We start from the raw sequence: 55,347 nt of genomic DNA, 5'->3' as shown, positions 1-55,347 counted from the left end.
GAGCCGCTTTGAAGGAAACTAGTTGGTAACTAAGTGACTGTAAATTCTGATAACCGAGTCCAATGGAATATTCCGGGAGAAGCTCCTCTAATGAATCCTTCTGCATGCTGTATTGAACAGCTGTCCCATGGTCGAGTAATTCGGCTGTCTGTATGCGCGTGCGGAAACGAATCTCTTGGGGGTCATGCAAGCCGGGGTACCCGAGCTCTTTAACCTCTTCTACGGATGGTCCAATAGCCTCATGTATCTTTTTATCTAGTTCCTGCTGGGCATCAGCAACAGCTTTTATGAGGTCAGCTCGATGCCCATGACCTGTTGCTGCCACATTTAGATGCTGTCGAGCAAATTTGAGAAGCTGATTAGAGAATAAACCTATGCGATGAGGGCCAGAAGCAGACCGGGAATCAGCTTCCTCACTACCAAGGCCACGCTGTGCAGCCACAAAGTCTACTTTTATGATTTTCTGCAAATGTTTACGATCAATTGGACTAGAGTTAGCATCCAATATCTGGCTAACATAGGTCTTTATTCCGTCCAAAGGGTTGTTATCTGCATCCAACTTATAGGCCCGAACCTGGCCGAGTAGAGAAGGTTCTCGCAGCCAAAAATCAAGAAGATCAATCGGCCACGCAAGCGAATCCTTTCCCATATCCTTCACAGGTATTCTCGTCAGGTGATACTTCCAAGCCAACTGTTTTAGATCCTCAATGTTCGTAGCAGGTTCCAGACGCAATCGGACACCTACCCCGCCCCCCTTCCAACTGAATTTTGACAAGAACGGAGAGACATAGTGGAACATACCGGCCTTAGCATCGAACCATAGATCTAGCGTTGGCATCGCCGAAAGTAAGGTTCCAAGTTGCTCTACCCATTCATTTTCGGATGCGCCAGACGTAGATGGATCTTCTTCTAATGCGTCCCAAGCTCTTCCAAGTTCCCGCAATTTTGGCCATTGAGAAACACTGATGTCGAAAGCACCAAATGGCGAGCCATCTGCGAGGAAATGGCGCAACGCTGCCAGAATTGATGTTTTTCCGCTATTATTAGCACCTACTAGAATAGTAGTCTTAGGATCAATCTCAAGCTGGACCTTACCAAGTCGGCGGAACTGGCAAAGCTCAACAAATCGAAGGGATATCTGCCCAGATAATGATGTAGTGGCGTCTGCTGCTGACATTGTGGCTCCTCTCAATCCGTATAGGGATGCGCCAACCTGTAGCAGCTTAGCGCCACGCCGTAAGCTCGAGTCCTTCCACCTTGATGCTGTTGAGGCACAATTAGAAAGAATTGACACGGCAAGTCATATTACCGCTTCGCTAAAAAATGCCAATCCTTAAATATACTCTAACTGATTCATGTCACAGTGTTTTTAGGCATCGGGTTAGCAATCGGCATGGCCTGTAGATTCGCGTAATGACGTAAACCCACTTGTTCAAGAACTATGTTCAAATATAAATCCTTCCTGAGAGTGATCCTACCCCAGCGTCAGAAGGCGCTAATAAGTACCAGCAGACACATAAACCAGTTGTTCGGCGGAACACTGACGTTGTATTGTAAGCATCCCTGCTAAACGAGCTATTCACGTTCAGCGATCTTTAGACATACTGATTATATCTTTTGAGGAGATCCCCTGCTCAACTCCGATCCCCCCTCTCCACCAAAACCGACTCCCTCTTAGTATAATAAATCGTATCCGACGGTATATCCTTGTTAATAAAAGAAAACGCGCCAATGACAACGTTATCGCCAATATTCAGGTTCTCAGCAATAATACACGAGTGTGCACCCACGCTAACGTTATCCCCGATAACAATCCTGTCATCGTTACTCGACTTTAGGCCGATCGTAGTGTTTTGCCTAACTTCAAAATTGCGCCCAATCGTCGCATTGCGGGTGATCACCACCCCGCAGAAGTGGCCGATATAAAAACCCGGCGCAACGGTTAATCCAAGCTCAATTTCCGCGTTGTATTTATAAAAAAGACTGCGGTTAATCCGGCTGGCTAATCGCTTAAGAAATCGGTTTTTCGAATGATACATATAAGAGGCGATGCGCCACCAGAAGATAAAGCGGCGCCTGGGCTGGCGCCACGCGTGGCGCACGGCGCGCGGCCATGAGAAAGTCTTATCCTTGCCGCCTATCACCTCAACCAGCAGGCACTCTTTCAAAAATTGCATATCCATCTCTGTATCCTTATCGGCTGTGCCGGCCCGGCCCGGCGCGCCGCCCGGTTGCCCGCGTAACCTAACTGACGCTTCGGGGATAGTCAACGGTGCGGGTTTTGCTGCAGCGGTTGCCGGGTGCTCTTTTCGGAAAGCAGGGGTGCTGCGGGTGGCTGACTGTATCATGCGTTTCGAAAACCGATGCTCAGTAGTGACAAATTCGCGGACTTTTACCTTGCCATTTCACTCTTGCTCAAAAGGCCATTTTTTGTACTATAAACCCAGGATTTACCACAAACAAAAACGAGGTATCGTATGGGCTTCACTTATCCCGCCGCGGCCGGTGGGTTACAAAATGACAGGCGTGCCTTTTCTTCAGTCCTGGCCTCGTTACAAGGAACCGCCTCAAACTTTGCATCCCACTGCATTCAGGACGCCCGGGTCAGAGAGCAGTATCTGCGTGATATTCAGAAAATGTCGTCTGAATTCGTCAGTGCGGTAGAGAGCGGTCAGATGTCACCAAAGGATGCTGCAGCAGCGGCTTCCCGAATGCGTAACGAAATACTGGATCTTTCACGCCTAAGAAACAGCCCTGTAGGAAGAGCGTACTCCAAAAAGTTGAAACCGTCAGGGCGCAACCTGTCTGATTTGACCGAGCATTATGCGACTAAAATGTTTCAGCAACCTTTTGAATCTCTGTCGGAGGCAAAGCAGGCCGCAGTATTTAAGGAAATGATTGAGGCGTCAGGGCGTGATAGAGGTGCCGTATCTGGAATCGCTAAAACATTGGGTGTTGCCGGTAAGCGCGTGCTTCTTGTCTCTCTGGCCGTCGCCGTATACGAAGTTTATCAGGCAGAGGACAAAACAACCGAAACGATACATCAGGGAGCGATAGCCACCGCGGGTATCGTCGGTGGATGGGGCACCGGAGCGGCAGTAGTTGCAACCGGCGTATGTGCAGCCACAGCCCCCGTCTGCATTGGCGTTGCCGCGATAATTGGTGGTATTCTGGCCTCTGTAGGCACAGATCTTCTCTTTGGCACTATGTATATATCACCTCAGGGAAAAAACTAATGCGCTTTACCCAAGCAGAACTGACCATCCGCATTCCTGTCTGGCACGCACTCTCGGAGCTTTTCACCGGGCGGGAGCTGCAGGAGTATGACTACAGGTGGATGGCTGGTGTACTTAAAAACTCCGGCCTGAGCCGCGAGGCTATTTTTGAGATCCTCGATCGGGAAGTCGCTCCCGCTCTGCAGGCAAACCTTCTTTATAATCCTACGCCTGAAATGCATGGCTGGTCAGAAGATGAGATTAAGCATCTGGTGACTGAATACACGAATAAAAAACCGACCATAATTGAGCGCATTATTCCGCAGCGCTTCCTGTTAAGGCATCGTCGAAAATATATTCATGACGAAATAGTTAAACTCTCTGATGCTATGGGCAAATAGCAACGGGATTATAAGATAACGCCAGAAACGCGGCGACAACTCGCTTAATAATTAAAATACGACACTGTGGCTAAGCGCAATCAACCATTTGCCCTGCAAGATAAGCTTCTTGTGGCTTTCGCCCCAAAAACGTGATCTCCCCCACACATTCCCACACCTTTTGTGCGGTATAAAACTATATTCATCATACAAATAAAACATCCCCCATGCGTTCAGGACAAATCATGCTTACCCCGTTATCGCCCACACGGCCCCGCTCTGTCCCATTCCTGACGCACGCTGCATGCCCGGCCCTTCCACCAACGCAATGGAGCCCTCACCCATGAATATCAACTTCTTCGTCACCTGCATCGGTGACGCGCTGAAATCGCGCATGGCCCGCGATTCGGTCCTGCTGCTGGAGCAGCTCGGCTGCCGGGTCCACTTCCCGGAAAAGCAGGGCTGCTGCGGCCAGCCGGCGATCAACAGCGGCTATATCGACCAGGCCATTCCGGGAATGAAAAATCTGATTGCCGCCCTGGAAGAGAATGACGATCCGATTATCTCCCCCGCCGGTTCCTGCACTTACGCTATCAAAAGCTATGCCTCCTGGCTGCAGGACGAGCCGGAGTGGGCCGCGCGCGCGGAGAAGGTCGCCGCCCGGATGTGCGACCTCACCTCTTTTATCGTCAACCGCCTCGGAGTGGTGGACGTCGGCGCCCGGCTGCCGGGCAGAGCGGTATATCACCCCTCCTGCAGCCTGTTTCGCAAGCTGGGCGTTAAGGACGAGCCGGTGACGCTGCTTAAGCACGTTGCCGGGCTGGAGCTGCTGCCCTTTACCGCGCAGGAGACCTGCTGCGGCTTCGGGGGCACTTTTTCAGTGAAGATGGCCGAGATCTCCGGCGAGATGGTGAAGGAGAAAGTGGAGCACATCATGGCGGCGGCGCCGGATTACGTGATCGGGGCCGACGTCAGCTGCCTGCTGAACATCGGCGGTCGCCTGCAGCGGGAAGGCCGGCCGGTGAAGGTGATGCATATTGCCGAAGTGCTGATGAGCCGCTGAGGAGGGATTATGTTCTTAAAAACCAGCGATATCGATTTTAAAACCCGCATCCGCCAGCAGATCGACGATCCGGTGATGCGTAAGGCCATCGCCGGTGCCCAGGAGCGCATCGGCGCCAACCGGCAGAAGATGGTGGAGGAGCTCGGCCACTGGGAAGCGTGGCGCGAGCGCGCCAGCCAGATCCGCAACCACGTGCTGGATAATCTGGACGCCTACCTGTACCAGCTTTCGGAGAAAGTGACGGAAAACGGCGGCCATGTCTTCTTCGCCGCCACCAAAGAGGAGGCCACGCAGTACATCCTGCAGGTGGCGCAGGCGAAGCGGGCGAAGAAAATCGTCAAGTCCAAGTCGATGGTCACGGAAGAGATCGGCATGAATCATGTCCTGCAGCAGGCGGGCATCGAGGTGATCGAAACCGATCTCGCCGAGTACATCCTCCAGCTCGACGGCGACGCGCCGTCGCACATCGTGGTGCCCGCCATTCATAAAGATCGCCAGCAGATCCGCCGGGTGCTGCACGACAGGCTGGGCTACGACGGGCCGGATACCCCGGAGGCGATGACGCGGTTTATCCGCCAGAAGATCCGCGAAGATTTTCTCAGCGCCGATATCGGCGTTACCGGCTGCAACTTTGCGGTCGCCGAGACCGGCTCGGTGTGCCTGGTGACCAACGAAGGCAACGCCCGGATGTGCACCACCCTGCCGAAGACCCACATTGCGGTGATGGGCATGGAGCGCCTGGCCCCGACCTTTGAAGAGGTGGATGTCCTGATCACCCTGCTGGCGCGCAGCGCCGTCGGGGCGCGCCTGACCGGCTACAATACCTGGCTCACCGGCCCGCGCGAGGCGGGCAACGTCGACGGTCCGGAAGAGTTCCACCTGGTGATCCTCGATAACGGCCGTTCGCAGGTGCTGGGATCGGCGTTTCGCGACGTGCTGCGCTGCATCCGCTGCGGGGCCTGCATGAACACCTGCCCGGCCTACCGCCACATCGGCGGCCACGGCTACGGTTCGATCTATCCCGGTCCGATCGGCGCCGTTATCTCGCCGCTGCTGGGCGGCTACCGGGACTTTAAGGATCTGCCCTACGCCTGCTCGCTCTGCACCGCCTGCGACAGCGTCTGCCCGGTACAGATCCCGCTCTCTAAACTCATCCTGCGCCACCGCCGGGTGATGGCCGAACAGGGAATGACGCCAAAAGCGGAGCAGCGGGCCATTAAAATGTTCGCCTACGCCAACAGCCATCCCGGCCTGTGGAAGGTCGGGATGGTCGCCGGCGCCCAGGCGGCGAGCTGGTTTATTAAAGGCGGTAAGGCGCCGCTCAATATCGGCGCCATCGGCGACTGGACCGAGGCGCGCGATTTGCCGGAGGCGGACGGCGAGAGCTTCCGCAGCTGGTTTAAAAAACATCAGGTGAAGGAGCAGAAATGAACGATAACCGAAGCGCATTTTTAACGTCCGTCGCCCGGGCGCTGGGGCGCGAACCGCGCCGCGAGCCCGCCCCGCGTCCCGAGCCGGTCAACGACTATCCGCAAACCCGCCTGAGCGAGCTCAGCCTGCAGCAGCGCTGCGACGCCTTTATCGACTTTGCCTCCAGCGTGATGCAGATGCGCTGCGAGCTGGCCCCGGCGGCGCAGGCCGCCGACGCCGCGCTGCACCTGTGCGAATGCTACGGCGGTCAGCCGGTCATCGTCAGCGGCGATGCCCGGCTGGCGGAGCTAGGCATCACCGCCCGCCTGCGGGATGCCTGCGGCGCCGCCGTCTGGGATCCGGCGCGCGGCGAAGAGAACCTCGCGCTGGCCGCCCGGGCAAAAATTGGGGTGACCTTTGCCGAATACGGGCTGACCGAGTCCGGCGGCGTGGTGCTGTTCTCCGGGCCGGAGCGCGGCCGCGCCCTGAGCCTGCTGCCGGAGACCTCGCTCTTCGTGCTGAAGAAAAGCACTATCCTGCCGCGCGTCGCCCAGCTGGCCAGCCGGCTTCACCAGATGGCGCAGGCGGGCGAGCGGATGCCCTCCTGCATCAATCTGATCGGCGGTCCGAGTTCGACGGCAGATATTGAGCTTATCAAGGTTATCGGCGTGCACGGCCCGGTCAATGCCGCCTGCCTGATCGTTGAGGACAGGTAACGGACGGGATGCGCCGCTGCTGCGTAAAGCGCCGCGGCGCGCCCACATTATGCAGACGCGGAGCCCTATTTCAGGTTAAAAAGCGCATCGCGCAGCCACGCAATTTCATGCATATAGTGCAGCGCAATCGACAGCATGCCCAGCGCTATCCACAGCAGGATAAAATAGACGGGCGTTTTTCTGGAGAAATAGGCCGAGTAGCGGTAGCTGGTATAATTGAAAGGCTTATCGTTAAACAGCGGCGCATCGTCACAAATAATGCCAATGTTCAAATCCATACTGAACAGCGCATTCTGCTTCTGCTGCCAGTGATTAATAATATCGTAGCTGGCGCTGATGGCCGGTCCGACGGTGAGTGAACTCATCACGCCGAATATGGCCAGGGTGACCGGCGCCACCAGCGAAAAGATATCGCCCCAGTGCGGATTGCTGTTTGCCATGCAGGAGGCATAGGCAATAATCAAAAAAGAGTGGGCGGTTAGTAGCGCATTATTTCTTGCTGCCAGCGCATTGATTTCATGATGTATTTCACTGCGGTAAAAGCTGAGCCTCTCTTTCGCATCCGTAAATATGGCCGCTTCCGCCGTACTCTTTTGCTCTGTATTCATAGAATGACCTTCGCAGACGATTGCCCTCGCATCAAAAGCAAGCATGGCACAAATCATCCGCCAGGCCGGGAAATACGCTCCCGTTAGCTCACAGAAAGTTCTGAATTACAGCGGGTTACGCTACGGCACTCCCTCGCCGTCGGAGTCGGAGCCGGAGCCGGAGCCGGAGCCGGGAAGATTAACGGATCAGCGCCCGCACCCGCTCCTTTCCTAAGCCCACCTTCTCATAGTGCGCCTCGCACATCGCGATATATTCGTGAACGTCAAAGTAGCCGTCGGGCTTGCCCTCCTCGTCCAGCCAGATAAGCGGCCCGTGGACGATAAAGAAGGCGCGCATCGGCTCTTGGTGTTCGAACGCCACCAGCGTATGCCCCTCGCCCGGCGTTTCAAACACAAAGTCGCCGGCGGTGGCGGTCCAGTCGTGTTCCAGATAGCCCCACTTGCCGGAGATGGTATAGGCGAAGATTTCGTGCGGATGGTAGTGGCGGTTAACCAGGCCGGCGCTGGTGGCCATCAGAATATCGCTCCAGCGGTTCTCCGAAGGCGAGATCCACAGCGGCCGGGACGACACCGTGTCGGTGAAGGGCGCGTAGAGGCGGATATCGTCATCCGCCGCATTCTTGATATAGGCCTCCGGCAGCGCGTAGGGCTTGAAGGGGTTGGGGATCGGCGGAATATCCCGCCAGAACTCTGAGCTCGCTTTTTCGACCATTACTGTCACCTTTAAGTCGCCATCAGGAAGTAATAACATTACAATTGCATATTATTTAACCTAATTGCAACATAAAGCCGCTGCCGCGAGCGGCACGAGGGGGAAAAGGTGAGGCAGCGCAAATTCATCCCTGACCCGATCGCGGGTTCTGCGGAGCGGGCCAGCGGCGCGGCGCAATCAGAAGCGGCATTTTGCGCTGACCGCAGGGTTTTTATCACAGCGCGTTGAATACAATGAACGCTTCGCACAGCGCAGGTAGAGTTTATGACGTTAAAAATAACGGTCCTGCTGGAAAACCGGCGGCGAAACGGGTCGTCGCTAAGAGCAAAGGCCGGGCTGAGCCTGCTGGTAGAGGACGGGCAGAAAACCATTCTCTTTGATACAGGGCCCGACGACAGTTTCTTACACAACGCCGCTCTGCTGGGTATCGACCCGGGCGCAATTGATGTCGCGGTCTTATCCCACGGTCATTACGATCACTGCGGCGGCGTTGCCTTTCTTCCCGACAATACGACGATTATCTGTCACCCTGACGCTGCGCGCGAACGTCACGCCGCGCTGACGCTGGCGGGGCGCAGTCAGAGGATCAAAAAGCTCTCTCTGGAGATAGACTACTCCCGCCACCGGATGATCCGCTCGGCGTCGCCGGTGCCTATCAGCGATTCAACGCTGTGGTCGGGTGAGATTACGGTCGCAAGGCCAAAGGCTTACGGCCTTTTAGACCGCCACGGCGGGCGGCCTGACTTTATCGTTGATGAGGGCGCGTTAGTGCATAAATCGGCGCGGGGGCTGACCATCATTACCGGATGCGGACACCGCGGGATCGTCAATATCGTCAGGCACTGCCAGCGCATTACCGGCATTGAGCACGTTCACGCCCTGATTGGCGGTTTTCACCTGCGCAGCGCTTCGCCGCTCGCCATCCGCCGCATCGGGCGTTTTCTGCGCGCGCAAAATACGGAACGCATTGTGGGGTGCCACTGTACGGGAATGTGGGGAAATATCTGGCTCAGCGGGCGTCTCTCTTCGCTGGCGACCGGCGATATCATCACCATATAAAAAGCCGGCCCCGCGGGCCGGCCCGGTCGTGCTTACTTCGCGGTATCGCCGCAGCCGCCGATCATCTTCGAGATGGAGATCGCGGGGTGGAACAGGTAGTGGTAGTCGCAGTTCTTTTCTTTGTTGTAGATACTGCCCGTACAGCCGGAAAGGGTCGCCATAACGGCGCCCAGAAGCGCTAATTTAATCAGCTTATTCATGCATCAAATCCTTTTCGTCAAAGTAAAAGCCAGAACCTTTCTGGCGAACGCATTCTATCCAAAAAGCCATCCCCGAAACAGGTTTATTTAACATCAAAAACGCATTATTTGTTTTATAAATCATAAAGATAAATACATCACCCACATCAATATAAACCCCGTCGCCGGCGCACGGTATCCGGCCTCTAAACAGCACAAATCACATAAGCGCTGCGCCCACGTCTGCCATGCTTAATGATTCGTCCAGTCAAAAAGGGTACGTGCATGAAAATTGATTTATCGGGGAAAGTCGCGCTGGTAAGCGCATCAACGGGCGGCATTGGCTATGCGATTGCCAAAGGGCTGGCAGAAAGCGGCGCGGAAGTTATCCTCAACGGCCGCAGCGAAAAGAGCGTCAGCGAGGCGCTTGCCCGCCTGCACCATGATGTCCCGGGCGCCAGGGCGCGTTCGGCCATTGCCGATCTCAGCAGCGCTGAAGGCGTTAACCAGCTGCTGAAGGGGTCAGACGGCGGCGGCGTGGATATTCTGGTTAACAATGCGGGCATCTACGGGCCGGGGGACTTCTTCGAACTCGACGACGAGACCTGGGAGAAATACTGGCAGACTAACGTGATGTCCGGCGTGCGCCTGTCGCGCGCCCTGCTGCCGGCGATGGTGAAGAAAGGCTGGGGACGGGTGGTGTTTATCTCCTCCGAATCCGCACGCAATATTCCGGCGGACATGATCCAGTATGGCGTCAGCAAAACGGCGCAGCTCGCCCTGGCGCGCGGCCTGGCGAAATACGTCGCCGGCAGCGGCGTCACCGTTAACAGCGTCCTGCCGGGACCGACCATCTCCGACGGCTTTGCAGAAATGATGAAGGAGGAAGCGGAAAAGACCGGTAAGTCGCTGGAAGAACTGGGAAAAGAGTTCGTGATGGCCCACCGTCCGAGCTCGGTTATTCAGCGCGCGGCGTCGGTTGAGGAAGTCGCCAACATGGTGGTTTACGCCTGCTCTAAACAGGCCTCCGCCACCTCCGGCGCGGCGCTGCGCGTCGACGGCGGCGTGGTTGACGATATCGTGTAAGCCTTATTCTGCCCGCGCGCCGCGCGGGCAGAGCGCTACTGCGCCAGCTTCCACTTGCGCTTGAGCGCGGCGGGGTCCTGCTTCGCCAGCCACTGATCTACCTTCTCCAGCAGCTGCGGATTGTCGCGCCTGACCATATAGACTTTATCGCTTTCGGTGCCCGGCAGCGGCTTCGCCGTGGCGACGCAGAACACGCCCGGCTCCTGGCCCTGATACCAGTCGCCCTCGATCAGGTCGGTGACCATCATATCGGCGCTTTTGTCCCGCAGGGCCTGCAGATTATCGACGTTATTCTTCACGCGAATAATCTGCGCGTGCTTAATATGCGCATCGACGTAGCTCTGATTGGTGCCGCCGGGATTAACCACCACCTTCACCTGCGGCCGGTCTATCTGCGCCAGGCTGCCGAGCGACGGCGCGGCGCTGCAGTTGGCCAGCGCTATCTTACCGTTCGCCACCACCGGCCGGCTGAGGGCAAACGCCTTTGCCCGCTCCGGCGTGCGGGTGACGCCGCCCATGGCGATATCAAACTTATCCGCCTGCAGATCGGCGGCCAGCGTCGGCCAGCTGGTGGCGACAAAGCTCACCTTCAGCCCGAGGGTTTTGCCGAGATCTTTCGCCATATCGACATCGTAGCCGAGCAGCTCCCCGGCCTGATTGTGAAACGCCAGCGGCGCGTAGTCCCCCGGCACGCCGACCTTCAGTTCCCCGCTTTGGCGGATGGTCTGCAGATCGCGGGCGTGGCCCGCGCAGGCGAGCAGGGTCAGCCCCAGCGCCAGGTCTGTTTTCAGTCGCATCTCGTTATCCTTATTGAAGAGGTATTCCCCCTGTCGTTATGCCGCGCGGGGGCGACGCGGGCAAGGAAAATTCGCGGCGTTGAGGAGATTAATGCGCGAAATTGTTAAAAAAATGTTCTTTATGTGACGCTCTTCGGAAAAATCTGCACGCTTTTTGTGCGTTCCTGCCGCCCTTATCTACGCTTCAAATGTGTCGAAACACCCTGTTATCGCGCCATATTCAGGAATAAGGCCGTTTCTGTTCATCTGGCACGCATCGTGCTTTGTTATTCAAGTATCAAAAGTCTGTTAAATGATATCTCACTATCATCGAGGACAGAGATGAGCGATAGCCATGAACTGCAGCGGATTATCGAGTCAACGTTCAGTCAGCTGACGCCGAGCGAAAAGCGGATCGGCAGCTGGCTGCTCGGCCACCTGGCGCAAATCCCGTTCGAGACCGCGGACAGCATCGCCCAGGCCACGGGCACCAGCGGGATCACCGTCGGGCGCTACCTGCGCAAGCTGGGCTATCGCAACCTGGACGACGTTAAAAACGGCCTGAAAAGCGCCAGCGCGGCCCCCTACCGCCACTGGGGCGTAGTAGAGCGCCTCGACTCCTGGGCGCAGCAGCAGGCCCGGCCGGACAGGCTCAGCCAGTCGCTGCAGATGGAGCTGGAGGCCATCCAGTACGTCTACCGGCTGGCGCAGACGGAGACCTTCGCCCGCATCAGCCAGCGCATCGCCGACGCCGACGCGGTGATCGTCCTCGGCGTTCAGTCGACCCGCGGCATCGCCAACACCTTTTTCAGCCATCTGGAGTACCTGCGCCCCCGGGTGGTCTACGCCGACGGCAGCTCCGGCAGCTGGCTGGAATCGCTGAACTCCGGATATGACAACCCCTACGTGGTGCTGACGGACACCCGCGCCTACGCCACGGCGGCCCGCCAGTTTTGCCGCATCGCCAGCGAGCGCCGGGTAGCGACAGCGCTGGTCACCGATATCTGGTGCCCGTGGGCCCGCGACTTCCCGGTGGATCTGCTGCAGGTCAAAACCGATACCGGGCACTTCTGGGACTCCCTCGCCCCCATCAGCTGCCTTTTTAACCTGCTGCTGTCCGCAACGATAGAGCGACTGGGGCCGGCGCTCTCCGGCCGCCTCGCGGAGAACCGCGCGCTGCAGCAGGCCTTTGGCCAATTTGAACATGAATAAATACAGGACATTGTGATGAGCCAGTCGCTGCCTCTTATCGATATCGCCGCGCGCTTTCCGACGCTGGATATCGATCTTAAATACGCTACCGCCGATAACCTCACCGGCCGGCCGATCTACGGCGAAGCGCGCTGTCTGCTGCATCCGGATGCGGCGGCGGCACTGGAGAAGTCGCTGCAGATTGCCGCCCTCGCCGGACTGCGCCTGCTGGTGCTGGATGCCTACCGCCCGCAGCGGGCGCAGGCGCTGCTGTGGAATGCCTGCCCGGACCCGGCCTATGTCGTGCCGGGCAGTCTCGGCTCAAACCACAGCCGGGGCACGGCTATCGACGTCACGCTGCTTGATGAGCGCGGCGAGGCGCTGGATATGGGCACCGGCTTTGACGAGATGAGCGAACTCTCCCACCCCTTCCATCCCGGCATCCCGCCGCAGGCTCAGCGCAACCGCCTGCTGCTCAACGCCATCATGTACGGCGGCGGCTTCAGGGGCATTGCCACCGAATGGTGGCACTTTGAATTACCCGACGCCGCCGGCTATCCCCTGCTGGACGACGCCTTTTCCTGTTTAACACCTGACAATGCTTACGGAGTAAAACAATGATAATTCCCCGCACAGTCCGCCCCCTGCTGTTAGCCCTCGCCCTGGCCGCCGCCACTGCGCCCGCCTGGAGCGCGGTTCCTAAAGACATGCTGGTTATTGGCAAGGCTGCGGATCCGCAGACGCTGGATCCGGCGGTGACCATTGATAACAACGACTGGACCATTACCTATCCCGCCTACCAGCGGCTGGTGAAGTATAAAGTGGATAACGGCAAAGGTTCGACGGACGTCGAGGGCGATCTGGCGGAAAAGTGGCAGGCCTCCGATGACGGCAAAGTCTGGACGTTTACCCTGCGCAAGGGGCCGCAGTTTGACGACGGCACGCCGGTTACCGCCGACGCGGTCAAACTCTCCTTTGAGCGCCTGATGCGCATCAAGCAGGGCCCGTCCGAAGCCTTTCCGGCGGGCCTGAAAATAGAGGTCATCGATCCGCAAACCGTGCGCTTTACCCTACCGGACGCGTTCGCCCCCTTCCTGCACACCCTGGCGAACGACGGGGCCTCCATCATTAACCCCGCCGTGCTGAAGGCCCACGCCGACGACGACGCCCGGGGCTGGCTGGCGCAGAACACCGCCGGCTCCGGCGCTTTTAAGCTGCAGCGCTGGCAGAAGGGGCAGCAGCTGGTGCTGGTCCCCAACCCGCACTTTGACGGCAGCAAACCCGCGTTTAAGCGCGTGACGGTGAAAATTATCGGCGAGAGCGCCGCCCGCCGCCTGCAGTTAACCAAAGGCGATCTGGATATCGCCGACGCGCTGCCGGTGGATCAGTTTGCCGCCCTGAAAAAAGAGGATAAGGTCGCGGTTCACGACTATCCTGCCCTGCGCATTACCAACCTCTATCTCAATAACAGCAAGCCGCCGCTTAACCAGGTCGAACTCCGCCGGGCTATCTCCTGGGCAACCGACTATCAGGGCATGGTGAACGGCATTCTCGGCGGCAACGGTAAGCAGCTGCGCGGCCCGATCCCGGAGGGAATGTGGGGCTACGACAGCGGCGCAATGCAGTATTCGCTGGATATGAATAAGGCGAAGGCGGCGCTGGAGAAAGTGGCCGATAAACCGAAGACGCTCTCGTTCCTCTATTCCGATAATGATCCGAACTGGGAGCCTATCGCCCTCTCTACCCAGGCCAATCTGCAGGCGCTCGGCATTCAGGTGAAGCTTGAGAAGCTGGCCAACGCCACCATGCGCGAGCGCATCGGCAAGGGCGACTACGATATCGCGATCGGTAACTGGAGTCCGGATTTTGCCGATCCCTACATGTTTATGAACTACCTGTTCGCTTCAGACAAAAAAGGGCTGCCCGGCAACCGCTCGTTCTACGCCAATGCCGCCGTCGATAAGCTGCTCGGCCAGGCGGCGACCTCCAGCGACCAGGCGACGCGCACCCAAGAGTATCAGGCGGCGCAGAAGGTGGTGATTGATGAAGCCGCCTACGTCTACCTGTTCCAGAAAAACTATCAGGTCGCGATGAATAAATCGGTCCAGGGCTTCGTCTTTAACCCAATGCTGGAGCAGATATTCAACATTGCGGAGATGCATAAGTAGCGCTCCGCGGTCTCTCTTTTGCGCCGGGCCGCAGGCCCGGCGGAGGAAGCGATATGAGTTTCTGGAGTCTGATACGCCAGCGCTGCTGGGGCCTTGTGCTGGTGGTGGCCGGCGTCTGCGTCATTACGTTTATCATTTCGCACCTGATCCCCGGCGATCCGGCCCGCCTGCTGGCGGGCGAGCGCGCCAGCGACGAGATAGTCCAGCATATCCGCCATCAGCTAGGGCTGGATCTGCCGCTCTGGCAGCAGTTTGCCCGCTACGTTTCGGCGCTGCTGCACGGAGATCTGGGCACCTCGATCCGCACCGGCCGCCCGGTGCTGGAGGATCTGCGGGCCTTCTTTCCGGCCACCCTGGAGCTGGCCTTCTGCGCCCTCGCCATCGCGCTGGTGGTCGGCATTCCGCTGGGTGTCCTCTCTGCGGTCTACCGCAACCGCTGGACCGATCATCTGGTCAGGCTGCTGGCGCTGACCGGGATCTCAACCCCCGCCTTCTGGCTCGGGCTTGGGGTCATCGTCCTGTTCTACGGCAAGCTGAACTGGCTGCCGGGCAGCGGCAGGCTGGACGACTGGCTCGATCCGCCCGCGCACATCACCGGCTTCTACCTGATCGATTCTCTGCTGGCGGGCGATACGGAGGTATTTATCAACGCCGTGCAGCATCTGATCCTGCCGGCGGCCACCCTCGCCTTCGTCCACCTGGGCATTGTCGCCCGCCAGATCCGCTCGGCGATGCTCGAACAGCTCGGCGAGGACTATATCCGCACCGCGCTGGCAAGCGGCCTGCCGCGCTGGACCATTATCCTGCGCTACGCCCTGCCCAACGCCCTGATCCCCTCGGTCACGGTCCTCGGCCTGGCGCTGGGGGATCTGCTCTACGGCGCGGTGCTGACCGAAACCGTCTTTGCCTGGCCGGGGATGGGCGCCTGGGTGGTGACCTCCATTCAGGCCCTGGATTTCCCGGCGGTAATGGGGTTCGCCATCGTGGTGTCGTTTGCCTACGTGCTGGTGAATCTGATTGTTGACCTGCTCTACTTGTGGATCGATCCGCGCATGGGTCGGGGAGAGAGTTAAGTGATGATGAACGAAGAACCTCCGCTGGCGCGGCGCAGACGCACCGTCAGTCCGCGCTGGCAGCGCAGGCTGTGGCTCATCAGACAGAGTCCGCTGACCCTTATCGGCGGCGCCATTATGCTGCTGATGCTGCTGCTGATGATTTTTTCACCCTGGCTGGTGCCCCACGATCCGAACGCTATCGATCTTACCGCCCGCCTGCAGGCGCCGTCGCCGGCCCACTGGTTCGGCACCGACGAAGTGGGCCGGGATCTGTTCAGCCGGGTGCTGATCGGCAGCCAGCAGTCGATTGCCGCCGGGCTTGCCGTAGTACTGATCGCAGGGATCGGCGGCTCCCTGCTGGGCTGCTTATCCGGGGTGCTCGGCGGGCGCTGCGACGCGCTGATTATGCGGCTGATGGACATTATGCTGTCGATCCCCTCGCTGGTGCTGACCATGGCGCTGGCGGCCGCCCTCGGGCCGAGCCTGTTTAACGCCATGCTGGCGATCGCCATCGTCAGGATCCCGTTTTACGTCCGCCTGGCGCGCGGGCAAACGCTGATCGTCCGCCAGCACAGCTATGTTGAAGCCTCGGTGACCTTCGGCGCCTCCCGCTGGCACCTGATCAGCTGGCACATTCTGCGCAACGCCCTGCCGCCGCTGATTGTGCAGGCCTCGCTGGATATCGGCAGCGCGATCCTGATGGCCGCCACCCTCGGCTTTATCGGCCTCGGCGCCCAGCAGCCCACCGCCGAATGGGGCGCGATGGTCGCCAACGGCCGCAACTACGTTCTCGATCAGTGGTGGTACTGCGCCTTTCCCGGCGCAGCGATCCTGATAACCGCCGTCGGCTTTAACCTGTTTGGCGACGGCATCCAGGATCTGCTCGATCCGAAAGCCGGAGGACGCAGCTGATGACCCAGCGTATTCTGACCCTTGATAACGTCAGCCTCAGCTTCCCCGCCTGGCAGGGCGAAGTGCGGGTATTGAACAACATCTCTCTGCACATCAACCGGGGCGAGATCGTCGGCGTGGTGGGCGAGTCCGGCTCCGGTAAATCGGTGACCGCCATGCTCAGCATGCGCCTGCTGCCGCCGGGCAGCTACCGCATTCGCAGCGGCAGCGTCACCCTCAGCGCGCACGATATGCTGAACGCGCCGGAGAAAACCCTGCGCCAGCTGCGCGGCGACAAGGCGGCGATGATCTTTCAGGAGCCGATGACCGCCCTGAACCCCACCCGCCGCATCGGCAAGCAGATGGTGGACGTTATTCGCCAGCACCGGCCGCTTTCCGTCCGCGACGCGCGCAGCCGGGCCGCGGCGCTGCTGCGCGATATGCAGATAGCCGACCCGCAGCAGGTGCTCGAGCGCTACCCGTTTGAACTCTCCGGCGGTATGCGCCAGCGGGTAATGATCGCCATCGCCTTCTCCTGCGATCCCGACCTGCTGATTGCCGATGAACCCACTACCGCGCTGGACGTCACCGTACAGCGCCAGGTGCTGCGCCTGCTGAAGCAGAAAGCGCAGGCCACCGGCGCGGCGGTGCTGTTTATCAGCCACGATATGGCGGTGGTTTCCCAGATCTGCGACCGGGTGTACGTCATGTACGCCGGTTCGGTGGTGGAGAGCGGCGCCACCCGGGAGCTGCTCGAACATCCGCGCCACCCCTACTCGATAGGGCTGATGAATAGCACGCCCGATAATGCCGAACCGCGGGCGCAGCTGCGCTCTATTCCGGGCACCGTGCCGAACCTGGCGCAGCTTCCCGCCGGCTGCGCCTTTCGCGAGCGCTGCTTTGCCGCCGGGGAGGCCTGCGGCGTGACGCCCCCGCTGCGGCCGGTGGATCAACAACATGTCGCCTGCTGGTACCCGCGCCTGGAGACTACTCATGACTGACGTACTGTTTTCACTCAACGATGTACACCTGAATTTTGCCGCCAGAAAGAACTGGCGCGGCAAGGTCACCGAACGCGTCTATGCCCTGAACGGTCTCTCGCTCAGCGCCCGGCGCGGGGAAACCCTCGGCATTGTCGGCGAGTCCGGCTGCGGCAAAAGCACGCTGGCGAAGCTGCTGATGGGGTTGCTCAGGCCGGGCCGGGGCGAGTATCAAAATCTTTCCGGCGACGGCGAGAAGCGGATCCAGATGGTCTTTCAGGATCCGCTCTCCTCGCTCGATCCCCGCCTGCCGGTGTGGCGGACCATCACCGAGCCGGTGTGGATCCACAGCCGCGCCGGCGAGAAAGCGCGCCGCAGTCTGGCGGAGACCCTGGCGCTGCAGGTTGGCATCCGGCCGGAGTATCTCGACCGCCTGCCCCACGCCTTTTCCGGCGGCCAGCGCCAGCGTATCGCTATCGCCAGAGCGCTGTCGTCGCGGCCGCAGGTGATTGTGCTGGATGAGCCGACGTCCGCGCTGGATATCTCGGTCCAGGCGCAGATCCTCAATCTGCTGGTGAACCTGCAGCAGGAGCAGGATCTGACCTACGTGCTCATCTCCCACAACGTCTCCGTGGTGCGCCACATGAGCGACCGCGTGGCGGTAATGTATCTCGGCCAGATCGTCGAAACCGGCGACGCCCGCCGGGTACTTGACACGCCGAGGCATCCCTACACCCGGCTGCTGATGGATTCGGTGCCGCGCGTCGGCGGCGAACTGGGCGAAGCACCGGCGAACACCGAGCTGCCCGGCAACCGCCGCCTGCCCGAAGGCTGCTACTTCCGCGACCGCTGCCCCTGGGCAACCGAAGGATGCGATAAGCCGCAGGCGCTGCGCCCGCAGCCCGACGGAACGCTGGTGCGCTGCTGGCGGACGGAGGCGATTGCCGCCGGGCGCACAGGCTAAGCACCCGCTTTTTGCGTATCCTGGATAGCCAGCGCATCGCTCTCCAGCACAATTGCCATTGTCCTCATATAGTGCTCCGTCAGCAGCATCGTGGCTCGCGTAACGTCCCGCGCCAGCGCCGCCTCCATCAGCTGCCGGTGCTCCAGCGCAATATCCCGCCCTTCGCCGACCGGCGAGGCGGCCGCCAGCGCCCGGTAGCGCAGGGTCTGATCGCAGAGGGTATCGACAAAACGCAGCAGCCACGGCGAGCCGCAGTTGGCGAGCAGCGCGGCGTGAAAGGCCTCATGCGCCTCTTCCCAGTCGGCGTTGAGCTGGTGGGTCTGCGGGGTGCGCATCTCGTGGCGGCCCATACGGTGGTGCGCCGCCACCAGCTGACTCTCCCACTCAATGTCGGCGTTTTCGATGGAGAGCGCCAGCGCCCGGCACTCGATGTGCAGCCGGGTCCGGGTAACGTCGCGCAGCTCCGGGGCGGAGATCCTCTGCACGCTGAACCCTTTCTGATCGACCGCCGAGACGAAGCCGGTCATCGCCAGCCTTGAGAGCGCCTCGCGCAGGGGGATCACTCCGGCGTCGTAGTGGACGGACAGCTCCCTGAGCCGCATTTTACTGCCGGGCTTTAGCCGCCCGCTGATGATATCCCGCCGGACCCGCTCTTCCAGCTGCGATGCGATGGTGCGCTTTTCGTTCATGTCTTTGCCCCGAGGTGAAGTCCCTGAAAACAGAATGGCAGCTGCGGACAGATAAAATTATATACAGATCACACAATAGAGTTTAAATCAAAAAATATATATTTTTTACTGGTTGATATATTTTTATCACACTAGCCTGTAGAGGACCCCCTTTCTGATACAGGAGCTGACCTATGCGCTACGTGCATTTTATTCATCATAACCGGGCCGTTCTCGGCGTGCGCACCGCCGACGGCGTGCGGGTGCTCGGCGAAGAGACGCTGGAGTCGCTGCTGGCGCGCGGCGCGGATCTCACCCGCTACGGCGCGGAGGCGCAGGGCGAAACCGTCGTTCCCGGCGATGACAGCTATCTGCCGGTGATGACCCGCCCCGGCAAAATTATCTGCGTCGGCCTCAACTACGCCGATCATACCAAAGAGTCCAACTACGCCCAGCCGGACTATCCGACCGTCTTCCCGCGCTTTAACAGCAGCCTTCTGGCGCACAATCAGCCGATTATTCTGCCCAAGCTCTCCGATACGCTCGACTACGAGGGCGAGCTGGCGGTCGTGCTGAAAAGCGGCGGCCGCTATATCGACAAGGCGCAGGCGCTGGAGTGCGTGGCGGGCTACGCCCTGTTTAACGACGCGTCGGTGCGCGAGTACCAGTTCCTGACGCCGCAGTGGACGGTCGGCAAAAACTTCGACGCCACCGGCGCCTTTGGTCCGGACCTGGTTACCGCCGACGAACTGCCGCCGGGCGCCGCGGGCCTGCTGCTGGAGACCCGGGTCAACGGTGAAACCGTGCAGTCGGCCAATACCCGCGACATGGTGTTTGACGTCGCCACCCTTATCGCCACCCTCAGCGAGGCGATCACCCTCGAAGCGGGCGACGCGATCGTCACCGGCACGCCCGCCGGCGTCGGATTCGGCAGGGATCCGAAGCGCTTTTTAAAAGACGGCGACATTGTGGAAGTCAGCGTTGAGCGGGTCGGCACGCTGCGCAACCGCATCTGCGCGGAGAAATAAAACCCTACAGTACCCTACACCTGCAGGAGGAGTCATGACGCAATTACGTGGCATTCACTCTATCGATCATTTCGCCCTGTTTGTCCCCTCTCTGGCCGAAGCAGACTATTTCTATAACAGCTTCGGCCTGAGCATCGCCAAAAACGAGGCCGGGCTGTCGCTCGCCGCCGCCGACGGGCACACCTGGGCGCACATTCTGCCCGCCGAACAAAAGTCGCTGGCCTGGATCTGCTTCCACTGCTACGCCGAAGACTACGAGGCGCTGCTCGGTCAGGTACGTGAGTGCGGCGCCGAGCCCGAGTTTATCGACGGCGCGGGCTTCTGGTTCCGCGATCCGGACGGCAACCGCATCAATATCAAAGTGGGCAAAAAGACCCTTCCCGATGCCAAGCACATCGTCCCGCTGCCCGCCACGCCCCCGGACGCGCGCGGCACGGTGACCCGGGATCGGGTCACAAAGATCTCGCCCCGCCGGCTGTCGCACGTGCTGCTGTTCTCGCCCGATGTCACCCGGGCCGTCGACTTCTACCAGCGGGCCATCGGCCTTAATCTCTCCGACTTCTCGCAGGACGTCATCGCCTTTATGCACGCCCGCCACGGCTGCGATCACCACCTGGTGGCCTTCGCCAAAAGCGCGGGCAAAGGCTTTCATCACGCGGCCTGGGAAGTGGACAGCATCAACGAGGTTGGCAACGGCGCCACCCAGATGGCCCGCGCCGGGTTTAAAGAGGGCTGGGGCACCGGCCGCCACTGCCTCGGCTCAAACTATTTTCACTACGTGCGCGATCCGTGGGGCTCATTCTTTGAGTACTCGGCGGACATTGATTACATCAGCGCCAATACCGTCTGGCCCACCGGCAACTTCCTGCCGGAGAACGCGCTCTATCTGTGGGGCCCCGACGTACCGCCGTGGTTTATTCACAACACCGAACTGGCGCCGCAGGCAACGGCATAACTGACCAACGTGGATAACTGTGATGAATAACAACACGATGTACGACATCGCTATCGTCGGCTACGGCCCGGTCGGCCAGCTTCTCTCTCTGGTGATGGGCCGCCAGGGCTACCGGGTAGCGGTGTTTGAACGCTGGGAATCGCTTTATCCGCTGCCGCGGGCGGTCTTTCACGATCATGAAATTCGCCGCGTGCTGCGGATGCTGGATCTGGAGCAGGAGGTGGCGCCCGTCTCGCACGCCGCCTCATCTTATGAGTGGTACAGCGCCGACTGGCGGCGGCTGCTGGCGCTGGACTGGGGCGCGGAGTCGATAAGCGGCGGCCCCTTCGGCTACTTTTTCAACCAGCCGGACCTGGAGGCTATCTTCGACAGGCAGGTGAAGGCCCTGCCCAACGTCGACCGCTATCCGGGCCGCGAGGTCGAACGGCTGAGCCAGACCGCCGACGGCTGCGAGCTGGTGATGGTCGCCACCGCGGAGCGCGACGATCCGGCAGCAGAGCGCCAGCGCTTTCAGGCGCGCTACGTTATCGGCGCCGACGGCGCCAATAGCACGGTTCGCCGCATCTGCGGCATCGACTGGCTGGATCTGGGCTTCGCCGAAGACTGGCTGGTGGTTGACGTCAAGCCGCGCCCCGGCGTCACGCTTGATATTCCCGAAAGCGCCCAGTGGTGCAACCCCGAACGCCCCACCACCATTGTACCCGGCGGGCCGGGCTACCGGCGCTGGGAGTTTATGCGCCTGCCGCACGAGAGCATGGCGGACTTACAGTCGGAGGAGAAGGTCTGGCAGCTGCTGGCCCCGTGGGCAACTCCGGAAAGCGTCGAGCTGGTGCGCCACGCGGTGTATCAGTTCCGCTCGCGCATTGCCGACCGCTGGCGCCAGGGCCGGGTGCTGCTGGCGGGCGACGCCGCCCACCTGATGCCGCCCTTTATGGGCCAGGGGATGTGCTCGGGGCTGCGCGACGTCTGGAACCTCTCCTGGCGGCTGGACCGCGTGCTGCGGGGCCGCGCCGGCGAGGCGCTGCTCGACGGCTACGCCGCCGAGCGCCGGCCGCAGATCCGGGCGGTGATCGAGGACTCCATCGCCATGGGCCGGGTGGTATGCGTCTCGGATATGCAGCAGGCGCTGGCGCGGGATAACCGCTACCTCAGCGGCGAGGCCGGACCGCTGCCGCCCTTTCCGGGACTGCAGGGAGGATTACTCTATCCGGCGCAAAACGGGCTGTCGGGCCAGCTGTTCGTCCACGGCGCGCTGCGCCGCGGGGCGCGGGACGGCCGCTTTGACGACCTGTTTGGCCGCGGCTTCCACCTGATCCTCGCGCAGGCGGCCGCCGCCCCGGCGCTGCTGGCGCTCGCCCGCCCCCTGCTGGAGGAGCTTGGCGGCCAGGTAGTCATCATCGGCGACGGCCGCGGCGAGAGCTGGCAGGATCTCTCCGGCAAGTACGCCGCCTTCCTGCGCGAGCAGCGGGTGTGCGCCGCCCTGATGCGGCCGGACTTTTATCTCTACGGCGCGGTGGCGAGCGCAGACGAAGTGCCTGCCCTGCTCCGGCACCTGCGCGATAGCCTGAGCCTCACGCAGGCCGCCGCCGTCAGCTGAGCTGGCGGGCACCCGCCGGGAAGTCCTCCTGCTGCAGCCGCTTCTCCGGCTGCAGCAGGGTCATCGCCAGCATGCTGGCAAAGGCGATGCAGGCGGTGACGGTGAACATGGCGTTGTAGCCGTAGTACTGCGCCAGCCAGCCGCAGAGCATCGGCGAGATGATGGCCGCCATATTGGCGATCGCCAGGGTCATGCCGCTGTAGGCCCCCACCGACGCCTTCGGCGTTACGTCGATCACCACCGACCAGTAGACATTATTCACCAGCGCATTCAGCGCGTTGCCGAGCGTCATCAGGGCGATAATCCCCGCCGCCGACCCCACCCACGGAATAGCCATAAAGCAGCAGGCGGTGGCGAACAGGGTCACCGCCGCAAAGACGTTGCGCGCCAGGCGCAGGTTGCCGAAGCGGGAGATGATGCGGTCGGCAATCCGCCCGCCGAGCAGTACCGTTATGCAGGCGCCGCTCCACGGGATCATCGCCACGTACCACAGGGAGTGCAGATCGTAGTGGAAGTTGTCCTGCAGATACTTCGGCATCCAGGTCACCAGGGTAAAGGTGATATAGAGAAAGCTGAAGTAGCCGAGCGCGTTGCAGACCAGGGTACGACTGGTGAAAAAGCGCCACCACGGCAGCGGCTCGCCGCTGTCGCCGCCCTGCTTTTGCCCGCGCACGATCAGCGCCCGCTCGGCGTCGTTAACGCCGGGGTGCTGCTGCGGCGTATCGGCGAAGTGGCGGGCGAACAGCAGCATCGCCAGCAGCGAAAAGGCGCCCAGCAGCATAAACATCATCCGCCAGTCGTGAGTGAGCAGCAGCAGGCCAACGGCAATCGGCGCGGTCAGCAGAGAGCCCACCTGGGTGCTGAGCAGACCGATGCCCAGCGCGAAGCCGCGTTCGTTGTCCGGCGCCCAGTGGGCGATGCTTTTATTCATCAGGGCGTAGGCCGGCCCCTCGGTAAAGCCGAACAGCACCCGCAGGGCGGCAAAGCCCATAATCGCCGAGCCGCCGAACAGCGCGAGGCCGATTTCCCCTGCCCAGGCGGTGGCTATCTCCAGCAGCGACCAGAGAATACCGGCCATCAGCCACACCTTTTTGGTCCCCAGGCGGTCGGCGAGGAAGCCGCCGCACAGCGAGCCGAACAGATAGCCGAAGCCGAAGTAGCCGAGCACGGCGCCGAGCTGCACCTTGCTGAAGTGGAACTCCTGAGAGATGGCGTTGGCGGCAAACGACAGCGCGCCGCGATCGACATAGTTAATCAGGGCAATCAGAAACAGCAGCGAGAAGATGGTATAGCGGGTGGATGAGGCTTTCATGCGCGACTCCCGAATTAAACAGCGTAAGGGAGTTAAGCAAGGGCGATGCCAGAGCGTCAAAAACCCCGCTGGCGGGGCTTTTGACGGGAATCAATGCGCCGCGCTGCACCTTTCAGGTGCAGGCGCGCACGCCGATCAGGCTTTCGCTTCTTCTACTCTGCCGGTTTCGCCCTTCGCGTTCGCCAGCAGGCGGCGCACCGGAATAATCAGCAGGAACAGCACGCCGGCGCAGATCAGCAGCGCAATAGAGCAGCGGGCGAAGAGGTCTGGCAGCATATCGAGCTGGTCGGCCTTCACGTGGCCGCCGATCAGGCCCGCCGCCAGGTTGCCCAGCGCGCTGGCGCAGAACCACAGGCCCATCATCTGGCCGCGCATTCTCTCCGGCGCCAGCAGAGTCATGGTGGCAAGCCCGATCGGGCTCAGGCACAGCTCGCCGAGGGTCAGCATCAGGATGCTGCCCACCAGCCACAGCGGCGATACCGTGCCGCCGCCGCTGGCCAGCACGTTCTGCGCCGCCAGCATCATCAGGCCGAAACCGCCTGCCGCAAACAGCACGCCGATCATAAACTTGGTGATGCTCCCCGGGCGGATATGGTTGCGGGCAAGCCACGGCCACGCCCAGCTAAACACCGGCGCCAGCAGGATAATAAACAGGGCATTCACCGACTGGAACCACACCGCCGGGATCTCAAAGCCGCCCAGCATGCGGTTGGTGTAGTCGTTGGCAAACAGGTTAAAGGAGGTCGGCTTCTGCTCGAACGCCGACCAGAAGAAGGCCGCCGCCACCAGCAGAATAAAGCACACCAGCAGGCGCGCCCGCTCCTTGCGGTTCAGCCCGGCAAAGGCGAACAGCCAGATAAAGTACAGCGCCACCGAGGCGGCAATCACGTACACCAGCGCGCTGGCCACCGCCACCGGGTTGATGACGATTACGCCCTGAGCAACCAGCGTAACGACCACGGCTAACGCCGCCGCCAGCGCCAGCAGCCAGGCGCCGACGCCGCGCTTTTTCGCCACCGGACTGTTCCAGGTGGAGTCGAGACCGACTTCGCCGTCGTAGCGCTTCATCGACGGCACCGCGAACAGGCGGAAAATCACCAGCGCGACCAGCATCCCGATACCGCCGATGCCGAAGCCCCAGTGCCAGCCGTGGGTTTTCACCAGCCAGCCGGAGATCAGCGGCGCGATAAAGGAGCCGAGGTTGATCCCCATATAGAACAGCGAAAAGCCGCCGTCGCGGCGGGCGTCGCCCTTCTTATACAGGGTGCCGACCATCACCGAGATGCAGGTTTTAAACAGCCCGGAGCCGAGCACGATAAACATCAGTCCGATAAAGAACAGCGCGTCGCCCATCAGCGCCGACAGCGCAATGGAGAGGTGGCCGAGGGCAATCAGCAGCGAGCCGTACCACACCGCCCGCTGCTGGCCGAGCCAGTTGTCCGCCAGCCAGCCGCCGGGCAGCGCCGCCAGGTACATGGTGCCGGCGAAAATACCGACAATAGCCGAGGCGTTTTCGCGGGCCAGCCCCATACCGCCGTCGTAAACGGTGGCGGCCATAAACAGGATCAGCAGCGGACGAATGCCGTAGAAGGAGAAGCGCTCCCACATCTCGGTAAAAAATAGCGCGCCCAGCGGGTACGGATGGCCGAAGAAGGTCCGGCTCTCTTTATGTTGCGTTGAGGATGGCATGAAATCTCCCAAAGAGGTGTTGTTGTGCTTATAGGTGCTTATTTATTCACGGTCACGGCTCACACTGAGCAATTAACAGGCAGTAATTATTATTTAACCGTCCGATAACTTAACGCCGGATTTGTATAGGGTCAAAGAGAAAAACTCAAGATGAAAAATTGGCAAATGCAGGGTTCGTCAGATTTTTTGTTGGGATCTGACCCCGTCGCGGTAATGATATCGCTTTCTGATCGCCGCACCGGGGTCTATGCTTATCCTGCAGTTCACTATAACAATGAGGCAATGTCGTGGATAAAGCGTTAACGGATGCAGGTTACCGGTGCTACACCGGTGAAAAAATTGATGTTTACTTCAACACCGCAGTCTGTCAGCACTCGGGAAACTGCGTTCGGGGCAGCGGCAAGCTATTTAACCTCAAGCGTAAACCGTGGATCGCGCCGGACAGCGTCGATATGCACACTGTGCAGCGGGTCATTGATACCTGCCCCAGCGGCGCGCTCAAGTACCGACTCAAATAACTTACCGGGGGGAAGGATGGAGATACTCGAAGGCAATAACCGCTTCTACGTCAACGACGCCAGCGGCAATCAGGTGGCAGAGGTGGTGTTTGTGCCCACCGGCGACAATCTTGCCATTATCGAACATACCGAAGTCGATCCCAGCCTCAAGGGCCAGGGCGTCGGCAAAAAGCTGGTGGCAAAAGTGGTGGAACGGATGCGCCGCGAAAACCGCAAAATCATTCCGCTCTGCCCGTTTGCCAAACACGAGTTTGACACTACGCCAGCGTATGCGGATATCCGGGCGTAAGCCCCCGGCGCCGATCGTCAGTCGGCGCCCTTTTTCTCCTCCCCGACGGCCTCCATCAGCATTTCCACAAAGCGGCTCAGCTTCGGCAGCGGGCGCAGATCCTGCCGCCAGAGCAGCGTGACCGGGCGCGGCTGCGGCAGCCAGTCATCGAGCACCCGCACCAGCTCGCCGCGGGCCAGCTCCCGGCGCACGAGGATCTCCGGCTGCAGCAGCAGCCCGCCGCCGGCCAGGGCGGCCATTTTCAGCCCCAGCCCGTCGTCGCAGCGCAGCACCGGATCGCGCTGCCAGGCGCTGCGGGCCTCTTCGCCCGCCAGATGCCAGGCATTGCGGCGGTTCCACACCATGTGCGACAGACAGCGGTGGGCACCAAGATCGGCGGGCGAGGCCGGCGTACCGCAGCGCTTCAGGTAGTCTGGCGAGGCGCATATCACCATCCGGTAGAGGCACAGCGGTTTTGCCACCAGACTGTCGTCGCGCAGATCGCCGATGCGCACCGCCAGATCGAAGCCCTCTTCGACGAGGCTCACCGCCCGGTTGCTCAGCTCAAGCTCGACCCGCACCTCGGGATAGCGGGTGAGGAAGTCGGCAACCGCCGGAGCAACCGCGCAGGCGCCAAAGGTAACGGGCGCGCTGATGCGCAGCGTGCCCGCCGGCGCCGCCCGCAGCCGTTCCACCGAGGCGTCGGCGGCGGCAACCTGCTCCAGCACCCGCCGGCACTCCTCGGCGTAGACCCGTCCGGCGTCGGTCAGGCTCTGTCGCCGGGTGGTGCGTTCCAGCAGGCGCGCGCCCAGGCGCTGCTCAAGCTGGCTGACGTATTTCCCGACCATCACCGCCGACATCTCCAGACGGGCGGCGGCATCGGTAAAGCTGCCGCCTTCTGCAACGGCGACGAAGGTCGCCATCGCGCGAAGCTTATCCATATTCCGAACCTCTGGTTAGTAATGATTTAACTCCGGGGGCATTTATCGCATAAAAAAACAGGTAAAGAATAGCGGAAACCGCACGAGGAGATAGAGAATGAAAATAGCCATTATCGGTGCCACCGGCACCCTGGGCCGCGCCGTCGCTGACGCGCTGGGCCATCATGAGATTATCCGCGTTGGCCGCAGCCGGGGCGATCTGCAGGTCGATATTACCGACGAATCCAGCGTCGATGCGCTCTTTGCCAGCACCGGCAGGCTGGACGCCATTATCGCCACCACTGGAAATCTGTTTTTCGGGCCGCTGCAGAGCATGACCGCCGCCGATTTCAACGTCAGCCTGCAGGATAAGCTGCTCGGCCAGGTGCGGCTGGCGCTGAAGGGGCAGCATATCCTCAGCGACGGCGGCTCGATTACCCTGACCAGCGGCATCATTGCCGACGAGCCCATTGCCCAGGGCGCCAGCGCCTCGGCGGTGAATGCGGCGCTGGCCGGATTTGTCCGCGCCGCCGCCTGCGAACTGCCGCGCGGCATCCGTATTAATCTGGTCAGCCCGACCATGCTGGCGGAGTCGGCGGCGGCGTATGGGGCATTTTTCCCCGGTTTTGAGAGCGTTCCGGCATCAAGAGCGGCGCTGGCGTTTCGCCGAAGCGTGGAGGGCATTCAGAGCGGGCAGGTGTTTAAGGTGGGATACTGAGTCACTCAGGGGGGCGCAGCCGCGCCCCCGCGGTAGGCATTAATCGCGGGTCTGGACCCAAAAGCCGTGAATAAGACCCGGAATATAGCCGAGCAGCGTCAGCAGGATATTGAGTAAAAATGCCCAGCCGAAGCCTTTACCGATTAACACACCGAGCGGCGGCAGCAGGATAGTAATAATGACGCGCCAGAAACCCATATAAACTCCATTTTTATAATAAAAGGAACTAAAGCATAGCGTGCCTGCTGATACTTGCCAGTTATCTCCCATAGCTTTACCCTCTTTTACGCTTTAATACTTTTTGCGCTATTATTTAATACGTTAAGAAAGTGGCTAAGGAGCTATTTATGTATAGTGCAGGCGATCTGGTCCAGCCAAAGCAGGGCGGTCCAAAAATGAAGGTTATTGAGGTCAGCGGAGAGCAGATTATTACCGTCGCGGTCGGCGATGAGCAGGGGAAAAAATATACGCTAACCGCTAACGAGGTAGCCCCCTATCGCGAAGAGGGTGACTTTGGCGTGTGCTGATAAAAAAGGGCGATGAGGTTTTCCTCAGCGCCCTGCTTTTTAAATCAGGAAATCGTCCAGCGATTTACCGTCGGCGATGGCTTCGGCGATCGGTTTCGGCGTGCGGCCCTGGCCGGTCCAGGTGTGCTCATCGCCGTTGGCATCGGTATAGCGGTACTTGGCCGGACGGGCGGCGCGCTTGCGCGGTGCCCCTTTGGCGCCGCCGCTGACGAGCAGTTCGTTCGGCGTAATGCCGTCAGCCTGCATCAGTTCAATCAGCTCGTTGATTTTTTCACGTTTACGCGCCTCGGCTTCGCGGGCTTCAGCCTCTTCGGCACGCTTTTCTTCAGTCACGTTCCTGAGCTTTTCCAGCATCTCTTCAAGAACGTCAGTGGAGAATTCCCGCGTCGCGGCACGCAGGGTGCGCATGTTATTAAGTTTCTGCAGCATCAAAGACATATATTATCTAACATCCCTTCAGTTCGGTTAATAAAAATACCAATGCAGTGTATTATATTTTATTTATAAATACCACACTCGGTTTTGTTATCCCGGCAGCACAAATGGCAACTTATTAATATGCTTTACTGAAAAGGTATCGACTGGCGGCCTGACGCCAGCCGACGGCTTATTGGTTTTCGCCAAAAAGCCCGTGCAGAAAACGCTCCAGCGCCATGCGTGAGCTAAAGCCGTGAGGAATACCGTAGTGCTCTTGCGCATTGCCCCCCAAATAAAGCGGGAATTGCTGATAGTGATCGCTGGTCTTAATATCCGAAGCCGGCTCCGCCAGCATATAGCTACGCTCCTTCAGCGCCGGATGAATAATCAGCGCGGTCCGCCCCATCCGCGCTTCGCGGTTGACGTAAACGTAGTTTTCGCCCCGGCGGTAGCCGTAGGTTTTTTGCGTCACTTCATCCACGGTAAATCCCGCCTTCTCAAGAACGCGTGCCACCTCATCTGGTCGTAAGTACATATTTTATCCTCATTGTCCTCTACAGCCCCGCCACCTTACCGTATTCAGTATTCGCCTCGCTTTCAGAAAATTCCATAAACGGCCCTTTCGGAGGTGAATCTGCGCAGAGGGATAAAAATCTGTTCTAAACTTAAGATCGTATTTATTCAACGGAGGATCCTATGTTTAATCGATTTAACCGTCGTGATGTTGAGGACAGCGCAGAAGATATTCAGAATGAGGTAAGCCAGCTGGCCGATTCGCTGGAGGCGGTACTGAAGTCGTGGGGCAGCGATGCCGGCGATGAAGCGGACGCCGCAAAGCGCAAAGCCAAAGCGCTGCTGCGCGAAACCCGCGCCCGCCTCAATGGCCGCTCGCCCACCACGCAGGCCGCAAGGGACGCCGTCGGCTGCGCCGGCACCTTCGTTCGCCAGAATCCGTGGCAGACGCTCGGCGCCGTCGCGGCGCTGGGGGTTTTCATCGGCGCACTGGTCAGCCTGCGTCGTTAAGCTGTCATCCCGCTCCGTCAGCCCTGCGGCTGCCGGAGCCCCAGCGCAGCGCCGAGCATTGCCGCCAGGCGCTGCGCCTCCTCTTCCCCGGTAATATTGGTAAAACCCACCAGTAATCCGTCCGCGCCTTCCTGCATAATCCGCCAGTCGCTTAGCGCCTGGACCGCCAGCCCCGCGTCCTGCGCGCGCTGCGCCAGCGCCCTGTCATCGCCCTCTACCGGCAGCAAGAGCTGAATGCCGCCCTTAGCGGAAGAGACGGCGAACCCCTGCTCCGCCAGCGCCTGCTCAAGCCAGCGCCGCCGCTGCGCATAGTGCTGGCGCATCTTTTTCAGGTGCCGCCAGAAGTGCCCCTGCTGCATAAAATCCGCCAGCGCCAGCTGGCAAAGCGTCGGCACGCTGCAGTCCGCGCGCGGGCGAAACCTCTCCACCAGCGCCGGAGGCACCACCAGCCAGGCGACCCTCAGCGCCGGAAACAGCGACTTGCTGAAGGTCCCGGCATAAATGACCCGCTCCGGCGCATCGAGGCTTTTCAGCGGCGGCAGCGGCCTGCCGCGATAGCGGAACTCGCTGTCGTAGTCATCTTCAATGATCCAGGCCTGTTTACGCGCGGCCCAGGCCAGCAGCTGTCGGCGGCGCGGCAGCGACAGCGCTACGCCCAGCGGACTTTGATGGGCCGGTGTCAGCAGCGCAAAGCGGGCATCACCGGCGGCGCGTATCCCGGCATCGACGTTCAGGCCCTCCTCATCAACCGGCACCGGATGCAGGCGCAGTCCGCAGGCCGTAACGGTCGGACGAATAAAGCGGTAGCCGGGATCTTCCATCCAGATGGCGTCTCCCGGCTGCGCCAGGGTACTGAAGAGTAGCGCCAGCGAGGCGCGGTAGCCGCTGGTGATAAACACCTGCTCCGCCCGGCACTCAATGCTGCGGGACACGCGCAGGTAGTCGACAATAGCCTGCCGCAGGGCCGGTTCTCCCGCCGCGTCGCCAAAGGCGAGATCGGTCCGGGTCCAGGTACGCAGCCGCCGCCCCATCACCTTTGCCCACAGCGCCCGGGGAAAGAGATCCAGCGCCGGCAGACCGAGCTGAAACGGACGCGGCCCGACGGCGGCCGCCGCCGCGTGCGCCGGCATCGCCGCCGGAGCTCTGCCCACCAGCCGGTCGCTGACGAAGGTGCCCGCCTGGCCTTTACGCTCCAGCCAGCCCTGGGCCACCAGTTCGCCGTAGGCGGCCTCCACCGTCGCGCGCGATACGCCCTGCTCCTGGGCGAAAATCCGGCTGGACGGCAGCCGCCTGCCCGGCGCCAGCGTGCCGTCGTCGATGGCCGCCTTCAGCTGGCGGGCTATGCGCCGGTAGCGCGGCCCGCTTTCGCTTTTTATGGTCTGCTTTTTCATCCGCAATATGGCCCTCTTTTACAGTCCATTATAGTGTTACATTGGCGCCAACTTAACGGGAGGAAAATGATGAGCAATTTACGTCAGCCGTACCATGAGCTGAGCCAGGAGGCCTATAGCGGCTTTATTCAGGCCAAGAAAGCGCTGGAGAAGAGCGCGCTTGGCGGTGAACTGATTGAACTGATCTACCTGCGCGTATCGCAGATCAACGGCTGCGCGTTCTGTCTGGAAATGCACAGCAGCGCGCTGCGCAAGCGCGGCATTGATCAGGCCAAACTGGACGCCCTCGCGGGATGGCGCGTAAGCCACCGCTTCTCGGAGCGCGAGCGGGCGGCGCTGGCCTGGGCGGAGGATCTGACAGATATCGCCCGCTGCCGCGCCGAAGATGCCGTTTACCTGCCGCTGGAGGCGTGCTTCAGCCCGCAGGAGGTGAGTGATTTGACCTTCGCCGTCAGCTTAATGAACGCTTTTAACCGCCTGGCGATCGGCATGCGCCAGTGATCGGGGAAGACAAAACCCGCTCCCCCGCGGCGATCGTCCGCGGGGAAAAAATTCCGCAAAAATCTATATATTGTATGGTTGAGTTTTTTATCAACTACATCTAGTATTCCTTTCGAAGACCAACCACGACGACCGACGCGCTTTTTGCGCCGCATTGTCATTTTAAACGGAAATACGAATCATGCGCATTACTATTTACACTCGAAACGACTGCGTACAGTGCCACGCCACCAAACGGGCCATGGAGTCCAGAGGCGTTGCGTTTGAAATGGTGAATGTCGACCATCATCCCGATGCCGCCGATACGCTGCGCGCCCAGGGCTTCCGCTCCCTGCCGGTGGTGGTCGCCGGTGAAACCAGCTGGTCGGGATTTCGTCCGGACATGATCAACCGCCTGCGTCCGGACGCCGCGGCGATTGCATGAGCACCCTCGTCTTTTTCTCCAGCAGCTCCGAAAACACGCTGCGCTTTATCGAGCGCCTGGGGCTGCCGGCGATCCGCATTCCCCTCAACGAACGGGAGCGCATCCGGGTTGACGAGCCCTATATTCTGATCGTGCCGAGCTACGGCTACGGCGGCACCGCAGGCGCCGTCCCCCGCCAGGTGATCCGCTTTTTAAACGATCCCCACAATCGCGCCCTCATTCGCGGCGTGATTGCCTCAGGAAACCGCAATTTCGGCGAGGCCTATGGCCGCGCCGGCGACGTTATCTCGCAAAAATGCGCCGTGCCCTGCCTGTATCGCTTCGAGCTGATGGGCACCCCGCGCGATATCGACAATGTGCGAAAAGGAGTAAGCGAATTTTGGCAACAATCACCGCAGAGCGCGTGACCCCGTCCGCGCCCGACTACCACGCCCTCAATGCGATGCTCAATCTGTACGATAAGGCGGGCCGCATTCAGTTTGAAAAAGACGCCGAGGCCGTGGCGGCGTTTATGGCCGGTCACGTGCGGCCCAATTCGCGCACCTTCGCCAACCAGGACGCCCGCCTCGACTGGCTGGTGGCCGAGGGCTATTACGATGCTAAGGTGCTGGCCCGCTACTCCCGCGCGTTCGTCGTCGATCTGTTTGCCCACGCTCACGCCAGCGGTTTCGTCTTTCAGACCTTCCTCGGCGCGTGGAAGTTTTACACCAGCTACACGCTGAAGACCTTCGACGCAACGCAGTACCTCGAACACTTTGAGGACCGCACCGTAATGGTGGCGCTGACCCTGGCGCAGGGCGATGAGACCCTGGCGCGCGGGCTCACCAACGAGATCCTCGCCGGCCGCTTCCAGCCCGCGACGCCGACCTTCCTCAACTGCGGCAAGCAGCAGCGCGGGGAGCTGGTCTCCTGCTTTTTACTGCGCATCGAGGACAATATGGAGTCCATCGGCCGGGCGATAAACTCCGCCCTGCAGCTCTCCAGGCGCGGCGGCGGCGTGGCGCTTCTGCTGTCGAATCTACGGGAAGCGGGCGCGCCGATTAAGCGTATCGAAAATCAATCTTCCGGCGTCATCCCGGTGATGAAGCTCCTGGAAGATGCCTTCTCCTACGCCAACCAGCTGGGGGCGCGCCAGGGCGCGGGGGCGGTCTACCTCAACGCCCACCATCCGGATATTCTGCGCTTCCTCGATACCAAGCGCGAAAATGCCGATGAGAAGATCCGCATTAAAACCCTGTCGCTCGGCGTGGTGATCCCGGACGTGACTTTCCGGCTGGCGAAAGAGAACGCGCAGATGGCGCTGTTTTCGCCCTACGACGTGGAGCGCCTGTACGGTAAGCCGTTTGGCGACATCGCCGTCAGCGAGCTGTACGACGAGCTGGTGGCCGATGCGCGGGTGCGTAAAACCTACATCAACGCCCGCGACTTTTTCCAGACCCTGGCCGAGATCCAGTTTGAATCCGGCTATCCGTACATCATGTTTGAAGACACGGTCAACCGCGCTAACCCGATTGCCGGACGCATCAACATGAGCAACCTCTGCTCGGAGATCCTGCAGGTCAACAGCGCCTCCACCTTTGACGAGAACCTGGACTACGCGGAAACCGGGCGGGATATCTCCTGCAACCTCGGCTCGCTGAACATTGCCCACACCATGGACTCGCCGGATTTCGCCCGCACCGTCGCCACCGCCGTGCGCGGCCTGACCGCCGTGTCGGATATGAGCCATATCCGCTCGGTGCCCTCGGTCGAGACCGGCAACGCCGCCTCGCACGCCATCGGGCTTGGGCAGATGAACCTCCACGGCTACCTGGCGCGGGAAGGCATCGCCTACGGCAGTCCCGAGGGGCTCGATTTTACCAACCTCTACTTCTACACCATCACCTGGCACGCGCTGCATACCTCAATGCAGCTTGCCCGCGAGCGCGGCCGGCGCTTCGCGGGCTTCGAGCAGTCGCGCTACGCCAGCGGGGAATACTTCCGCCAGTATCTGGAAGGCGACTGGCAGCCGAAGACGGAAAAAGTGCGCGCCCTGTTCACGCGCGCCGGGATCGCCCTGCCGGACCGCGCCATGTGGCAGCAGCTGCGCGATGATGTGATGCAGTACGGGATCTACAACCAGAATCTGCAGGCGGTGCCGCCCACCGGCTCCATCTCCTACATCAATCACGCCACCTCCAGCATCCATCCGATCGTGTCGAAGATTGAGATCCGCAAAGAGGGTAAGACCGGCCGCGTCTACTACCCGGCGCCGTTTATGAATAACGATAATCTGGCGCTCTACCAGGACGCCTACGAGATAGGCCCGGAGAAGATCATCGACACCTACGCCGAGGCGACGAAGCACGTCGATCAGGGACTGTCCCTGACCCTGTTCTTCCCGGACACCGCCACCACCCGCGATATCAATAAAGCGCAGATCTACGCCTGGAAAAAAGGCATTAAGACGCTGTACTACATCCGCCTGCGCCAGATGGCGCTCGAAGGCACCGAAATTGAAGGCTGCGTGTCCTGCGCGCTGTAAGGAGAAAGAGAGGATGAACCGCCTGTCGCGCATCAGCGCCGTCAACTGGAACAAAATTGAGGACGATAAGGATCTGGAGGTGTGGAACCGCCTGACCAGCAACTTCTGGCTGCCGGAGAAGGTACCGCTGTCCAACGATATCCCCGCATGGCAGACGCTGACGCCCGCCGAGCAGCAGCTCACCATCCGGGTATTTACCGGCCTGACGCTGCTCGACACCATTCAGAATACGGTGGGCGCGCCGTCGCTGATGCCGGACGCCATCACCCCGCATGAAGAGGCGGTGATGTCGAACATCAGCTTTATGGAGGCGGTGCACGCCCGCTCCTACAGCTCGATATTCTCGACGCTGTGTCAGACCAAAGATGTGGACGCGGCCTATGCCTGGAGCGAAGAGAACGGCCCGCTGCAGCGCAAGGCCCGGCTGATGCTGGAGCACTACGCCGCCGACGCGCCGCTGAAGAAGAAGATTGCCAGCGTGTTCCTCGAATCGTTCCTCTTCTATTCCGGCTTCTGGCTGCCGATGTACTGGTCGAGCCGCGGCAAGCTGACCAATACCGCCGATCTTATCCGGCTGATTATTCGCGACGAGGCGGTGCACGGCTACTATATCGGCTACAAGTTCCAGCGCGGGCTGGAGAAGGAGACCCCGGAAACGCGGGAGGCGCTGAAAAACTTCGCCCTCGACCTGATGATGGACCTCTACGATAACGAACTGGCCTACACTGAAGCGCTGTACGCCGGCAGCGGCTGGGAAGACGACGTGAAGGCGTTCCTGTGCTACAACGCCAATAAGGCGCTGATGAACCTCGGCTATGAGGCGCTGTTCCCGGCGGAGATGGCGGAAGTGAATCCGGCTATCCTCAGCGCCCTGTCGCCCAACGCCGATGAGAACCACGATTTCTTCTCCGGTTCCGGCTCCTCCTACGTGATGGGAAAAGCGGTGGAGACCGAAGACGAGGACTGGAATTTCTGATGATGAGCGGGGAAATATATCGCCTATTTCCCCCCAATAATTATTTGATATTTCACCGGCGCGCCAGAAAAATACACCCTCACTTTCGCCGCCTGGCGTTGTCACAATAACCGCAGATTGACAGAAAAATCCCTTCCGGCGACGCTTTTTTTGGCCAAAAAATTAACGTTGTAGATCCAGAAAATTCCCTTCTGTGATGCGGCATAAGTCCAGTCAAGCCTTATCTCCAGACGCTTCCATAAGCAAATTGAGGGTTGCCTCAGAATCTGAGTATGTTAGGGTATGGCCAGTCAATTGTTTATATTGGATATTTTATCGACACCATCAAATAACAGGAAACACCTTATTGCATGGCAATTAAATTAGAAGTAAAAAACCTTTATAAAATATTTGGCGAGCATCCGCAGCGCGCTTTCAAATATATTGAAAAGGGGCTCTCGAAAGAGCAAATCCTTGAAAAAACGGGCCTATCGCTCGGCGTAAAAGACGCCACTCTGGCCATTGAAGAAGGCGAGATATTTGTCATCATGGGGCTCTCCGGGTCCGGCAAATCCACCATGGTACGCCTTCTCAATCGCCTGATTGAACCCACCCGCGGGCAGGTGCTGATTGACGGCGTCGATATCGCCAGAATATCAGACGCAGAACTCCGCGAGGTGCGCAGAAAAAAGATCGCGATGGTCTTTCAGTCATTTGCGCTAATGCCGCACATGAACGTACTGGATAATACTGCGTTCGGCATGGAGTTAGCGGGAATATCACCACAGGAACGCAAAGAAAAAGCATTAGATGCGCTTCGACAAGTAGGGCTTGAAAATTACGCCCACGCCTGGCCGGATGAATTATCCGGCGGGATGCGGCAGCGCGTTGGTCTCGCCCGCGCGCTGGCGATTAATCCCGATATCTTATTAATGGATGAGGCCTTTTCGGCCCTCGATCCGTTAATTCGCACCGAGATGCAGGATGAGCTGGTGAAATTGCAGGCCAGGCATCAGCGCACCGTGGTGTTTATTTCCCACGACCTCGATGAAGCGATGCGCATCGGCGACAGGATCGCCATTATGCAAAACGGCGAAGTCGTCCAGGTCGGTACGCCGGATGAAATTCTCAATAATCCGGCCAACGACTACGTGCGCACCTTTTTTCGCGGCGTGGACATCAGCCAGGTGTTCAGCGCCAAAGATATTGCCCGCCGCCAGCCCGCAGGCCTTATTCGCCGCACGCCGGGTTTCGGCCCGCGCTCGGCGCTCAAGCTGCTGCAGGATGAGGATCGGGAATACAGCTGCGTTATCGAACGCGGTAACAAATTTGTCGGCATTGTCTCCATTGACTCTCTGAAGGCCGCGCTGGCCGCAGAACAGGGCATTGACGCCGCGCTGCTCCCGGAGCCGCAGGCGGTGGATGCGCAGACTGCGCTCAGCGAGCTGCTCTCGCACGTCGGCCAGGCACCCTGCGCGGTGCCGGTTATCGACGAAGAGCAACAGTACATCGGCAGCATTTCCAAACGGATGCTGCTGCAGGCTTTAGACCGCGAGGGGGCAAACAATGACCGATCAATCTAATCCGTGGGGCAGCGAGCAGGCGGCGGATACCGCATCGCAGTCTGCCGATGCCTGGGGCTCGTCCACGGCCGCGCCGGCCGACGGCGGCGCCGACTGGCTCAACAGCGCCCCGGCGCCCGCGCCGGAACACTTCAACATCATGGATCCGTTCCACAAGACGCTGATCCCGCTCGACAGGTGGGTGACCGAAGGCATCGACTGGATCGTTACCCACTTCCGCCCCGTATTCCAGGGCATCCGCGTGCCGATCGATTACATCCTCAGCGCCTTCCAGAACCTGCTGCTGGGAATGCCCGCGCCGGTGGCTATCGTGGTGTTCACGCTTATCGCCTGGCAGATTGGCGGCGCCGGTATGGGCGTGGCGTCGCTGGTATCGCTGATCCTGATCGGCGCTATCGGCGCCTGGTCCCAGGCGATGGTGACCCTGGCGCTGGTGCTGACCGCCCTGCTGTTCTGCATCGTCATCGGCCTGCCGCTCGGCATCTGGCTGGCGCGCAGCCCCAGGGCGGCGAAGATTATCCGGCCGCTGCTCGACGCCATGCAGACTACTCCGGCGTTTGTCTACCTGGTGCCCATCGTGATGCTGTTCGGCATCGGCAACGTGCCGGGCGTGGTGGTGACCATTATCTTCGCCCTGCCGCCCATCGTGCGCCTGACCATTCTCGGCATCAACCAAGTGCCGGAGGATCTGATTGAGGCCTCGCGTTCTTTCGGCGCCAGCCCGCGCCAGATGCTGTTCAAGGTGCAGCTGCCGCTGGCGATGCCGACCATTATGGCGGGCGTCAACCAGACCCTGATGCTGGCCCTGTCGATGGTCGTGATCGCCTCAATGATCGCCGTCGGCGGCCTCGGCCAGATGGTGCTGCGCGGCATTGGCCGCCTCGACATGGGCCTGGCCTCGGTCGGCGGCGTCGGGATCGTCATTCTGGCGATTATCCTCGACCGCCTGACCCAGGCCGTCGGCCGCGACTCCCGCAGCCGCGGCAGCCGCCGCTGGTACACCACCGGCCCCGCCGGACTGCTTACCCGTCCGTTCATTAAATAACGATTGCGGGCCTCGCGGCCCGCAGCGTCCCACCACAAAGAAGGAATAACGATGCGACATAGCGTACTTTTTGCCACAGCGTTTGCGACCCTTGTCTCCACCAGCGCTTTCGCGGCCGATCTGCCCGGCAAGGGCATCACCGTCAAGCCTGCCCAGAGCACCATTTCGGAAGAGACCTTCCAGACGCGGCTGGTCAGCCGCGCTCTTGAGAAGCTCGGCTACACCGTCGAGAAGCCGAGCGAAGTTGACTACAACGTCGCCTACACCTCTATCGCCTCCGGCGACGCGACCTTTATCGCCACCAACTGGCAGCCGCTGCACGACGATATGTATGCCGCCGCCGGCGGTGATAACAAGTTTTACCGCGAGGGCACCTACGTTTCCGGCGCCGCCCAGGGCTATCTGATTGACAAGAAAACCGCCGAAAAGTACCACATCACCAAAATCGACCAGCTGAAAGATCCGAAGATTGCGAAGCTGTTTGACACCAATGGCGACGGTAAAGCCGATCTGACCGGCTGTACGCCGGGCTGGGGCTGCGAGGCGGTCATCAATCACCAGATTGACGCCTACGGCCTGAGCAAAACCGTGGTCCATAACCAGGGCAACTACGCGGCGATGATGGCCGATACCATCACCCGCTATAAAGAGGGCAAGCCGGTGCTCTACTATACCTGGACGCCCTACTGGGTGAGCGACGTGCTGAAGCCGGGCAAAGACGTGGTCTGGCTGCAGGTGCCGTTCTCCTCGCTGCCGGGCAAGCAGAAGGATATCGACACCAAACTGCCTAACGGCATGAACTACGGCTTCCCGGTCAACACCATGCATATCGTCGCTAACAAAGCCTGGGCGGAGAAAAACCCGGCGGCGGCGAAACTGTTCTCGCTGATGAAGCTGCCGATTGCCGATATCAACGCCGAAAACGCCATGATGCACGACGGCCACGCGTCGGAAGCGGACATCAACAACCACGTTGACGGCTGGATCAAAGCCCACCAGCAGCAGTTTGACGGCTGGGTGAAAGCGGCCCTGGCGGCGCAGAAATAACGCTTTTAGCGCCCCGACAGTTTGCAAAGGAGCCCGCCGCGGCTCCTTTCTTTTTTCCGACGGCGGCCCAAAGCGCAGCAAGAAAATAGCCACACAAAATATAGGTTTTTATATATTTTCAGACCCCGCCCCAATACGACCAGTACATATCTGATTGCGTCCAGCCGGCTGCAAAGACATTATTGATAGCGTGATCAGCTTATTTCCCAGGAAATTTTTTTGATATATAAATTAAGCAATTAAATCACTGACGAAGGAATTTTTCAGCGAAAACGACATTTTTTCTGCTTAACGACTTTCCCGACATAAGAAAACTGAGGGTTTCTTCCGCTTTTGAATATGCTAGTGTATTTCTAGCCAATTATTTAAATTGGGCACAACTCCGACAATATAAAATAACAGGGCGATGTCATCTAATGGCAATTAAACTAGAGGTCAAAAACCTTTATAAGGTATTTGGCGAGCATCCTCAGCGCGCCTTTAAATATATTGAACAAGGTTTCTCGAAAGAAAAAATCCTCGAGCGAACGGGGCTATCGCTCGGCGTCAAAGACGCCAGCCTGGCCATTAATGAGGGCGAGATCTTTGTCATCATGGGGCTCTCCGGCTCCGGTAAGTCCACTATGGTGCGGCTTTTCAACCGCCTGATTGAGCCCACCCGCGGGCAGGTGTTGATTGACGGCGTCGATATATCCCAAATATCCGAGGATGAACTGCGCGAGGTGCGCAGAAAAAAGATCGCGATGGTCTTCCAGTCATTTGCCTTAATGCCGCACATGAGTGTACTGGATAATACGGCATTCGGCATGGAGCTCGCCGGGATCCCGCTGAAAGAGCGACAGAATAAGGCGCTGGATGCGTTGCGACAGGTAGGTCTTGAAAATTACGCCCACGCCTGGCCGGATGAATTATCCGGCGGGATGCGGCAGCGCGTCGGCCTGGCAAGGGCGCTGGCGATTAATCCAGATATATTACTTATGGATGAGGCCTTTTCGGCCCTCGATCCGTTAATTCGCTGTGAGATGCAGGATGAGCTGGTGAAATTACAGGCGCGGCATCAGCGCACCATTGTTTTTATTTCTCACGATCTTGATGAAGCGATGCGCATCGGCGACCGGATCGCCATTATGCAAAACGGCGAAGTCGTCCAGGTCGGCACGCCGGACGACATTCTTAATAATCCCGCCAACGACTACGTGCGCACCTTTTTCCGCGGCGTCGACATCAGCCAGGTGTTCAGCGCGAAGGATATTGCCCGCCGCCAGCCCGCGCGCATTATACGCCGGACGCCCGGCCTCGGCCCGCGCTCGGCGCTGAAGCTGCTCCAGGATGCGGACAGGGACTACGGCTACGTTATTGAACGCGGCAATCAGTTTGTCGGCACCGTCTCCATTGACTCCCTGAAAGCCGCCCTCGCCGCCGGGCAGGACATCAGCGCCGCGCTGCTTAGCGAACCGAGGGCCGTCGATGCGCAAACCGCCCTCAGCGAACTTATTTCGCACGTCGGACAGGCGCCCTGCGCGGTGCCGGTCATCGACGAGCGGCGGCAGTATGTCGGCACTATCTCCAAACGTATGCTTTTGCAGGCTTTAGGTCGCTAGAGGACAATCAACAATGGCCGATAACGCTACTCCGTGGACAACCGATAGCAGTTCCGCCCCGCAGTCCGCCGATGCCTGGGGCACCTCCGCGCCGGCACCCGCCGACGGCAGCAGCTGGCTCAACAGCGCCCCGCCTCCCGAGCCGGAACACTTCAATATCATGGATCCGTTCCACAAGACGCTGATCCCGCTCGACAGGTGGGTGACGGAGGGGATCGACTGGATAGTCACCCACTTTCGCCCCGTATTCCAGGGCATCCGCGTGCCCGTCGACTACATTCTCAGCGCCTTTCAGAACCTGCTGACGGGCATGCCCGTCCCCGTCGCGCTCGCCGTCTTTGGCCTCATCGCCTGGCAGCTTGGCGGCGCGGGCATGGGCATTGCGGCCGTAATTTCGCTGATCGCGATTGGCGCTATCGGCGCCTGGTCCCAGGCGATGGTGACCCTGGCGCTGGTACTCACCTCGATGCTGTTCTGCGTGGCCATCGGCCTGCCGCTCGGCATCTGGCTGGCGCGCAGCCCGCGGGCGGCAAAGATTATCCGGCCGCTGCTCGACGCCATGCAGACCACCCCGGCGTTTGTCTACCTGGTGCCCATCGTGATGCTGTTCGGCATCGGCAACGTGCCCGGCGTGGTGGTGACCATTATCTTCGCCCTGCCGCCCATCGTGCGCCTGACCATTCTCGGCATTAATCAGGTGCCTGAAGACCTGATTGAGGCGTCGCGCTCCTTCGGCGCCAGCCCGCGCCAGATGCTGTTCAAGGTGCAGCTGCCGCTGGCGATGCCGACCATCATGGCCGGCGTCAACCAGACCCTGATGCTGGCCCTGTCGATGGTGGTCATTGCCTCGATGATCGCCGTCGGCGGCCTCGGCCAGATGGTGCTGCGCGGCATCGGCCGCCTCGACATGGGCCTGGCCTCGGTCGGCGGCGTCGGGATCGTCATTCTGGCCATTATGCTCGACCGCCTGACCCAGGCCGTCGGCCGCGACGCCCGCAGCCGCGGCAGCCGCCGCTGGTACGCCACCGGCCCCGCAGGACTCCTCGTTCGACTGTTTACCGTGCGGGGCAGCCGCGCCCGCCCTCTCCTGACCAGCATGAAGGAACCCCGATGCGATACAGAATAGTTTTCACCGCGGCGCTTGGCGCGCTGCTTTCGGCCAGCGCCCTTGCGGCCGACCTGCCAGGCAAAGGCATTACCGTCAAACCGGCGCAGAGCAACATTTCGGAAGAGACCTTTCAGACGCTGCTGGTCAGCCGCGCCCTTGAGAAGCTCGGCTACACCGTGGAGAAGCCCAGCGAAGTGGATTACAACGTCGCCTATACCTCCGTCGCAGCCGGCGACGTGACCTTTATGGCGGTCAACTGGGCGCCGCTGCATGACGACATGTATGCCGCCGCCGGCGGCGATAAAGTCTTCTACCGCGAGGGGGAGTACGTCACCGGCGCCGCGCAGGGCTATCTGATCGATAAAAAAACCGCCGATAAGTATCACATCACTAAAATCGACCAGCTAAAGGATCCGACGCTGGCGAAGCTGTTTGATACCAACGGCGACGGCAAAGCGGACCTCGTCGGCTGTACGCCGGGCTGGGGCTGCGACGATGTTATCAACCACCAGATTGCGGCCTACGGGCTGAGCAATACCGTTACCGCCAACCAGGGCAACTACGCGGCGATGATGGCGGACACCATCGCCCGCTATAAAGAGGGAAAACCGATCTTTTACTTCACCTGGACGCCGTACTGGGTCAGCGACATCCTCAAGCCGGGCAAAGACGTGGTGTGGATAGAGGTGCCCTACTCCTCGATGCCCGGCAAGCAGAAGGATATCGACACCACGCTGCCCAACGGCAAGAACTACGGCTTCCCGGTCAACAGCGAGCGCATTGTCGCTAACCGAGCCTGGGCGGAGAAGAACCCGGCGGCGGCGAAGCTGTTCGCCATCATGAAGCTGCCGCTGGCCGACATCAACGCCGAAAACGCCATGATGCACGCGGGGCACGCCTCGGAAGCGGATATCAATGAGCACGTTGACGGCTGGATCGGCGCCCACCAGCAGGTGTTTGACGGCTGGGTGAAAACAGCGCTGGCGGCGCAGAAGTAAATTTCTCGCAGCGCCTCGCCATTTATCAGGGAGCCCGCGGGGGCTCCTCTCTTTTTGTTAGCGAGAAGCCCGCCAAAAACGCCCGGAGACCATGATGTCCCTGTGCACTATCCGACACACGACAATTTCCTCATTTCCGTCCGCCGTCGTTATGATTAAGCACCTGTAAAAAAACACCTCACGTTCCGCCATGAAAAAAACTGCCCACGGGCTTAGCCCGACGCTTATCGCCCTGATGTCCGTCGCCACCGGCCTCGCGGTGGCCAGCAACTACTATCCCCAGCCGCTGCTCGATACCATCGCCCGCGCCCTGGCCATCTCGCCCGGCCAGGCCGGCTTTATCGTGACCACCGCCCAGCTCGGGTATGCCGCCGGGCTGCTGTTTCTGGTGCCGTTGGGCGATATGTTCGAACGCCGCCGGATGACCGTGGTGATGACCCTGCTGGCGGCGGGCGGGATGCTTATCACCGCCAGCAGCCATTCGCTATCGATGATGCTGCTCGGCACCGCCCTCACCGGGCTGTTCTCGGTCGTTGCCCAGATCCTCGTGCCGCTGGCGGCTACCCTCGCCGCCCCGGCGCAGCGCGGGCGCGTGGTGGGCACCATCATGAGCGGCCTGCTGCTGGGCATTCTGCTGGCGCGTACCGTGGCCGGGGTACTGGCCGACCTCGGCGGCTGGCGGACCGTTTACTGGGTCGCCAGCGCGCTGATGGCGGTAATGGCTCTGGCGCTGTGGCGCGGCCTTCCGAAAAGCAAACAGGAAACACAGCTCAGCTATCCGCAGATCCTCGGCTCAGTATTTACCCTCTTTGCAACCAACGGGGTACTGCGCACCCGGGCGCTGCTCGGCTGCCTGTCCTTTGCCAACTTCAGCATTCTCTGGACCTCAATGGCTTTTTTACTGGCGGGGGCCCCCTGGCATTTTTCTGAAAGTACCATCGGCCTGTTTGGCCTTGCGGGAGCCGCCGGCGCCCTCGGAGCACGCCCGGCGGGCGTTCAGGCAGACAAAGGCCGCGCCCATCTGACGACCACCGGCGCCTTGCTCCTGCTGCTGCTATCGTGGATCGCTATCTGGTGGGGACACGCCTCGCTGCTGGCGCTGATCGTCGGCATTCTGGCGCTGGACCTCACCGTTCAGGGGGTGCACATCACCAATCAGACGGTGATTTATCGCACCCACCCGGAGGCCCGCAATCGCCTTACCGCCAGCTACATGACCTGCTACTTTATTGGCGGCGCCGTGGGCTCGCTGCTGTCGGCGTGGGCATGGCAACGTGCGGGATGGGCGGGCGTCTGCCTGACGGGCGGCACCATTGCCGTACTCAACCTGCTGGTGTGGTGGCGCGGCTACCACCGGCAGGACGATATGACCTAGCCATTCCTGAAATGCATAACCTCATATTAATTCATTTACTTTATTTGTAACCGTAGTTACTATATCGACTGAAATTAATGAGGTTATGCCAAATGGACAGTTCATTTACACCCATTGAACAAATGCTTAAATTCCGCGCCAGCCGCCAGGAAGACTTCCCTTATCAGGAAATTCTGCTCACCCGCCTGTGCATGCACATGCAGGGCAAGCTGCTGGAAAACCGCAGCATTCAGCCCTCTGAGCTAAGCTGTGCCCTGGGTTCCTCCCGCACCAATGCCACCCGTATTGCCGATGAGCTGGAGAAGCGCGGCTGGATCGAGCGCCGCGAAAGCGACAACGATCGCCGCTGCCTGCACCTGCAGCTTACGGAAAAGGGCCAGCAGTTCCTCGAAGAGGTTCTGCCGCCGCAGCACAGCTGCCTGCATGAACTCTGGTCCTCCCTGAGCAGCAGTGAAAAAGAGCAGCTCGAACAGATTACCCGCAAATTGCTGCTTCGCCTCGACCAGATGGAAGAAGAGGGCGTGGTAATGGACGCTCTCAGCTAAGCACGTAACGCTTTCACTCGTTAGAAAAAAATAAGAAACCTGACAGGCCAGCAGTCGCAAAACTGCTGGCCTGTCTGACGAAAACAGCTCGGCGAAGCCGATGTGAAATAATAAGAAAGTGGAGAACAACATGAGCGCTAATGCGGAGATTCAACCCCCGCAGCAACCGGCGAAGAAGAAAGGCAAGCGCAAGGGCCTTCTTCTCCTGCTGACCCTACTCTTTGTTTTAATTGCAGTGGCTTACGGTATCTACTGGTTTTTAGTGCTTCGTCATTACGAAGAGACGGACGATGCCTACGTGGCGGGGAATCAGGTGCAGATCATGGCGCAGGTCTCCGGTAGCGTCACCAAAGTGTGGGCGGAAAACACCGACTTTGTGAAAAAGGGCGACGTGCTGGTCACTCTCGATCCTACCGACGCCCAGCAGGCATTTGAAAAAGCGCAGACGGCGCTGGCCTCCAGCGTGCGCCAGACCCGGCAGCTGATGATCAACAGCAAGCAGCTGCAGGCGAATATCGAGCTGAGAAAAACGGATCTGGCGCAGGCTGAAACCGATCTTCAGCGCCGCATTCCCCTCGGCACCGCCAATCTGATTGGCCGCGAGGAGCTGCAGCACGCCCGCGATGCGGTTGCCAGCGCCCAGGCCCAGCTCGATGTCGCCGTTCAGCAGTACAACGCCAACCAGGCGATGATCCTCAATACCCGACTTGAAGACCAGCCTGCGGTGCAGCAGGCGGCAACGCAGGTGCGCGACGCCTGGCTTGCCCTGCAGAGGACGAAAATCGTCAGCCCGATGACCGGCTACGTCTCGCGCCGCTCGGTGCAGCCGGGCGCCCAGATCAGCCCGACCACGCCGCTGATGGCGGTGGTGCCGGCCACCCGTCTGTGGGTCGACGCCAACTTTAAAGAGACCCAGCTGGCGCATATGCGCATCGGCCAGCCGGTGACGGTAATCAGCGATATCTACGGCGACGACGTGGAGTACAAAGGCAAAGTGGTCGGTCTCGATATGGGCACCGGCAGCGCCTTCTCGCTGCTGCCCGCCCAGAACGCCACCGGCAACTGGATCAAGGTGGTTCAGCGCCTGCCCGTACGCGTCGAGCTTGACGAGCAGCAGCTGGCGAAGCATCCGCTGCGCATTGGTCTGTCAACGCTGGTGAAGGTCAATACCAGCCAGCGCGACGGTAAAATGCTGGCGACGCAGGTGCGCAGCACCCCGGCCTATGAAAGTAACGCCCGCGAAATCAGCCTCGGCCCGGTTAACGCGCTGATCGACGGTATCGTGAAGGCCAACGCCGGCTAACCCGAGGTGAACGCAATGCAACAGCAAAAACCGCTGGAGGGGGCGCAGTTGGTCATCATGACCATTGCGCTGTCGCTGGCGACGTTCATGCAGGTGCTGGACTCGACGATCGCCAACGTGGCGATCCCGACTATCGCCGGTAACCTCGGCTCCTCCCTGAGCCAGGGCACCTGGGTTATTACCTCGTTCGGGGTGGCGAACGCCATCTCGATCCCCATTACCGGCTGGCTGGCCAAGCGCGTCGGCGAGGTGAAGCTGTTTCTGTGGTCGACGGTGGCCTTTGCCATCGCCTCCTGGGCCTGCGGGGTCTCCAGCAGCCTGACGATGCTTATCTTCTTTCGCGTCATTCAGGGTATTGTCGCCGGGCCGCTGATCCCGCTCTCCCAGAGCCTGCTGCTGAGCAACTATCCGCCCGCCAAGCGCTCGGTGGCGCTGGCGCTGTGGTCGATGACGGTGATCGTGGCCCCTATCTGCGGGCCGATCCTCGGCGGCTACATCAGCGATAACTACCACTGGGGCTGGATCTTCTTTATCAACGTGCCTATCGGCGCAGTGGTCGTCCTGCTCGCCCTGCAAACCCTGCGCGGGCGGGAAACCCGCACCGAGCAGCGGCGCATTGACGCCGTGGGGCTGGGGCTGCTGGTGGTGGGCATCGGCTGTCTGCAGGTGATGCTCGACCGCGGCAAGGAGCTGGACTGGTTCAACTCGACGGAGATTATCGTTCTCACCATCGTGGCGGTGGTGGCCCTGAGCTTCCTCATCGTCTGGGAGTTGACCGACGAGCACCCGATTGTCGATCTGTCGCTGTTTAAGTCGCGCAACTTCACCATCGGCTGCCTGTGCATCAGCCTCGCCTATATGCTCTATTTCGGCGCTATCGTGCTGCTGCCGCAGCTGTTGCAGGAGGTGTACGGCTATACGGCGACCTGGGCCGGGCTTGCCTCGGCGCCGGTGGGCGTGATCCCGGTACTGCTATCGCCGATCATTGGCCGCTTTGCCCACAAGCTGGACATGCGCCGGCTGGTGACCTTCAGCTTTATCATGTACGCGGTCTGCTTCTACTGGCGCGCCTACACCTTTGAGCCGGGCATGGACTTCGGCGCCTCGGCGTGGCCGCAGTTTATCCAGGGCTTCGCGGTGGCCTGCTTCTTTATGCCGCTGACCACCATTACCCTCTCCGGCCTGCCGCCGGAGCGGCTGGCGGCGGCGTCGAGCCTGTCGAACTTCACCCGTACGCTGGCAGGTTCTATCGGTACGTCGATAACGACCACCATGTGGACCAACCGCGAGGCGATGCATCACGTGCATCTGACGGAGTCGGTGACGCCCTATGCGCCGGACGCGCAGCGGATGTACAGCCAGCTTGAAGGCATGGGGATGTCGCAGCAGCAGGCCTCCGGCTGGATAGCGCAGCAGATCACCAATCAGGGGCTGATTATCTCCGCCAACGAGATTTTCTGGATGTCGGCGGGCGTCTTCCTGGTGCTGCTGACGCTGGTGTGGTTTGCCAGACCGCCGTTCGGCGCCGGAGGAGGCGGCAGCGGCGCGCACTAGATCTCCGGGCCCTCTTTGCGAAGAGGGCTTTTTTTTGTCCATTTTTCGCCAGCAATTGTCCGCTTTGCTAAAGCGGCGGCCGCGCCCGCGGGTGAGGATAAAAGCGGACAACAGGAGAAGACCATGCTCAATAACCCCGCGAATAAATACCGCCCCAGTGAAAAAATAAGTCTGCCGGACCGCCGCTGGCCGGACAACGCGCTGCGCCAGGCCCCGCGCTGGCTGTCAACCGATCTTCGGGACGGCAATCAGGCGCTGGCGGAGCCGATGGACGGCGAGCGCAAGCTGCAGTTCTGGAACCTGCTGCTGAGCTGCGGCTTTAAAGAGATCGAGGTCGCCTTTCCGTCGGCCTCGCAGACCGACTTTAATTTCGTGCGCCAGCTGATTGATGAGGCGCGCATTCCCGATGATGTGACGATCCAGGTGCTGACCCAGGCCAGGGAGTCGCTGATCCTGCGCACCTTTGACGCCCTGCGCGGCGCCCGCAGCGCAACGGTTCACCTCTATAACGCCACCGCTCCGCTGTTTCGCGAGCTGGTGTTTAACATGGATAAGGCGCAGATCGTCGATCTCGCCGTCAGGTCTACACAGCTTATCCGCCAGCAGTGCGACCAGTATCCGCAGACCCGCTGGCAGTATGAGTACTCACCGGAGACGTTTTGCTTTACCGAGCCGGATTTCGCCCTTGAGATCTGCGAGGCGGTGGCCGACGTCTGGCAGCCCGGCGTCGACCGGCCGATGATCGTCAACCTGCCTGCCACCGTGGAGGTGAGTACGCCCAACGTGTACGCCGATCAGATAGAGTATTTCTGCCGCCATTTCTCCCGCCGCCGGGATGTCTGCATCAGCGTTCATCCGCACAACGATCGCGGTACCGGCGTCGCCAGCGCCGAACTGGCCCTGATGGCCGGGGCCGATCGCGTCGAGGGCTGCCTGTTTGGCAACGGCGAGCGCACCGGCAACGTCTGCCTGGTGACGCTGACCATGAACCTCTACAGCCAGGGTATCTCCCCGGGTCTGCGCTTTGATGATATGCGCCGCGTCGTCGAGGTGGTGGAAGCCTGTAACCAGCTGCCGGTTCATCCGCGCCATCCCTGGGCGGGCAGCCTGGCCTATACCGCCTTCTCCGGCTCGCATCAGGATGCGATTAAGAAAGGATTTGATGCCCGCAGGCCCGGCGAACGCTGGAATATGCCCTATCTGCCCATCGATCCGCAGGATATCGGCTGCAGCTATGAGGCGGTGATCCGCGTCAACAGCCAGTCGGGCAAAAGCGGCAGCGCCTGGCTTATCGAGCAGAATCACGGCCTCAGGCTGCCGCGCGGGCTGCAGCAGGACTTCAGCCAGCACGTGCAGCGGGAAACGGATACCCACGGCCGCGAGATGACCCACAGCGCGCTCTGGCAGCTGTTCCGGGCGCGATATGGTCTGATCCCGGAACCGGCGCTGGCGCTGCGGCAGTACACCAGCGAGAGCCTGAACAACGGCGAACTGGCGCTGAAGGCGACGGTTGCCGTCGGCGCTCAGACCCGGAGGCTGGAAGGAAAAGGCAACGGGCTGCTTTCCGCCGCCGCCGCGGCGCTGGGCGGACTGCTGCGCCAAAGCGTGGTGATTCGCGACTACCATGAGCATACGCTCGGGGAGCGCAGCGACAGCCGCTCGGTGGCCTATATCCGCTGCCTGCGGGCCGACGGCAGCAGCCGCTGGGGGGTCGGCATCGACAGCGATGTTGCCCGCGCCTCTTTGCAGGCCCTGCTCAACGCGGCGGGCGACGCGCCCTAGTCGTGATGAAAGTAATCGCTGGGTGAGACGCCCATCACCCGGCGAAACATGGCCGTGAAGGCGCTGTGGCTACCGTAGCCGAGATCCAGCGCCACCCTCAGCACCGGCTCCCCGCGGGCGAGCCGCACCAGCGCCTCCATCAGCCTTGCCCGCCGAACCCACTCGCTCCAGCTCAGCGTCGTCTGCTGGCGGAAGCGGCGGTTGAGCGTGCGCTCGCTGATATTCGCCGCCAGCGCGGCCCTGGCGCTGCCCCACGCCTCGCCGGGATTATCGCGCACCTGCTGGCAGAGCCGGCGCAGCGCGGGGCTCTCCGGCTCGGGAAGACCGAACGGCAGCACCGACATGAGGCGAATTTCGTCAAGGATCAGCTCGTAGATGCGCTCCGCCCGGCTGCCGGGCGCGTAGCGCTCCTCCAGATCGAGCGCGGCAACAATTAGCTCGCGCAGCAGGGGCGCAATCTGCACGATCTGGCAACTTACCGGCAGCCACGCGCGGGCCAGGGGATCGATAAACAGCGTTCTGGCGGCCACCTGGCCGGTCATTCGCAGGGCGTGCGGCGTTCCCGCCGGTAGCCAGACGCCGCGCCCCGGCGGCACTACCCAGTAGCCTGCCGCCGTTTCAACCCTGACGACGCCGCTGAGAATATGCAGCAGCTGGGCGCAGTCGTGCTGGTGCCAGGGCTCGGCGTCGCCGTGCGCGTAATCATGGGCAAAGGGAACCAGCGGACGTTCGCTGAAGGAGAAGGTTAAGGTCGCGGTCATCGACAGAACTCACCCGGCGCAGGACGCGCCGGGCAGCGGCGCCGGAACTAGATGTGCAGTTCCTGGAGCTTCTCTTTCGGCAGCGCCAGCTCTTCATTGCTGTTGACGCGCACGTCGTGCTCGATGATGTGGCGGGCAATGTCCTGCGCTTCCTGCAGGGAGTGCATCTGGTAAGTACCGCACTGGTAGACGTTCAGCTCGGGGATCTGGTTCTGATCCTTGACCTTCAGCACGTCTTCCATCGCCGCTTTCCAGGCCTTCGCCACGCGGGTCTCATCCGGCGTCCCGATCAGGCTCATGTAGAAGCCGGTGCGGCAGCCCATCGGCGAAATATCGATGATCTCAACGCCGTCGCCGTTGAGGTGGTTACGCATAAAGCCGGCGAACAGGTGCTCAAGGGTATGAATGCCCTTCTCCGGCATCACTTCTTTATTCGGGATGCAGAAGCGCAGGTCGAATACCGTGATTGCGTCGCCGTGGGGCGTGTTCATGGTTTTGGCCACGCGAACGGCGGGCGCTTCCATTCGGGTATGGTCGACAGTAAAGCTATCAAGTAACGGCATTTTGTCTCCTCCGAACTCTTCATGTTCCCTTGCCGACCAGGGGCAGGAGGGAAAAACAGCTGAAGAGCGTGATTTTTTTTAAAATAAACTGAACTCTTTGTTCCCGGGCGAGTCTCAGTATATGAAAGACGCGCATTTGTTATCATCATCCCTGTTTTCAGAGATGAAAGTTTGGCCACAGTGATGTGGCCTTTTTCTTTTCTGTCAGGCGTGCCGGGCGACCAGCGCTGCAAACGGCTCGCTATCCGCCGCCTCAATCTCACGCTGACGCACCCGCGACGCTTCGCGCTCGGCAACAAAATCCGCTTCGCGTAAAATCTCCAGCGGCTCTTCCCGCAGCATTGTCCGGTACTTATCGCCCAGCGCCCTGCCGGTGCCGCCAATGCCGTCTTCAAGCATAGCGCGCAAAATGCGCGCAGAGAAGGTTAAATCGGGATTGTCGAAACTTGCCGTCAGTTCGTCGCACACCTGCTGGTAGGCGTCGCCGCCTTCAATACCGTCCAGCGTCTGCGCCACGCGCCTGAGATCGGCAAACAGATCCTTGCCGACCTGCGCCAGCGGGAACTGCGCGGTTTCGCAGCCGATGCCCAGCGTCAGCCCCGGCTTGCGCCCTTCCAGAATCACCCGATTCCAGTTGGTTTTGGTACACAATAGCTCGTCGCTGCTCATCTCCGGCGCATCCGCCAGCACGCACCAGACCATAAACAGGTCGAGGAAGCGCACCTGCTGCTCGTCCACGCCGGTCGGCGAGAACGGGTTGATGTCCAGCGAGCGGACTTCGATATATTCGATGCCGCCGCGCAGCAGCGCGTCCGACGGCGTTTCGCCGCTGCGGGTCACGCGCTTGGGTCGGATAGGGGCATACAGCTCGTTTTCGATCTGCAGGATGTTGCTGTTGATCTGCCGGTACTTACCGTCTTTCTCTACGCCGATGCGGGCAAACTCCTCCGACGGCGTTTTAATCGCCCGCTTCAATCCTGCCACGTAGCCGTGCAAATCGTTAAAGGTAATACCGAGATTGCTTTGCGACTTATTGGTATAGCCCAGATCGCTCATGCGCAGGGAGGTGGCGTACGGCAGGTAGTACATGCCGCCTTCGGTCTCCTCGAACGGCAGCGTCGTCTTTTTACCCTGCAGGAACGACGAGCAGATGGCCGGCGAGGCGCCGAACAGGTACGGGATAACCCAGCCGAAGCGGTAGTAGTTGCGGATCAGGCGGAAATAGCCCGCGGAGATCGCCTCTTTGCCCTGCTCTGCGCTCTCAACGCCGCACTTCGCCTGCCAGAACGCCATCGGCAGGGAGAAGTTGTAGTGGACGCCGGAGATCGTCTGCATCAGCGCGCCGTAGCGGTTCTTCAGGCCTTCGCGATACAGCGTCTTCAGACGACCAATATTCGAGGTACCGTACTGGGCCAGCTCAATCTCCTGGCCGGGGGCGATGTAGCACGGCATGCTAAGCGGCCACATCCGCTCATCGCCGATATTACGTGCGGTGAAGCGGTGTACGTCGCGCAGCAGCGTGAGCATATGATTGATGTCGCCGTCTACCGGCGTAATAAATTCCAGCAATGCTTCGGCAAAGTCGGTAGTTATCCATTTATGGGTCAGCGCCGCGCCGAGGGCGTCCGGGTGACCGGTCGTCGCCAGTGAGCCATCTGCATTTACGCGCAGCGTTTCGCGCTCAAGACCGCGCTGGATCCCCTTTACGGCCTGAGGATGTTTTTCCAGCCAGGCCAGCGCCTGTGATACGTCCGGGATCAAATTGACCTCCCGCCTGTCGAAATCATTGTATTAAGCATAATTGTAATGGTTAATGCGTAAGAGCCTGCTCGCAGGCCCCAAAGGTCACAATCAGTCCAATTATTGCCACCACGTCATACCCTGTAGCGTTACGATAGCAATAGCCCCATAGCGCAGCGCCTTTCCAAGGCATAAGAAAAAGAGCACCGGCCCCCAGGAGAGGCGCATCCAGCCTGCCAGCAGGCAGAGCAGATCGCCTATCACCGGCAGCCAGCTTAGTAATAGTGTGGCAGGGCCGTAGCGTCTCAGCCAGCCCTCCGCCTTTTCCCGCCAGCGGACGTTCTTCCGCTGTGGAAACAGGCGTCCAAGGATAACGTTAGTTACCCCACCAAGGCTATTACCGATTGTTGCGGTTAATACCAGCCACCACGGCTGGCTGACGCCGGCGATGAGCATTCCGGTCAGGACGACTTCGGAGTTGCCCGGCAGCAGCGTGGCGCTGAGAAAGCTGCTGGTAAGCATAGACGCCAGCCCCAGCGCATCGGTCACAGCAGGCGAACATCCACGGCGTCCATCCCCGCCCTGCGGGCCGCCTGCAGGCCGAAGTCGGCATCTTCAAACACCACGCAGCGTTCCGGCGCAATGCCCATACGCTCGGCGCAGAGTAAAAAGGTGTCCGGTGCCGGCTTGTGGTTCTCAACGTCGTCAGCGGTCACCACCGCGCTGAACAGCTCGCGCAAGCCCAGATGTTTAAGCAGCGCTTCGGCCACGGCGCGCTCGCTGCCGGTGCCGACGGCCATCGGGCGACGCCCGTGCCAGGCTTTTACCACCTCAATCAGCGGCAGCGGACGCACGGTGTCCAGCAGCATCGCCTTTACCGCATCGGTTTTTTCGCGGGCCAACAGGTGAGGATCGAGACGGGCGCTGTTCAGCTCGATAATGGCCTGGGCAATGCGCCAGGTCGGAGAACCGTTCAGCGCCACCACGGCCTGCTCGTCAAAGCGCATGTCGTAACGACCGAGCACCTCGCGCCAGGCCTGGCGGTGAGTCGGCTCGGTATCCAGGATGGTGCCATCCATGTCGAAAATCAGTCCTGCGTAACGGTCGTACATCGCTTCCCCTGCTGCGTTTTAGCGGATGATTACTTTAGCTCAAACGCCGCCGCTTGTCGCTGCCGCCAGAGACAACAAAGGCACCGTCAGGTGCCTTTGTTGTTGATTTGCTGACGTTACTTAATCTGCATATCGTTTTCAACGACGCGCACGCCGTTAACGTTGCGGGTGATCTCCACCGCGCGGTTGGCAATCTTCTGAGAAGAGACAAAGCCGCTCAGCTGGACGCGTCCTTTAAAGGTGACAACGCTAATTTCTGAGGATTTGACCTCTTTATCAGCAAGCAGCTGGGATTTCACTTTGGTGGTAATGACGGAGTCATCAATAAAGCCGCCGGTACTTTCCTTCGTTGAAGAGCCCGCGCAGCCCGCCAGGGATACTGCCACAACGGCAGCGGCGCCAAATGCGCAGGCAGATTTAAACCATTTCATGGATTTCTCTCCTTGCTATCTGAAAACAGAGCGTTAACTGCTATAAATTAGCCGTAAATCAGAAAGATGCCAAGGCATTATGCGCCTGACACAAAGGTTTGGCATCAAAAGTCACAAAAGGGGGGTGATTGCGATTAGATATCCGCAGAAACAGAAACGAAATCAGGAAGCGGTGCGTGATTTTTTCAAGAAGAGATATGGTGCATCCGGGAGGATGACTCGGCTGCGCCTCGCCCGACGGGTCGTTGCTAAAGCAACGCTATCCTCCCCAGAGCTGAACCTATCGCTTCAGCTCCATTCAATAACGGCATTTGCTATTATCAAGGAGAGATATGGTGCATCCGGGAGGATTCGAACCTCCGACCGCTCGGTTCGTAGCCGAGTACTCTATCCAGCTGAGCTACGGATGCATCGGGAGACTTACTTTACTGCAGATTTTGATACTGCACTAAAGCCGTATCAAGAAGAGATATGGTGCATCCGGGAGGATTCGAACCTCCGACCGCTCGGTTCGTAGCCGAGTACTCTATCCAGCTGAGCTACGGATGCATTGGGGAACTTGCTTTACTGCTGATATTGATACCGCCGCTAAAGCCGTATCAAGTAAGAGATATGGTGCATCCGGGAGGATTACTCGGCTGCGCCTCGCCCTAAGGGTCGTTGCTAAAGCAACGCTATCCTCCCTGGTGCTGAACCTACTGCTTCAGCTCTATTCAATAACGGCATTCGCTGTTATCAAGGAGAGATATGGTGCATCCGGGAGGATTCGAACCTCCGACCGCTCGGTTCGTAGCCGAGTACTCTATCCAGCTGAGCTACGGATGCATCGGGAAACTTACTTTACTGCAGATTTTGATACTGCTGCTAAAGCCGTATCAAGTAAGAGATGGTGCATCCGGGAGGATTACTCG

The 55,347-nt window shown here is 60.2% G+C and carries 58 protein-coding genes and 3 tRNA genes (1 of these 61 only partly in view); 38 read left to right on the top strand and 23 right to left on the bottom strand.

All coding sequences use genetic code 11. The annotated features are described in order from the left end of the window. Both ENGE1_RS18290 and ENGE1_RS18285 read right to left on the bottom strand, forming a co-directional pair. On the bottom strand, window positions 1–1,177 hold the 5' portion of the coding sequence (locus ENGE1_RS18290) for an AAA family ATPase (protein ID WP_048253292.1). 1,133 nt of this gene lie to the left of the window's left edge; only the first 1,177 of its 2,310 coding nucleotides appear in the window; it begins with the start codon at window positions 1,175–1,177; its stop codon lies beyond the left edge, outside the window. A gap of 457 nt (window positions 1,178–1,634) precedes the next feature. Further along, window positions 1,635–2,183, bottom strand: coding sequence for an LbetaH domain-containing protein (locus tag ENGE1_RS18285; RefSeq protein WP_048253293.1), 549 nt, complete (start codon window positions 2,181–2,183; stop codon window positions 1,635–1,637). A 294-nt stretch (window positions 2,184–2,477) separates the two neighbouring features. Here ENGE1_RS18285 and ENGE1_RS18280 point away from each other — a divergent pair, with 294 nt between their 5' ends. From ENGE1_RS18280 to ENGE1_RS18260, 5 genes are all read left to right on the top strand, one after another. Beyond that, complete coding sequence (locus ENGE1_RS18280; RefSeq protein ID WP_048253294.1) at window positions 2,478–3,236, top strand: hypothetical protein; 759 nt, start codon at window positions 2,478–2,480, stop codon at window positions 3,234–3,236. Continuing rightward, window positions 3,236–3,616, top strand: a complete 381-nt coding sequence (locus ENGE1_RS18275; protein ID WP_048253295.1) for a DUF7079 family protein — start codon at window positions 3,236–3,238, stop codon at window positions 3,614–3,616. The genes ENGE1_RS18280 and ENGE1_RS18275 overlap by 1 nt, the downstream gene beginning before the upstream one ends. A gap of 322 nt (window positions 3,617–3,938) precedes the next feature. Further along, window positions 3,939–4,658, top strand: coding sequence for a (Fe-S)-binding protein (locus tag ENGE1_RS18270; protein WP_048253296.1), 720 nt, complete (start codon window positions 3,939–3,941; stop codon window positions 4,656–4,658). 9 nt (window positions 4,659–4,667) lie between these two features. Continuing rightward, complete coding sequence (locus ENGE1_RS18265; protein WP_048253297.1) at window positions 4,668–6,089, top strand: LutB/LldF family L-lactate oxidation iron-sulfur protein; 1,422 nt, start codon at window positions 4,668–4,670, stop codon at window positions 6,087–6,089. Next, window positions 6,086–6,784 carry a LutC/YkgG family protein gene (locus tag ENGE1_RS18260; protein ID WP_048253298.1) on the top strand — a complete coding sequence of 233 codons (699 nt, stop codon included), beginning with the start codon at window positions 6,086–6,088 and terminating at the stop codon, window positions 6,782–6,784. The genes ENGE1_RS18265 and ENGE1_RS18260 overlap by 4 nt, the downstream gene beginning before the upstream one ends. Window positions 6,785–6,849: 65 nt before the next feature. On the opposite strand, the gene ENGE1_RS18255 is transcribed toward ENGE1_RS18260, so the two are convergent. Continuing rightward, entirely contained in the window at window positions 6,850–7,392 is a 543-nt protein-coding gene (locus ENGE1_RS18255) for a hypothetical protein (RefSeq protein ID WP_045289689.1), read from the bottom strand. Between the two features lie 178 nt (window positions 7,393–7,570). Beyond that, on the bottom strand, window positions 7,571–8,104 hold the full coding sequence (locus ENGE1_RS18250; RefSeq protein WP_048253299.1) for a 2,4'-dihydroxyacetophenone dioxygenase family protein: 534 nt from the start codon (window positions 8,102–8,104) through the stop codon (window positions 7,571–7,573). A 264-nt stretch (window positions 8,105–8,368) separates the two neighbouring features. On the opposite strand from ENGE1_RS18250, the gene ENGE1_RS18245 reads away from it, so the two are divergent. Next, window positions 8,369–9,163, top strand: a complete 795-nt coding sequence (locus ENGE1_RS18245; protein ID WP_048253300.1) for an MBL fold metallo-hydrolase — start codon at window positions 8,369–8,371, stop codon at window positions 9,161–9,163. 32 nt (window positions 9,164–9,195) lie between these two features. On the opposite strand, the gene ENGE1_RS27135 is transcribed toward ENGE1_RS18245, so the two are convergent. Next, a complete protein-coding gene (locus tag ENGE1_RS27135) occupies window positions 9,196–9,363 on the bottom strand; it encodes a YhfL family protein (protein WP_043082381.1) in 168 nt (55 codons plus the stop codon). 264 nt (window positions 9,364–9,627) lie between these two features. On the opposite strand from ENGE1_RS27135, the gene ENGE1_RS18240 reads away from it, so the two are divergent. Continuing rightward, entirely contained in the window at window positions 9,628–10,428 is an 801-nt protein-coding gene (locus ENGE1_RS18240) for an SDR family NAD(P)-dependent oxidoreductase (protein ID WP_048253301.1), read from the top strand. A 35-nt stretch (window positions 10,429–10,463) separates the two neighbouring features. Here ENGE1_RS18240 and ENGE1_RS18235 read toward each other — a convergent pair whose 3' ends face one another. Further along, window positions 10,464–11,225: a transporter substrate-binding domain-containing protein gene (locus ENGE1_RS18235; RefSeq protein ID WP_064360666.1), complete on the bottom strand. Its 762-nt coding sequence runs from the start codon at window positions 11,223–11,225 to the stop codon at window positions 10,464–10,466. Between the two features lie 321 nt (window positions 11,226–11,546). Between ENGE1_RS18235 and ENGE1_RS18230 the strand changes: the two genes are divergently transcribed. From ENGE1_RS18230 to ENGE1_RS18200, 7 genes are read left to right on the top strand one after another with little or no spacing between them, the layout of a single operon-like run. Then, a complete protein-coding gene (locus ENGE1_RS18230; RefSeq protein ID WP_043082378.1) occupies window positions 11,547–12,416 on the top strand; it encodes a MurR/RpiR family transcriptional regulator in 870 nt (289 codons plus the stop codon). A 15-nt stretch (window positions 12,417–12,431) separates the two neighbouring features. After that, window positions 12,432–13,016 (top strand): D-alanyl-D-alanine dipeptidase, encoded by a 585-nt coding sequence (gene ddpX, locus ENGE1_RS18225; protein WP_048253302.1) that lies wholly within the window; start codon window positions 12,432–12,434, stop codon window positions 13,014–13,016. After that, window positions 13,013–14,563, top strand: coding sequence for an ABC transporter substrate-binding protein (locus tag ENGE1_RS18220; protein WP_048253303.1), 1,551 nt, complete (start codon window positions 13,013–13,015; stop codon window positions 14,561–14,563). Before ddpX ends, ENGE1_RS18220 begins: the two co-directional genes overlap by 4 nt. A gap of 53 nt (window positions 14,564–14,616) precedes the next feature. Then, entirely contained in the window at window positions 14,617–15,636 is a 1,020-nt protein-coding gene (locus ENGE1_RS18215) for an ABC transporter permease (RefSeq protein WP_048253304.1), read from the top strand. 3 nt (window positions 15,637–15,639) lie between these two features. Beyond that, window positions 15,640–16,530, top strand: coding sequence for a D,D-dipeptide ABC transporter permease (gene ddpC, locus ENGE1_RS18210; RefSeq protein ID WP_064360668.1), 891 nt, complete (start codon window positions 15,640–15,642; stop codon window positions 16,528–16,530). Beyond that, window positions 16,530–17,510, top strand: a complete 981-nt coding sequence (locus ENGE1_RS18205) for an ABC transporter ATP-binding protein (RefSeq protein WP_048253306.1) — start codon at window positions 16,530–16,532, stop codon at window positions 17,508–17,510. Before ddpC ends, ENGE1_RS18205 begins: the two co-directional genes overlap by 1 nt. After that, window positions 17,503–18,453 carry an ABC transporter ATP-binding protein gene (locus ENGE1_RS18200; RefSeq protein WP_048253307.1) on the top strand — a complete coding sequence of 317 codons (951 nt, stop codon included), beginning with the start codon at window positions 17,503–17,505 and terminating at the stop codon, window positions 18,451–18,453. The genes ENGE1_RS18205 and ENGE1_RS18200 overlap by 8 nt, the downstream gene beginning before the upstream one ends. Here ENGE1_RS18200 and ENGE1_RS18195 read toward each other — a convergent pair. Then, window positions 18,450–19,142 (bottom strand): GntR family transcriptional regulator, encoded by a 693-nt coding sequence (locus tag ENGE1_RS18195; protein WP_048253308.1) that lies wholly within the window; start codon window positions 19,140–19,142, stop codon window positions 18,450–18,452. The genes ENGE1_RS18200 and ENGE1_RS18195 overlap by 4 nt on opposite strands. A 173-nt stretch (window positions 19,143–19,315) precedes the next feature. On the opposite strand from ENGE1_RS18195, the gene ENGE1_RS18190 reads away from it, so the two are divergent. The 3 genes from ENGE1_RS18190 to mhpA are packed head-to-tail and all read left to right on the top strand — an operon-like array spanning window position 19,316 to window position 22,701. After that, the gene (locus ENGE1_RS18190; protein ID WP_043082368.1) at window positions 19,316–20,149 is read left to right on the top strand and encodes a fumarylacetoacetate hydrolase family protein; all 834 of its coding nucleotides are present in this window, start codon (window positions 19,316–19,318) and stop codon (window positions 20,147–20,149) included. 34 nt (window positions 20,150–20,183) lie between these two features. Beyond that, window positions 20,184–21,104: a VOC family protein gene (locus ENGE1_RS18185; RefSeq protein ID WP_045289744.1), complete on the top strand. Its 921-nt coding sequence runs from the start codon at window positions 20,184–20,186 to the stop codon at window positions 21,102–21,104. 22 nt (window positions 21,105–21,126) lie between these two features. Next, window positions 21,127–22,701 (top strand): bifunctional 3-(3-hydroxy-phenyl)propionate/3-hydroxycinnamic acid hydroxylase MhpA, encoded by a 1,575-nt coding sequence (mhpA, locus tag ENGE1_RS18180; protein WP_048273230.1) that lies wholly within the window; start codon window positions 21,127–21,129, stop codon window positions 22,699–22,701. On the opposite strand, the gene ENGE1_RS18175 is transcribed toward mhpA, so the two are convergent. Together ENGE1_RS18175 and ENGE1_RS18170 are read right to left on the bottom strand one after the other, a co-directional pair. After that, window positions 22,694–24,013 (bottom strand): MFS transporter, encoded by a 1,320-nt coding sequence (locus ENGE1_RS18175; protein ID WP_048253310.1) that lies wholly within the window; start codon window positions 24,011–24,013, stop codon window positions 22,694–22,696. The genes mhpA and ENGE1_RS18175 overlap by 8 nt on opposite strands. Before the next feature lie 135 nt (window positions 24,014–24,148). Beyond that, complete coding sequence (locus tag ENGE1_RS18170) at window positions 24,149–25,702, bottom strand: peptide MFS transporter (protein ID WP_048253311.1); 1,554 nt, start codon at window positions 25,700–25,702, stop codon at window positions 24,149–24,151. 287 nt (window positions 25,703–25,989) lie between these two features. Between ENGE1_RS18170 and yjdI the strand changes: the two genes are divergently transcribed. Both yjdI and ENGE1_RS18160 read left to right on the top strand, forming a co-directional pair. Continuing rightward, complete coding sequence (yjdI, locus tag ENGE1_RS18165; RefSeq protein ID WP_043082364.1) at window positions 25,990–26,220, top strand: 4Fe-4S mono-cluster protein YjdI; 231 nt, start codon at window positions 25,990–25,992, stop codon at window positions 26,218–26,220. 16 nt (window positions 26,221–26,236) lie between these two features. Then, window positions 26,237–26,509: a GNAT family N-acetyltransferase gene (locus ENGE1_RS18160; protein WP_048253312.1), complete on the top strand. Its 273-nt coding sequence runs from the start codon at window positions 26,237–26,239 to the stop codon at window positions 26,507–26,509. A gap of 17 nt (window positions 26,510–26,526) precedes the next feature. Here ENGE1_RS18160 and ENGE1_RS18155 read toward each other — a convergent pair whose 3' ends face one another. Beyond that, entirely contained in the window at window positions 26,527–27,429 is a 903-nt protein-coding gene (locus tag ENGE1_RS18155) for a LysR family transcriptional regulator (protein WP_045289749.1), read from the bottom strand. A gap of 97 nt (window positions 27,430–27,526) precedes the next feature. Here ENGE1_RS18155 and ENGE1_RS18150 point away from each other — a divergent pair, with 97 nt between their 5' ends. After that, window positions 27,527–28,126, top strand: coding sequence for a short chain dehydrogenase (locus ENGE1_RS18150; RefSeq protein WP_048253313.1), 600 nt, complete (start codon window positions 27,527–27,529; stop codon window positions 28,124–28,126). A 39-nt stretch (window positions 28,127–28,165) separates the two neighbouring features. Here ENGE1_RS18150 and ENGE1_RS27130 read toward each other — a convergent pair whose 3' ends face one another. Beyond that, entirely contained in the window at window positions 28,166–28,324 is a 159-nt protein-coding gene (locus ENGE1_RS27130) for a YqaE/Pmp3 family membrane protein (protein ID WP_043082358.1), read from the bottom strand. 149 nt (window positions 28,325–28,473) lie between these two features. Here ENGE1_RS27130 and ENGE1_RS18145 point away from each other — a divergent pair, with 149 nt between their 5' ends. Then, on the top strand, window positions 28,474–28,653 hold the full coding sequence (locus ENGE1_RS18145) for a hypothetical protein (protein WP_043082357.1): 180 nt from the start codon (window positions 28,474–28,476) through the stop codon (window positions 28,651–28,653). A gap of 39 nt (window positions 28,654–28,692) precedes the next feature. Here ENGE1_RS18145 and stpA read toward each other — a convergent pair whose 3' ends face one another. After that, a complete protein-coding gene (stpA, locus tag ENGE1_RS18140) occupies window positions 28,693–29,091 on the bottom strand; it encodes a DNA-binding protein StpA (RefSeq protein ID WP_043082355.1) in 399 nt (132 codons plus the stop codon). A 169-nt stretch (window positions 29,092–29,260) separates the two neighbouring features. Further along, window positions 29,261–29,605, bottom strand: coding sequence for a DUF2002 family protein (locus tag ENGE1_RS18135; protein WP_043082354.1), 345 nt, complete (start codon window positions 29,603–29,605; stop codon window positions 29,261–29,263). Between the two features lie 161 nt (window positions 29,606–29,766). Here ENGE1_RS18135 and ENGE1_RS18130 point away from each other — a divergent pair, with 161 nt between their 5' ends. After that, window positions 29,767–30,093 (top strand): DUF883 family protein, encoded by a 327-nt coding sequence (locus tag ENGE1_RS18130; protein WP_043082353.1) that lies wholly within the window; start codon window positions 29,767–29,769, stop codon window positions 30,091–30,093. Between the two features lie 17 nt (window positions 30,094–30,110). Here the strand turns inward: ENGE1_RS18130 and pdxR are convergent, their stop codons facing one another. Next, window positions 30,111–31,484: a MocR-like pyridoxine biosynthesis transcription factor PdxR gene (gene pdxR, locus ENGE1_RS18125; protein WP_072065273.1), complete on the bottom strand. Its 1,374-nt coding sequence runs from the start codon at window positions 31,482–31,484 to the stop codon at window positions 30,111–30,113. A gap of 69 nt (window positions 31,485–31,553) precedes the next feature. Here pdxR and ENGE1_RS18120 point away from each other — a divergent pair, with 69 nt between their 5' ends. From ENGE1_RS18120 to leuA, 16 genes are all read left to right on the top strand, one after another. Continuing rightward, the gene (locus ENGE1_RS18120) at window positions 31,554–31,985 is read left to right on the top strand and encodes a carboxymuconolactone decarboxylase family protein (RefSeq protein ID WP_048253314.1); all 432 of its coding nucleotides are present in this window, start codon (window positions 31,554–31,556) and stop codon (window positions 31,983–31,985) included. Window positions 31,986–32,166: 181 nt separating this feature from the next. Further along, a complete protein-coding gene (gene nrdH, locus ENGE1_RS18115) occupies window positions 32,167–32,409 on the top strand; it encodes a glutaredoxin-like protein NrdH (protein WP_043082350.1) in 243 nt (80 codons plus the stop codon). Next, window positions 32,406–32,816 (top strand): class Ib ribonucleoside-diphosphate reductase assembly flavoprotein NrdI, encoded by a 411-nt coding sequence (gene nrdI, locus ENGE1_RS18110; RefSeq protein WP_043082349.1) that lies wholly within the window; start codon window positions 32,406–32,408, stop codon window positions 32,814–32,816. The genes nrdH and nrdI overlap by 4 nt, the downstream gene beginning before the upstream one ends. Continuing rightward, a complete protein-coding gene (nrdE, locus tag ENGE1_RS18105; protein WP_048253315.1) occupies window positions 32,789–34,933 on the top strand; it encodes a class 1b ribonucleoside-diphosphate reductase subunit alpha in 2,145 nt (714 codons plus the stop codon). The genes nrdI and nrdE overlap by 28 nt, the downstream gene beginning before the upstream one ends. A gap of 13 nt (window positions 34,934–34,946) precedes the next feature. Then, window positions 34,947–35,909, top strand: coding sequence for a class 1b ribonucleoside-diphosphate reductase subunit beta (gene nrdF / locus ENGE1_RS18100; protein WP_045289755.1), 963 nt, complete (start codon window positions 34,947–34,949; stop codon window positions 35,907–35,909). Window positions 35,910–36,259: 350 nt separating this feature from the next. Further along, the gene (gene proV / locus ENGE1_RS18095; protein ID WP_043082345.1) at window positions 36,260–37,471 is read left to right on the top strand and encodes a glycine betaine/L-proline ABC transporter ATP-binding protein ProV; all 1,212 of its coding nucleotides are present in this window, start codon (window positions 36,260–36,262) and stop codon (window positions 37,469–37,471) included. Then, a complete protein-coding gene (gene proW / locus ENGE1_RS18090) occupies window positions 37,455–38,516 on the top strand; it encodes a glycine betaine/L-proline ABC transporter permease ProW (protein ID WP_043082344.1) in 1,062 nt (353 codons plus the stop codon). The genes proV (ENGE1_RS18095) and proW (ENGE1_RS18090) overlap by 17 nt, the downstream gene beginning before the upstream one ends. A 51-nt stretch (window positions 38,517–38,567) precedes the next feature. After that, on the top strand, window positions 38,568–39,563 hold the full coding sequence (gene proX, locus ENGE1_RS18085; RefSeq protein ID WP_048253316.1) for a glycine betaine/L-proline ABC transporter substrate-binding protein ProX: 996 nt from the start codon (window positions 38,568–38,570) through the stop codon (window positions 39,561–39,563). A 416-nt stretch (window positions 39,564–39,979) separates the two neighbouring features. Beyond that, the gene (gene proV / locus ENGE1_RS18080; protein WP_048253317.1) at window positions 39,980–41,164 is read left to right on the top strand and encodes a glycine betaine/L-proline ABC transporter ATP-binding protein ProV; all 1,185 of its coding nucleotides are present in this window, start codon (window positions 39,980–39,982) and stop codon (window positions 41,162–41,164) included. Window positions 41,165–41,177: 13 nt separating this feature from the next. Further along, window positions 41,178–42,290, top strand: coding sequence for a glycine betaine/L-proline ABC transporter permease ProW (proW, locus tag ENGE1_RS18075; RefSeq protein ID WP_048253318.1), 1,113 nt, complete (start codon window positions 41,178–41,180; stop codon window positions 42,288–42,290). Beyond that, window positions 42,275–43,270 (top strand): glycine betaine/L-proline ABC transporter substrate-binding protein ProX, encoded by a 996-nt coding sequence (gene proX, locus ENGE1_RS18070; RefSeq protein WP_048253319.1) that lies wholly within the window; start codon window positions 42,275–42,277, stop codon window positions 43,268–43,270. Before proW (ENGE1_RS18075) ends, proX (ENGE1_RS18070) begins: the two co-directional genes overlap by 16 nt. A 190-nt stretch (window positions 43,271–43,460) precedes the next feature. Further along, window positions 43,461–44,645, top strand: a complete 1,185-nt coding sequence (locus tag ENGE1_RS18065) for an MFS transporter (protein WP_048253320.1) — start codon at window positions 43,461–43,463, stop codon at window positions 44,643–44,645. 92 nt (window positions 44,646–44,737) lie between these two features. Next, on the top strand, window positions 44,738–45,190 hold the full coding sequence (gene mprA, locus ENGE1_RS18060) for a transcriptional repressor MprA (RefSeq protein ID WP_064360665.1): 453 nt from the start codon (window positions 44,738–44,740) through the stop codon (window positions 45,188–45,190). Window positions 45,191–45,320: 130 nt separating this feature from the next. Next, on the top strand, window positions 45,321–46,493 hold the full coding sequence (emrA, locus tag ENGE1_RS18055) for a multidrug efflux MFS transporter periplasmic adaptor subunit EmrA (protein ID WP_045289770.1): 1,173 nt from the start codon (window positions 45,321–45,323) through the stop codon (window positions 46,491–46,493). A 15-nt stretch (window positions 46,494–46,508) separates the two neighbouring features. Beyond that, on the top strand, window positions 46,509–48,047 hold the full coding sequence (emrB, locus tag ENGE1_RS18050; RefSeq protein WP_064360664.1) for a multidrug efflux MFS transporter permease subunit EmrB: 1,539 nt from the start codon (window positions 46,509–46,511) through the stop codon (window positions 48,045–48,047). A 123-nt stretch (window positions 48,048–48,170) separates the two neighbouring features. Further along, entirely contained in the window at window positions 48,171–49,829 is a 1,659-nt protein-coding gene (leuA, locus tag ENGE1_RS18045) for a 2-isopropylmalate synthase (protein ID WP_048253321.1), read from the top strand. Here the strand turns inward: leuA and ENGE1_RS18040 are convergent. The 9 genes from ENGE1_RS18040 to ENGE1_RS18000 form a co-directional block, all read right to left on the bottom strand. Further along, the gene (locus tag ENGE1_RS18040; protein WP_043082335.1) at window positions 49,826–50,590 is read right to left on the bottom strand and encodes an AraC family transcriptional regulator; all 765 of its coding nucleotides are present in this window, start codon (window positions 50,588–50,590) and stop codon (window positions 49,826–49,828) included. The genes leuA and ENGE1_RS18040 overlap by 4 nt on opposite strands. 47 nt (window positions 50,591–50,637) lie before the next feature. After that, complete coding sequence (gene luxS / locus ENGE1_RS18035; RefSeq protein ID WP_043082334.1) at window positions 50,638–51,153, bottom strand: S-ribosylhomocysteine lyase; 516 nt, start codon at window positions 51,151–51,153, stop codon at window positions 50,638–50,640. A gap of 204 nt (window positions 51,154–51,357) precedes the next feature. Then, complete coding sequence (gene gshA, locus ENGE1_RS18030) at window positions 51,358–52,914, bottom strand: glutamate--cysteine ligase (RefSeq protein WP_048285149.1); 1,557 nt, start codon at window positions 52,912–52,914, stop codon at window positions 51,358–51,360. Between the two features lie 99 nt (window positions 52,915–53,013). Continuing rightward, on the bottom strand, window positions 53,014–53,442 hold the full coding sequence (locus ENGE1_RS18025; RefSeq protein WP_043082332.1) for a YqaA family protein: 429 nt from the start codon (window positions 53,440–53,442) through the stop codon (window positions 53,014–53,016). Then, window positions 53,439–54,005, bottom strand: coding sequence for a fructose-1-phosphate/6-phosphogluconate phosphatase (yqaB, locus tag ENGE1_RS18020; RefSeq protein WP_045289776.1), 567 nt, complete (start codon window positions 54,003–54,005; stop codon window positions 53,439–53,441). Before yqaB ends, ENGE1_RS18025 begins: the two co-directional genes overlap by 4 nt. Before the next feature lie 116 nt (window positions 54,006–54,121). Further along, window positions 54,122–54,436, bottom strand: a complete 315-nt coding sequence (locus ENGE1_RS18015; RefSeq protein ID WP_048253323.1) for a BON domain-containing protein — start codon at window positions 54,434–54,436, stop codon at window positions 54,122–54,124. A gap of 333 nt (window positions 54,437–54,769) precedes the next feature. Continuing rightward, window positions 54,770–54,846, bottom strand: a tRNA-Arg gene (locus ENGE1_RS18010). A gap of 62 nt (window positions 54,847–54,908) precedes the next feature. Beyond that, window positions 54,909–54,985 (bottom strand) — tRNA-Arg (locus ENGE1_RS18005). Window positions 54,986–55,184: 199 nt separating this feature from the next. Beyond that, window positions 55,185–55,261 (bottom strand) — tRNA-Arg (locus ENGE1_RS18000). Window positions 55,262–55,347 lie beyond the last annotated feature (86 nt).

The sequence above is a fragment of the Pluralibacter gergoviae ATCC 33028 = NBRC 105706 genome, from assembly GCF_001598855.1.
Classification (GTDB): Bacteria; Pseudomonadota; Gammaproteobacteria; order Enterobacterales; family Enterobacteriaceae; genus Pluralibacter; species Pluralibacter gergoviae.
The sequence above is the reverse complement of the archived record's forward strand: the minus strand, read 5'-3'. Positions and strand labels throughout refer to the sequence as shown.

Coding starts and splice junctions, on each gene's coding strand:
- ENGE1_RS18285 (WP_048253293.1), bottom strand. CDS start 2,183: ATGGATATGCAATTTTTGAAAGAGTGCCTGCTGGTTGAGGTGATAGGC.
- ENGE1_RS18280 (WP_048253294.1), top strand. CDS start 2,478: ATGGGCTTCACTTATCCCGCCGCGGCCGGTGGGTTACAAAATGACAGG.
- ENGE1_RS18275 (WP_048253295.1), top strand. CDS start 3,236: ATGCGCTTTACCCAAGCAGAACTGACCATCCGCATTCCTGTCTGGCAC.
- ENGE1_RS18270 (WP_048253296.1), top strand. CDS start 3,939: ATGAATATCAACTTCTTCGTCACCTGCATCGGTGACGCGCTGAAATCG.
- ENGE1_RS18265 (WP_048253297.1), top strand. CDS start 4,668: ATGTTCTTAAAAACCAGCGATATCGATTTTAAAACCCGCATCCGCCAG.
- ENGE1_RS18260 (WP_048253298.1), top strand. CDS start 6,086: ATGAACGATAACCGAAGCGCATTTTTAACGTCCGTCGCCCGGGCGCTG.
- ENGE1_RS18255 (WP_045289689.1), bottom strand. CDS start 7,392: ATGAATACAGAGCAAAAGAGTACGGCGGAAGCGGCCATATTTACGGAT.
- ENGE1_RS18250 (WP_048253299.1), bottom strand. CDS start 8,104: ATGGTCGAAAAAGCGAGCTCAGAGTTCTGGCGGGATATTCCGCCGATC.
- ENGE1_RS18245 (WP_048253300.1), top strand. CDS start 8,369: ATGACGTTAAAAATAACGGTCCTGCTGGAAAACCGGCGGCGAAACGGG.
- ENGE1_RS27135 (WP_043082381.1), bottom strand. CDS start 9,363: ATGAATAAGCTGATTAAATTAGCGCTTCTGGGCGCCGTTATGGCGACC.
- ENGE1_RS18240 (WP_048253301.1), top strand. CDS start 9,628: ATGAAAATTGATTTATCGGGGAAAGTCGCGCTGGTAAGCGCATCAACG.
- ENGE1_RS18235 (WP_064360666.1), bottom strand. CDS start 11,225: ATGCGACTGAAAACAGACCTGGCGCTGGGGCTGACCCTGCTCGCCTGC.
- ENGE1_RS18230 (WP_043082378.1), top strand. CDS start 11,547: ATGAGCGATAGCCATGAACTGCAGCGGATTATCGAGTCAACGTTCAGT.
- ddpX (WP_048253302.1), top strand. CDS start 12,432: ATGAGCCAGTCGCTGCCTCTTATCGATATCGCCGCGCGCTTTCCGACG.
- ENGE1_RS18220 (WP_048253303.1), top strand. CDS start 13,013: ATGATAATTCCCCGCACAGTCCGCCCCCTGCTGTTAGCCCTCGCCCTG.
- ENGE1_RS18215 (WP_048253304.1), top strand. CDS start 14,617: ATGAGTTTCTGGAGTCTGATACGCCAGCGCTGCTGGGGCCTTGTGCTG.
- ddpC (WP_064360668.1), top strand. CDS start 15,640: ATGATGAACGAAGAACCTCCGCTGGCGCGGCGCAGACGCACCGTCAGT.
- ENGE1_RS18205 (WP_048253306.1), top strand. CDS start 16,530: ATGACCCAGCGTATTCTGACCCTTGATAACGTCAGCCTCAGCTTCCCC.
- ENGE1_RS18200 (WP_048253307.1), top strand. CDS start 17,503: ATGACTGACGTACTGTTTTCACTCAACGATGTACACCTGAATTTTGCC.
- ENGE1_RS18195 (WP_048253308.1), bottom strand. CDS start 19,142: ATGAACGAAAAGCGCACCATCGCATCGCAGCTGGAAGAGCGGGTCCGG.
- ENGE1_RS18190 (WP_043082368.1), top strand. CDS start 19,316: ATGCGCTACGTGCATTTTATTCATCATAACCGGGCCGTTCTCGGCGTG.
- ENGE1_RS18185 (WP_045289744.1), top strand. CDS start 20,184: ATGACGCAATTACGTGGCATTCACTCTATCGATCATTTCGCCCTGTTT.
- mhpA (WP_048273230.1), top strand. CDS start 21,127: ATGAATAACAACACGATGTACGACATCGCTATCGTCGGCTACGGCCCG.
- ENGE1_RS18175 (WP_048253310.1), bottom strand. CDS start 24,013: ATGAAAGCCTCATCCACCCGCTATACCATCTTCTCGCTGCTGTTTCTG.
- ENGE1_RS18170 (WP_048253311.1), bottom strand. CDS start 25,702: ATGCCATCCTCAACGCAACATAAAGAGAGCCGGACCTTCTTCGGCCAT.
- ENGE1_RS18160 (WP_048253312.1), top strand. CDS start 26,237: ATGGAGATACTCGAAGGCAATAACCGCTTCTACGTCAACGACGCCAGC.
- ENGE1_RS18155 (WP_045289749.1), bottom strand. CDS start 27,429: ATGGATAAGCTTCGCGCGATGGCGACCTTCGTCGCCGTTGCAGAAGGC.
- ENGE1_RS18150 (WP_048253313.1), top strand. CDS start 27,527: ATGAAAATAGCCATTATCGGTGCCACCGGCACCCTGGGCCGCGCCGTC.
- ENGE1_RS27130 (WP_043082358.1), bottom strand. CDS start 28,324: ATGGGTTTCTGGCGCGTCATTATTACTATCCTGCTGCCGCCGCTCGGT.
- ENGE1_RS18145 (WP_043082357.1), top strand. CDS start 28,474: ATGTATAGTGCAGGCGATCTGGTCCAGCCAAAGCAGGGCGGTCCAAAA.
- stpA (WP_043082355.1), bottom strand. CDS start 29,091: ATGTCTTTGATGCTGCAGAAACTTAATAACATGCGCACCCTGCGTGCC.
- ENGE1_RS18135 (WP_043082354.1), bottom strand. CDS start 29,605: ATGTACTTACGACCAGATGAGGTGGCACGCGTTCTTGAGAAGGCGGGA.
- ENGE1_RS18130 (WP_043082353.1), top strand. CDS start 29,767: ATGTTTAATCGATTTAACCGTCGTGATGTTGAGGACAGCGCAGAAGAT.
- pdxR (WP_072065273.1), bottom strand. CDS start 31,484: ATGAAAAAGCAGACCATAAAAAGCGAAAGCGGGCCGCGCTACCGGCGC.
- ENGE1_RS18120 (WP_048253314.1), top strand. CDS start 31,554: ATGAGCAATTTACGTCAGCCGTACCATGAGCTGAGCCAGGAGGCCTAT.
- nrdH (WP_043082350.1), top strand. CDS start 32,167: ATGCGCATTACTATTTACACTCGAAACGACTGCGTACAGTGCCACGCC.
- nrdI (WP_043082349.1), top strand. CDS start 32,406: ATGAGCACCCTCGTCTTTTTCTCCAGCAGCTCCGAAAACACGCTGCGC.
- nrdF (WP_045289755.1), top strand. CDS start 34,947: ATGAACCGCCTGTCGCGCATCAGCGCCGTCAACTGGAACAAAATTGAG.
- proV (WP_043082345.1), top strand. CDS start 36,260: ATGGCAATTAAATTAGAAGTAAAAAACCTTTATAAAATATTTGGCGAG.
- proW (WP_043082344.1), top strand. CDS start 37,455: ATGACCGATCAATCTAATCCGTGGGGCAGCGAGCAGGCGGCGGATACC.
- proX (WP_048253316.1), top strand. CDS start 38,568: ATGCGACATAGCGTACTTTTTGCCACAGCGTTTGCGACCCTTGTCTCC.
- proV (WP_048253317.1), top strand. CDS start 39,980: ATGGCAATTAAACTAGAGGTCAAAAACCTTTATAAGGTATTTGGCGAG.
- proW (WP_048253318.1), top strand. CDS start 41,178: ATGGCCGATAACGCTACTCCGTGGACAACCGATAGCAGTTCCGCCCCG.
- proX (WP_048253319.1), top strand. CDS start 42,275: ATGCGATACAGAATAGTTTTCACCGCGGCGCTTGGCGCGCTGCTTTCG.
- ENGE1_RS18065 (WP_048253320.1), top strand. CDS start 43,461: ATGAAAAAAACTGCCCACGGGCTTAGCCCGACGCTTATCGCCCTGATG.
- mprA (WP_064360665.1), top strand. CDS start 44,738: ATGGACAGTTCATTTACACCCATTGAACAAATGCTTAAATTCCGCGCC.
- emrA (WP_045289770.1), top strand. CDS start 45,321: ATGAGCGCTAATGCGGAGATTCAACCCCCGCAGCAACCGGCGAAGAAG.
- emrB (WP_064360664.1), top strand. CDS start 46,509: ATGCAACAGCAAAAACCGCTGGAGGGGGCGCAGTTGGTCATCATGACC.
- leuA (WP_048253321.1), top strand. CDS start 48,171: ATGCTCAATAACCCCGCGAATAAATACCGCCCCAGTGAAAAAATAAGT.
- ENGE1_RS18040 (WP_043082335.1), bottom strand. CDS start 50,590: ATGACCGCGACCTTAACCTTCTCCTTCAGCGAACGTCCGCTGGTTCCC.
- luxS (WP_043082334.1), bottom strand. CDS start 51,153: ATGCCGTTACTTGATAGCTTTACTGTCGACCATACCCGAATGGAAGCG.
- yqaB (WP_045289776.1), bottom strand. CDS start 54,005: ATGTACGACCGTTACGCAGGACTGATTTTCGACATGGATGGCACCATC.
- ENGE1_RS18015 (WP_048253323.1), bottom strand. CDS start 54,436: ATGAAATGGTTTAAATCTGCCTGCGCATTTGGCGCCGCTGCCGTTGTG.